Source organism: Mycobacterium marseillense (genome assembly GCF_010731675.1).
Classification (GTDB): domain Bacteria; phylum Actinomycetota; class Actinomycetes; order Mycobacteriales; family Mycobacteriaceae; genus Mycobacterium; species Mycobacterium marseillense.
On the sequence record NZ_AP022584.1, the window covers coordinates 1782552 to 1839627 of the forward strand.

Sequence of the window (57076 nt, forward strand, 5' to 3'; positions counted from 1 at the left end):
TGGCGGTCAGCACCACGAGGTAGACCGTGACCGGCAACGTCAGGTTGTTCGGGCCCAGGTGCGGCCAGAACCACGCCAGCAGCGCGATCGACACCAGGCACATCAGGACCACCGCGGCGATCCGCGGCGTCGAGGGCCGCTCGGCGCGCGACGACCACTGCGGCACCAGCGGCAGCAGGGCGGCGATAAAACACAAGTGCGCCAACAGGAATGCCGCCAGGCCGACCTCGAAGGACAGTGTCCACCACGGGATCGCGAGCACCCAGTCGCCGATGGCGGACAACAGCAGCGCCGGCATCAACCACCGTCGCTCCCGGACGCATCCGTGCCCCGCGGCGGCCAGCATCAGCAGGAAGGCCATCGAGGCCTTGAACGCCGGCTGCAGCACCCAGTGCCCGGTGAGCTCGAGGCCCGGCGGGGAGCGCAGCGCCAGCACGGTCAGGTAGATGCCGTAGCCAAGGGCCACCCAACCGGCCACCACCCAGGCGCCGGCCACCAGTCGAGGTGCGTACGGTACGTCCATGCCCAGCTTGGATAACACAGCCGACGAGAAACCCGCGATCGACCCCATCCTGCAGAAGGTACTGGATGCGGTTCCCTTCCGGCTATCCACCGAGGACGGAATCGACGCGGCGCGGCAGCGGTTCCGCGACCTGCCGCGCAGGCCGTTGCATCCCGAGCTGCGGGTCGAGGACCGCACCATTGCGGGCCCCGCGGATTCGGTCGCGATCCGGATTTATTGGCCGCCAAGCCATTCCGATGGCCGCAGCGGGATCCCCGCGGCGCCCGTCGTGCTGTTCTTCCACGGCGGCGGCTTCGTCATCGGCGACCTCGACACCCACGACGGCACGGCCCGCCAGCACGCGGTCGGCGCCGACGCGATCGTGGTGTCGGTCGACTACCGGCTGGCACCCGAGCACCCCTACCCCGGCGCCGTCGAAGACGCGTGGGCCGCAACGCTTTGGGTCGCCGAGCACGCCGCCGACCTGCACGGCGACCCGGGCCGCATGGCCGTCGCCGGGGATTCGGCCGGCGGCACCATCGCCGCCGCCGTGGCGCAGCGGGCGCGCGACCACGGCGGACCGGCGCTGAAATTCCAGTTGTTGTGGTACCCGTCGACCATGTGGGACGCCACGCTGCCGTCCTTCGCCGAAAACGCCACCGCGCCGATTCTCGACGTCAAGGCCGTCGCCGAGTTCTCGCGTTGGTACGCGGGCGAAATCGACCTGTCCGACCCGCCGTCGGACCTGGCGCCGGGCCGCGCGAAAGACCTGAGCAAACTGGCGCCGGCCTACATCGGCGTCGCCGGCTATGACCCGCTGCGCGATGACGGCATCCGGTACGGCGAACTGCTGGGGGCCGCCGGGGTCGCCGTCCAGGTGCACAACGCCGAGACGATGGTGCACGGCTACCTGGGCTATGCCGGCGTGGTGCCCGCGGCCACCGCGGCGCTCGAGCGCGGGCTGGCGGCGCTGCGAACGGCCCTGCAGGGCTGAGTCCGGGGCGTACGGTGAGTTCATGACGGAGCCCGCCTTCGCCCGGCCGGACGGGGAAAACCCCGACTACCACACGCTGATCATCGGCGCAGGATTCTCCGGCATCGGCGCCGCGATCAACCTCGACAAGGCCGGGCTGCCCGACTACCTGGTGCTCGAAGCCGGCGACGGGGTCGGCGGCACCTGGCACTGGAACACCTATCCCGGTATCGCCGTGGACATTCCGTCGTTCTCCTATCAGTTCTCCTTCGAGCAGAGCCGACACTGGTCGCGCACCTACGCGCCGGGCCGCGAACTCAAGGCCTACGCCGAGCACTGCGCCGACAAGTACGGCATCCGGTCGCGGATCCGGTTCAACACCAAGGTGCAAGCGGCCGAGTTCGACGACGAGCGCGGCCTGTGGCGGGTGCAGACGGACCCGGCCGGCGAAATCACGGCGCGGTTTTTGATCAGCGCCTGCGGCGTGCTGACGGTGCCGAACCTGCCCGACATCGACGGGGTGGACTCGTTCGCCGGCATCACCATGCACACCGCCCGGTGGGATCATCACCAGGACCTGAGCGGCAAGCGCGTCGCGGTGATCGGCACCGGCGCCTCGGCCGTGCAGGTGATCCCCGAGATCGCGCCAATTGTCTCGTCGCTCACGGTGTTTCAGCGCACCCCGATCTGGTGTTTCCCCAAGCTGGATGTCCCCCTGCCCGCGCCGGCGCGCTGGGCGATGCGCATCCCCGGCGGCAAGGTGCTGCAGCGCCTCCTCAGCCAGGCGTACGTGGAACTCACCTTCCCGATCTCGGCGCACTACTTCACGGTGATCCCGTTGGCCAAGAGGATGGCCGCGCTGGGTAAGGCTTATCTGCGGCGGCAAGTGCGCGACCCGGCGGTGCGCGAACAGCTCACCCCGCAGTACGCCGTCGGCTGCAAGCGTCCCGGCTTCCACAACGGCTACCTGGCCACCTTCAACCGCGACAACGTGCGGCTGGTCACCGAGCCGATCGACAAGGTCACGCCCGGCGCTGTGGCGACCACCGACGGCGAAACCCACGAGGTCGACGTGCTCATCCTGGCGACCGGCTTCAAGGTGATGGACCCCGACAACGTCCCCACGTTCGCGGTCACCGGCAGCGGCGGCCGCTCCTTGAGCCGGTTCTGGGACGAGCACCGCTTGCAGGCCTATGAGGGCGTCACCGTTCCGGGTTTCCCCAACCTGTTCACGGTGTTCGGCCCCTACGGTTACGTCGGCTCTTCGTATTTCGCGCTGATCGAGGCGCAGACCCATCACATCGTGCGGTGTCTCAAGCGGGCCGAGCGCCTGGGCGCGACCCGCGTCGAGGTGAGCGAGGAGGCCAACGCCCGCTACTTCGCCGAGATGATGCGCCGGCGGCCCCGGCAGATCTTCTGGCAGGACAGTTGCCGGCTGTCCAACAGCTATTACTTCGACAAGAACGGCGACGTGCCGCTGCGGCCGGGCACCACCCCGGAGGTGTACTGGCGCAGCCGGCGATTCGATCTGGACGACTACCGCTTCACCGGCTAGCGGCTACGCTGCACGAGTGGCGAAGGAATTTGGCAGCATCGACGGGTCGCTGCGCGACTTCATCCGCGAGCAGGCCGTTTTCTTCGTCGCCACCGCCCCCTCCGAAGGGGGGCGAATCAACCTGTCCCCCAAGGGATATTGCGACACGTTCGCGGTGCTCGACGAGCACACCGTGGCCTACCTGGATCTGTTCGGCAGCGGCGTGGAGACCATCGCCCATCTGCGCGACAACGGCCGCATCACCGTCATGTTCTGCTCGTTCACCCGCAACTCGCGGATCCTGCGCCTGTTCGGCACCGGGCGGGTGCTGCGCCCCGACGACGCCGAATTCGCCGATATCATAGGGCATTTCGGCGGAGGACGTGCGGGCATCCGCGCGATCATCGTGGTCGACGTGGAACGCATCGCCGACGCCTGCGGATTCGCGGTGCCCTACTACGAGCTGGTCGACGAACGACCGGTCCTCGACGCGCATCACGGCAAGGCGTCCGCGGAGGCCTACACGCGGCTGATCGACCGCAACCGGCGCAGCATCGACGGGCTGCCCGCGCTCGATTCCGATCACCCGGCGCCGCGGCGGTGACCCGCCGAACGTGACTGCAACCTCACGTTCGCGGAGACCCCCTAGATGGCGCGCTTGAGGTCGTCGACCTTGTTCAGCTGCTCCCAGGGGAGCTCGATGTCGGTGCGGCCGAAGTGGCCGTACGCGGCGGTCGGCGCATAGATCGGGCGCAGCAGGTCCAGGTCGCGGACGATCGCGCCGGGCCGCAGGTCGAACACCTCGGGGACGATCTTCTCGATCTTGACCGGGTCGACCGTCGCGGTGCCGAACGTCTCGATGAACAGTCCGACCGGCGCGGCCTTGCCGATGGCGTAGGCCACCTGCACCTCGACCCGCTCCGCCAGCCCGGCGGCGACGATGTTCTTGGCCACCCAGCGCATCGCGTACGCCGCCGACCGGTCCACCTTGGACGGGTCCTTGCCGGAGAAGGCCCCGCCGCCGTGCCGCGCCCAGCCGCCGTAGGTGTCGACGATGATCTTGCGGCCGGTGAGGCCGGCGTCGCCCATCGGGCCGCCGACGACGAACTTGCCGGTCGGGTTGACCAGTACGCGGGTCGTCGACGAGTCCAGCGTCTCGTGAGCCAACTCCTTGAGCACGGTCTCCAGGACGTGCTTGCGGATGTCGGGATCCAGCGTCTTCTCCAGGTCGATCCCGTCGGCGTGCTGGGTGGAGACCACCACGGTGTCCAACCGGGTCGGAACGTTGTCCTCGTACTCGATGGTGACCTGGGTCTTGCCGTCCGGGCGCAGGTAGTCCAGCGTTCCGTTCTTGCGGACCTCGGTCAGCTTGCGCGACAGGCGGTGCGCCAGCGCGATCGGCAGCGGCATCAGTTCCGGGGTGTCGCTGATGGCGTACCCGAACATCAGGCCCTGGTCGCCGGCGCCCTGTAGGTCCAGCGGGTCCGCGGCGCCCTCGACGCGCGTCTCGTGGGCGGTGTCGACACCCTGGGCGATGTCGGGCGACTGACGCCCGATGCCGATGTTGACGCCGCAGGTCTCGCCGTCGAAGCCCTTGTCGGAGTGGTCGTAGCCGATGTCGAGGATGCGCGCGCGAACGGTGTTGGTGATGTCGGCGAATGCTTCCTTGGCGGTCGTGGTGACCTCGCCGATGACATGAACCTGACCGGTGGTGACGGCCGTCTCGACGGCGACACGTGAGTGCGGGTCCCCGGCCAGCAACGCGTCGAGGACCGAGTCGCTGATCGCGTCACAGATCTTGTCGGGATGTCCCTCAGTCACCGACTCACTGGTAAACAGGCGACCCTTTTCGCTCATGCCAATCCTTCCAAATAGTTAGTCAACCGAATTATATCGGCTCGCATCAGCCCGGTCGGCACCCCGTCCCGGTGCCGAGAAGAACTCGAGCGTTTACCCGCTGTCCCCGTGCAGGAACGCGGCGATCGCATCCACGATACGACTGGCCATCAATGTCTTGGAGCCGTGCTGGAGCGCCGACTCGGTGCCGTCGGAGGCCAGCAGCCAGCCGTCGTTGCTGTCCACCTCGAACGCGCGGCCCTCACCGACCGCGTTGACCACCAGCAGATCGCAGCCCTTGCGCTGCAGCTTGGCCCGGGCGTGAAACAGCACATCTCCGTTGGCGTCGCCGGTCTCGGCGGCGAATCCGACGATGGCCCGCATGTTGGGGAGCTGCCCGTGGGCGCGGGCCCGCACCGCCCCGGCGAGCACGTCGTCGTTGCGCACCAGCTCGATCGTCGGGGTCGCGGCGTCATCGGAGGCGCTCTTTTTGATCTTGGCGGCGGCAACGTGCGCAGGCCGGAAGTCGGCGACCGCGGCGGCCATCACCAGCACGTCCGCCTCGGGGGCGCGCTTGGACACCGCGTCGCCCAGCTGGGCCGCGGAGCTGACGTGGACGACCTCGACGCCGGCGGGATCGATCAGCCCGGCGGTGTGCCCGGCGATCAGCGTGACCTCGGCGCCGCGCTGGGCCGCCACCCGCGCCACCGCGTAGCCCTGCTTGCCCGAGCTTCGGTTACCGATGAAGCGCACCGGGTCGACCGGTTCGCGGGTGCCGCCGGCGGTCACCAGCATTTTGCGGCCGGCGAGGTCGTAGGGCAGCGCGTCGTGGCGTTCCAGCAACAGGTGGGCCAGGGTGGTGATCTCCTCGGCTTCGGGCAGCCGGCCCGACCCGCTGTCCGTCCCGGTGAGCCGCCCGGCGGCGGGCTCGAGGACGACTGCACCCCGCCGGCGCAACGTGGCCACGTTGTCGACGGTGGCCGGGTGCAACCACATCTCGGTGTGCATGGCCGGCGCGAACAGCACCGGACACCGCGCGGTGAGCAGGGTGGCGGTCAGCAGATCGTCGGCACGGCCGTGCACCGCGCGGGCCAGCAGGTCCGCGGTGGCCGGAGCCACCACGACCAGGTCGGCCTGCTTGCCGAGCTGGACGTGCGGGACCTCGGGAACGTCGTCGAAGACGCCGGTGTGCACCGGCTGGCCGGAGAGCGCCTCAAACGTGGCCGCACCGACGAAACGCAGCGCGGACTCGGTCGGAATGACCCGGACGGAATGGCCGGCCTCGGACAGCTGACGGACGACGGTGCACGCCTTGTAGGCGGCGATGCCGCCGGAGACACCGACTACGACTCGTTTGGGGATCCGCGTGCGGTCCACAGCGCGCCCGGCCCGGCCCTGTTACTCGCCCTCGGTGTGCTCGAGCAGGTCGCCGTGGATCTCGCGCATCGCGATCGAGAGAGGCTTTTCCTGCAGCCCCGGCTCGACCAGCGGCCCCACGTACTCGAGGATGCCCTCACCCAGCTGGTTGTAGTAATCGTTGATCTGACGGGCCCGCTTGGCCGCGTAGATGACGAGCGCGTACTTGCTCGACACGCGGTCCAGCAGCTCGTCGATGGGCGGGTTGGTGATGCCCAGCGGAGTGTCGTAAGCGCCCGGCGCCCCGGCGGACAGGTCGAACCGGTCGGGAACCGCGGCCAGCGCCGCGTCGGACTGCGGAATAGTCACTGAGGTCAATCTCCTCTACGTTTCTGCGTGTTTTCTGCGTTTTCTTCAAAGGCGGCCCAGAGCCCCAAAACGGCTTCGCCGCTGAAAGTTCGGTGCTCAATCGTGATTCGATGTGGTCTGGCTTCTGGTCTGGCCAGCCGGGTCATGCTGGTCCGGCGCAGTTCCCACCAGCAAGGATACCAATTCGGAGCACGCAGACTCCAATCGACGGTTGACGACCACCCGGTCAAAGTCGTCGCGGGCCGCCATTTCGATGCGGGCCGTCTCGAGGCGCCGCTGCATGACCTCCGCGGTCTCGGTGCCGCGGCCCACGAGCCTGGCCTCCAAGTCCTCCCAGCTGGGCGGCGCCAAAAACACCGTCAGGGCCTCGGGCATCGCCTTCTTCACCGCCCTGGCGCCGGCCAGGTCCACCTCGATCAGGACCGGGAATCCGCGGGCGGTGGCGGCCCGAACCGGCTCGGCCAGGGTGCCAGAGCGGTGTAGGCCCGCGTGAATCTCGGCCCATTCCAGGAGGGCGCCCTCGTCGATGAGCTGCTGGAAGCGGGCGGGGCTGACGAAGTGGTAGTCGACGCCGTCGACCTCGCCGGGCCGCGGCGCGCGCGTGGTGGCCGAGACGCTGAAATGCAGGTCCGGGACCCGCTCGCGCAGGCACCGGACCACCGTCGACTTGCCGACCGCGGAGGGACCGGACAGCACGACCACACGTCCGTCACCCGAGGGTTCGGGACGTGCCCCGTGTCCGATGTCCGGTCCCCCGCTGCCGCTCACCGGCGCTCCTGGACAGGCGCGCCCACGGCGTGGGTCGGATTGCCCGCCTTCTCCTCAGGCCGTTCGGCCTGCATCGTCGGCGGGCGGGTTAGGAGCCGAACTTTTCCAGCAGGGCCTTGCGCTGACGATCGCCGAGACCGCGCAGGCGGCGGGTGGGGGCGATCTCCAGCTCAGTCATGATTTCCTGCGCCTTGACCTTGCCCACCTTGGGCAACGCCTCGAGAAGCGCCGAAACCTTCATCTTGCCCAGGACTTCGTCGGTCTCGGCGTCCTTGAGCACCTGGGTGAGGTTGGTGCCGCCACGCTTCAGCCGGTCCTTGAGCTCTGCTCGTGCTCGACGTGCGGCAGCCGCCTTCTCCAACGCGGCCGCGCGCTGCTCGTCGGTCAACTGGGGAAGGGCCACGATTCCTCCGTATCTGATCAATCAATTTCAATCGATCTCATTTTGTCTCGCCGGTTCTTCTGCCAGCGGAGACGACCGTACTCAGGCCTCCTGACGAAATCTAACCCGCCCCCCTGCTTAACGGGGCAAACTCCCAGCATGCAATGGGGCGTGTCCCGCCCAAGCGGCCCGCCAACCGGCGTCGGCGACGGCCGCCTCGACGCCGTCCCGGCGGCTCCGGAGCGACCCGATCTTGGGCTCGATTGAGCTTTCTACCTGCGGCTTTAGCCGAGCGGCCCGCGCGGGGCGCGGCGGCCTGGTGCTCCGGAAACGCGCCGGCGCGCGCTCGCGCGGGGCGGTGCGAGGGATCACGCATTCGCCACGGCGTGTCGCGCGTGTCGCGTTCGCCGGCCAAAGGGCAGGCCAGCGCCGTGGTTCGCCGCTGCGACGAGCCTCGGCGGGTCCCGCGCGAACCTGTGGGGCCCGGGTCCCCGGCGCCGGGTGGCGGGGGCCGGCTCCTCCGGGCCACGGCCCCGTCCGGGTGACCGGCGGGACGGCGACGCCGGCACGGCACCGGGACGCGCGGCGAATCCCGTTGCGGCCCAACGGGTGACGGGTCATCGTCGACGATCCACGCCCCACCGGGGCGCCGAGCGTCGCCAACCGCCGCGCGCCGCAGCGCCGTGGGTAGACGGGCATCGGGCGCGCTGCGGGCCGGCGAGCGCTTCCGCGGATTCGCGCCAAACGGGCAGATGCAGGCGCAGGAACGAGGCAACGTCATAAAACGCTCCGTACCTGCGGAAAAGCGGCCGCGCCGGGTCGCGCTTCAGCTAATCCGCGGTCAGGGATCAGATACGATCGGGGCGTGTCCAACCTGCGAATTCGCCAGGCGGCTGAGTTGCTCGGCGTCAGTGATGACACGGTGCGACGCTGGATCAACCAGGGGGCGTTGGAGGTCAGTCACGACGCCGCCGGCCGCAAGGTGATCGCGAGCGAGGATCTGGCCCGCTTCTCCCGCAGCAACGCGCCCGCGCCGCCGGCCGACCCGCTCAGCATCGGCAGCTCGGCCCGCAACCGCTTCGTCGGGCTGGTCACCTCGGTGGTCAGCGACAAGGTGATGACACAGGTGGAGATGCAGTGCGGCCCGTTCACCGTCGTTTCGCTGATGAGCACCGAGGCCGCTGAGGAGCTGCAGCTGCGACCCGGCAGCGTCGCGGTGGCCGTCGTCAAGGCAACCACCGTCATCGTGGAAACCGCCCAGCCCAGCACGGCGCTGGCGTCGGACTAGGCGGCTCAGACCGCCAGATAGGCGACGGCGTCGAGCATCCGGTCGGCCGCCCCGCGCAGCTCCGCCACCCCCGGCCCGGCCCGCAGCACCTCGCGCGCCACCGCGGGCAGCAGCTGCCCCGGTTCGGCCCCGCCCAGCCCGGCCAGCGCCTCGGGCCGCCCGCCCTGCACCCCGAGGCCGGGCACCAGCACCGGGCCACCCAGGGCGCTCAGATCGGGCGCCTGCAGCACCGTCGCGCCCACGACGACGCCGACGTATCCGGGCCCGGACGGCGTCGCGGACCGATTCACCACCGCCGCCTGGTCGACGACCAGCTGGGCCACCGTGCGGCCGTCGAAGGCGGCCCGCTGCACGGTCGCGCCCTCCGGGTTGGACGTGGCCGCCAGCACGAAAACCCCCCGGTCGTGCGCGGCGGCGGCTTCCAGCAGCGGCCGCAGCGACCCGAACCCCAGGTACGGCGTGGCCGTCACCGCGTCGGCGGCCAGGGGCGAATCCCCCGCCCAGGCGGCGGCGTAGGCGGCCATCGTCGTTCCGATGTCGCCGCGCTTGGCGTCGGCCAACACCAGCACCCCGGCCGACCGCAGCGCCGCGATGGTGCGTTCCAGCACCGCGAATCCGGCCGCGCCGTACGCCTCGAAGAACGCCACCTGTGGCTTGACGACGGCGAAGCCGGAGAACGCCTCGATGCAGATGTCACAGAACGCGGCCAGCCCGTCGGCTGTGGTGGGCAGTCCCCACGCCCGCAGCAGCTCGGGGTGCGGGTCGATGCCCACGCACAGCGGCCCGCGTTCGGCTTTCGCGTCGGCGAGCCGGACCCCGAAGCCGGTCATCGGGCGCCGTTTCCGTTCAGGCCGCCCTGGCCGATCTGGCTGTGCAGCTCCTGCAGGCTGCGCACGCCGATGTCGCCGCGGATGCCCGCTTCGATGCCCTGCACCGCGGCCGACGCGCCCTGCACCGTGGTGACGCAGGGGATGTTGACCGACACCGCGGCCGAACGGATTTCATAGCCGTCGATGCGCGGCCCGGAGTTGCCGTAGGGCGTGTTGATCACCATGTCGACCTCGCCGGCCTTGATCGCGTCCACCGCCGACTGCGCGGGGCGGCCCGGCTGGGGGTCCTCGAAGTGCTTACGCACTTCGTCGCACGGAATCCCGTTGCGGCGCAACATCTCCGCGGTGCCCTCGGTGGCAAGCACGCGGAATCCCAGGTCGGCCAGGCGCTTGACGGGGAACACCAGTGAGCGCTTGTCCCGGTTGGCGACCGACACGAAGATGGTGCCCCGCGCCGGCAGCGACCCGTAGGCGGCGGTCTGGCTCTTGGCGAACGCGCTGCCGAAGTCGCGGTCGATTCCCATCACCTCGCCGGTGGACTTCATCTCCGGGCCGAGCAGCGAGTCGATGGCGGCGCCGTCGGCGCGGCGGAAGCGGTGGAACGGCAGCACCGCCTCCTTGACCGCGATCGGGGCGTCCAGCGCCGCGTGCGCCCCGTCCCCGGACGCCGCCAGCAGCCCCTCCTCACGAAGCTGGGAGATGCTGGCGCCCAACATGACCCGGGCACACGCCTTGGCAAGCGGGATCGCGGTGGCCTTGGACACGAAGGGCACCGTGCGGCTGGCCCGCGGGTTGGCCTCCAGGACGTAGAGCACGTCGTCCTTGAGCGCGTACTGCACGTTGAGCAGCCCGACCACGCCGATGCCGTGTGCGATGGCTTCGGTGGCGCGGCGCACCTTCTCGATGTCGCTGCGGCCCAGCGTGACCGGCGGGAGCGCGCACGCCGAGTCGCCGGAGTGGATGCCGGCCTCCTCGATGTGCTCCATGATGCCGCCGATGTACACCTCGGTGCCGTCGCAGAGCGCGTCGACGTCGATCTCCACCGCGTCCTCGAGGAAGCGGTCGACCAGCACGGGGTGCTCGGGCGAGAGCTCGGTGGCGCGGGTGATGTAGCCGCGCAGCGTCTCCTCGTCGTAGACGATCTCCATGCCGCGACCGCCCAGCACGTAGGACGGCCGCACCAGCACCGGGTAGCCGATGCCTTCGGCGATCCGGCGGGCCTGGTCGAAAGTGGTTGCGGTGCCGTACTTCGGCGCGGGCAGGCCGGCCGCGGTGAGCACGTCGCCGAACGCGCCGCGATCCTCGGCCAGGTCGATGGCCTCCGGCGGGGTGCCGACGATCGGCACGCCCGCATCGGCGAGGCGTTGCGCCAGCCCGAGCGGAGTTTGGCCGCCGAGTTGCACGATCACCCCGGCCACCCCCGGCCCGTCACCGCCGGACTGCTGCTCGGCGCGGAACACCTCCAGGACGTCCTCGAAGGTCAGCGGCTCGAAGTACAGCCGGTCGGCGGTGTCGTAGTCGGTGGACACCGTCTCCGGGTTGCAGTTGACCATCACGGTCTCAAAACCGGCCTGGCTCAACGTCGTAGCCGCATGCACGCAGCTGTAGTCGAATTCGATGCCCTGCCCGATCCGGTTGGGGCCCGACCCCAGGATCAGCACCTTGGGCTTTTCGGTCTGCGGGGCCACCTCGGTCTCGGCGGCGGGGTCCAGCTCGTAGCTGCTGTAGTGATACGGCGTCTTGGCCTCGAACTCGGCCGCGCAGGTGTCGACGGTCTTGTACACCGGGTGCACGCCCAAGCGCTCGCGCAGCGACCGCACCCCGTTCTCCCCGGCCAATTCCGGTCGCAGCGCGGCGATCTGGCGGTCCGAGAGCCCGCTGTGCTTGCCGCGGCGCAGCAGGTCGGCGTCGAGGACCGGGGCGGCGATCAGCTCGGCGCGCAGCGTGATCAGCTCGCCGATCTGCGCGACGAACCACGGGTCCACACCGCTGGCCTCGGCGACGCGTTCCACCGACGCACCCAGCCGCAGCGCGAGTTCGATGTCGTAGAGCCGGCCCTCGGTCGGGGTGCGCAGCCGGGTCAGCACCTCCTCGATGTCCCCGTCGTCGTCGGGCTTGGTCCAGAAGCCCGCGCGGCTGGTCTCCAGCGACCGCATCACCTTGCCCAATGCCTCAATGAAGTTGCGGCCCAACGACATTGCCTCGCCGACGGATTTCATCGTGGTGGTCAGGGTGGGGTCGGCGCCCGGGAATTTCTCGAAGGCGAACCGCGGCGCCTTGACCACCACGTAGTCCAGGGTGGGCTCGAAGCAGGCGGGCGTTTCCTTGGTGATGTCGTTGAGGATCTCGTCGAGGGTGTAGCCGATGGCCAGTTTCGCGGCGATCTTGGCGATCGGGAAGCCGGTCGCCTTGGACGCCAGCGCGCTGGACCGCGACACCCGCGGGTTCATCTCGATGACGATCAGCCGGCCGTCGGCCGGGTTGATCGCGAACTGGATGTTGCACCCCCCGGTGTCCACGCCGACCTCGCGCAGGATCGCGATGCCCAGATCGCGCATCCGCTGGTATTCCCGGTCGGTCAGCGTCATGGCCGGCGCGACGGTGACCGAGTCACCGGTGTGCACGCCCATCGGGTCGAAGTTCTCGATCGAGCACACCACGACCACGTTGTCGTTGCCGTCGCGCATCAGCTCGAGCTCGAATTCCTTCCAGCCGTAGATCGATTCCTCGATGAGCACGTTGGCGCTGGGACTTTCGGCCAGCCCGGCGCCGGCCATCCGGTCGACCTCCTCGACGGATCGCGCCATCCCCGAACCCAGGCCGCCCATGGTGAAGCTGGGTCGCACCACTACCGGGAGGCCCAGCTCGTCGACCGTCTCGCGGACCTCGTCCATGGTGAAACACACTCGGCTGCGGGCGGATTCACCGCCCACCTTGGCGACGATGTCCTTGAACATCTGCCGGTCCTCGCCACGCTGGATGGCGTCGAAGTCGGCGCCGATGAGCTCGACACCGTGGCGCTCCAGCGCCCCGTTCTCGTACAGCGCGACCGCGGTGTTCAGCGCGGTCTGCCCGCCCAGGGTGGCCAGCAGTGCGTCGATCTTGTTGCCGCGCGCGGCTTGCTGCGCGATCACCTTTCCGACGAATGCGGCGGTGATCGGCTCGACGTAGGTGTGGTCGGCGTACTCCGGGTCGGTCATGATCGTCGCCGGGTTCGAGTTGACCAGGCTGACCTGCAGCCCCTCGGCCCGCAGCACCCGGCAGGCCTGGGTGCCCGAGTAGTCGAACTCACAGGCCTGCCCGATCACGATCGGACCCGAACCGATCACCAGAACGTGGTTGAGGTCGGTGCGGCGCGGCATCAGCGGCCCCTTCCGCTTTCGTGGGAAGCCATCAAGTCGATGAATTGGTCGAACAGGTAATTCGCGTCGTGCGGCCCGGCGGCGGCCTCCGGATGATACTGAACCGAAAAGGCCCGTCCGTCGGCGAGTTTGACGCCCTCGACCACCCCGTCGTTGGCGCAGGTGTGGCTGACGATCGCCCGGCCGAACGGCGTGTCGAAGGACTGGCCGGCCTCCCCCTCGAGCGCGAAGCCGTGATTCTGTGCGGTCACCGCCACCCGCCCGGTCGCGTGGTCGATCACCGGGATATTGATGCCGCGGTGACCGAACACCATCTTGTAGGTGGACAGGCCCAGCGCCCGGCCCAGGATCTGGTTGCCGAAACAGATGCCGAACAACGGAATTCCGGCGCCGAGCACCTCGCGGGTGACCGCCACGATGTGGTCGGCGGTGGCGGGGTCGCCCGGACCGTTGGACAGGAAGACGCCGTCCGGTTTGAGGGCGGCGATCTGCTGATAGCTCACCGAGGACGCCAGTACGTGGGTGCGGATGCCCCGGCCGGCGAAGTTGCGCGGCGTGTTGGTCTTGATGCCCAGGTCCAGCGCGGCCACCGTAAACCGGGGTGTGCCTTCGGGTTCCACGATGTAGGTGTCCGGCGTGCTGACCTCGCCGGCCAGGTCGGCGCCCAGCATGGACTGCTGTCCCCTGACCCGCTGCACCAGTTCGTCCGGGGCGGCGAGCGCGTCGCCGGAGAACACGCCCGCCTTCATCGAGCCGCGGGTGCGCAGGTGCCGCACCACCGCGCGGGTGTCGATGCCGGCGATCCCCACGACGTGCTGACGGATCAGCTCGTCCTCCAGGGTGCCGGTGGCGCGCCAGTTGGACGGGCGCGGGGACGGGTCGCGTACCGCGTAGCCGGCAACCCAAATCTTGTCGCCACGGCTCTCGGCGTCCTCGTCGTTCCAGCCCGTGTTGCCGATCTGCGGCGCGGTGGCCACCACGATCTGCCGGTGGTAACTGGGATCGGTCAGCGTCTCCTGGTAGCCGGACATACCGGTGGAAAACACGGCCTCGCCCAATGTTTGGCCGATCTTGCCGAACGGGGTGCCGGTGAAGACGCGGCCGTCTTCGAGCACCAATAGCGCCTTACTGCTCACGCGACCTCTTTCTCCTGGCCATCCCGTTCCTCCAGCCACTTGTCGTAGTCGTGGCGGTCGTTCGCCCGGAAACCGGTGTCGATCTCGACGCCCGACGGCAGCCGCCAGCGGATCGCCAAGATGCCGATCCGGGCCGGCCTGACCGCCATCCCGCGCTCCAGGCGGATCGCCGTGATCGCGTCCCGTGGAATCCAAATCGGGTGGGCCCGCAGGCGTTCCACCATGATGCCGCCGGCGTAGCGGGTCAGCACCGCTTTGCTGCGGTAGCCGAGATCGCCCGCCGCGATGCGCTCGCTCCAGCCCGGCGCCATCATGGAGCCGCAGTAGTGCCCGCGGGTGGTGATGGCCGCCGCACCGACCTCGTCCGGGATCGGCGGTAGGTCGCCGATGAGCTCCTCCTGCCGCTGCGCGCGGCGCTGCCAGGTGCGCATCATCAGCTGGATCACCACCGTGATCACCACCACCAGCACGGCCGCGAAGATCAGCGAACCCACCAGCGTGCCTGAATTCATGCCGGGCACTTCCCATCTCGGGCGGTGACCTTGCCGCGCAGCAGGGTCGCGGTCACGGTGGCGGGCAGGGTCATCGCCTCGTAGGGCGTGTTGGCCGACCGGCTGGCCAGGTCGGGCCCGGCGACGGTCCACGAGGCGTCGGGGTCCACCACGGTCAGGTTGGCCGGCTCCCCCACTTCCAGCGGCCGGCCCTGATCGGGCAGGCGCGCGATGCGTGCCGGGTTTTCGCTCATCACCCGGGCGAGGCCACGCCAGCTGAGCAGTCCCGGGACGACCATCGTCTGCACCACGATCGACAGTGCCGTCTGCAACCCCAGCATGCCGGGGCGCGCCGCGGAGAACTCGCAGCACTTCTCGTGCTCGGCGTGCGGGGCGTGATCGGTGGCCACGCAGTCGATGACGCCGTCGGCCAGGGCCTGGCGCAGCGCCACCGCGTCGGCCGCTTCGCGCAGCGGCGGGTTGACGCGGTTACGCCCGTCGTAGCTGGCCAGCCGGCTGTCGTCGAGCATCAAGTGGTGTGGGGTGACCTCGGCGGTGATCGAAATCCCCTGGCCCTTGGCCCATTTCACGATCTCGACGGTGCCCGCGGTGGAGGCGTGGCAGATGTGCACCCGGGCGCCGGCGTCGCGTGCCAGCAGCGCGTCGCGGGCGACGATGGATTCCTCGGCCGCCCGCGGCCATCCCGACAGGCCCAGCCGGGCGGCGGTTGGTCCCTCGTGGGCGACGGCGCCGACGGTCAGCCGGGGCTCCTCGGCGTGCTGGGCGACGAGCACGCCCAGGCCGGTGGCGTATTCGAGAGCGCGGCGCATCACCAGCGGATCGTGCACGCAGATGCCGTCGTCGGAGAACATCCGCACCTGCGCGGCGCCGGCCGCCATCATGCCCATCTCGGTGAGCTCTTTGCCGGCCAGCCCGACGGTGACGGCGCCCACCGGGTGCACATCGACCAGGCCGACCTGCTGGCCGCGATGCCAGACGTGGTCGGTGACCACCGGGCTGTCGGCGACCGGGGTGGTGTTGGCCATCGCGAACACCGCGGTGTAGCCGCCCAACGCCGCGGCGGCCGAGCCGGTTTCGATGTCCTCGGCGTATTCGCGGCCCGGCTCGCGCAAGTGGGTGTGCAGGTCGACGAACCCGGGCAGCAGCACCTGGCCGGTCGCGTCGATGACGTCTGCGGTATCGGGAATCGGTAGCCCCGCGCCGATTTCGGCGATCTGCCCGTCGTCGACCAGCACGTCGACGGCGTCACCGTCACCGTAGAGGCGCACACCGCGGATCAGCACGCTCATGCCACTCCCTCGTTTCCGGCCGACTCCGTCCCTACGAGCACATGGAACAGCACCGCCATCCGCACGTGCACACCATTGGAAACCTGTTGCAACACAGCCGATTGCGACGAGTCGGCCACCGACGAGGCGATCTCCATGCCGCGCAGCATCGGCCCGGGGTGCAGCACCACCGCGTGCCCGGGCAGCATCGCCTGGCGGCGATCGGACAGCCCGTACAGGGACGAGTATTCGCGCACCGAGGGGAAGAAGCCGCCGTTCATCCGCTCGGCCTGCACGCGCAGCATCAGCACCGCGTCGGCGGCGGGCAGCTCGGCGTCGAAGTCGTTCGACACGGTGACCGGCCAGCCGTCGACGCCGACCGGCAACAGCGTCGGCGGCGCCACCAGCACCACTTCGGCGCCCAGCGTGTGCAGCAGCATGACGTTGGAGCGGGCGACCCGGCTGTGCAGGACGTCGCCGACGATCACGACGCGCCGGCCCTCGATGCCGCCGAGCCGCTGGCGGATGGTGAGCGCGTCGAGCAGCGCCTGCGTCGGGTGCTCGTGGGTGCCGTCGCCGGCGTTGACCACCGAGGGGCCGGAATCGCTGGAATCGCTGTCGCCGCCCGTCCATTCGGCGAGCAGATGCGCGGCGCCCGAGGCCGGGTGGCGGATGATCAGCGCGTCGGCACCGGCGGCTCGCAGCGTCAGGGCGGTGTCGCGCAGGGACTCGCCCTTGCCCACCGACGACCCGGCGGCGCTGACGTTGATCACGTCGGCGCTCATCCACTTGCCGGCCACCTCGAAGGACACCCGGGTGCGGGTCGAGTTCTCGTAGAACATCGTCACGATGGTGCGGCCGCGCAGCGTCGGCAGTTTCTTGATCTCGCGGCCGACCAGGGCCTGCGCGAAGCGGTCGGCGTCGTCGAGGATGGCGGTGGCGTCGTCGAGGCTCAGGTCGCCGGCGGCGAGCAGGTGGCGGGTCATCGCGAGATCACCACCCCGTCGTCGCCGTCGCTCTCGTTGAACAGCACGTGCACGCTCTCGGTGCGTGAAGTGGGGACGTTCTTGCCCACATAGTCGGCGCGCAGCGGCAGTTCGCGGTGGCCGCGGTCGACCAGCACCGCCAGCTGCACGACCCGGGGGCGGCCGACGTCGCGCAGCGCGTCGAGGGCGGAGCGCACGGAGCGCCCGGAGTAGAGCACGTCGTCGACCAGGATCACCAGCGCGTCGTCGATGCCGCCGGCCGGGATCGAGGTGGCTTCCAGCGGCCGCGGGGGTTTTTGCATCAGGTCGTCGCGGTACAGGGTGATGTCCAACGCGCCGTAACCGACCTCGATGCCGCTGTATTCGCCGATGTTGCCGGCCAGCCGCTCGGCCAGGATCACGCCGCGCGTGGGGATTCCCAGCAGCACGACCCGGGGCGCATCGGGGCCGTCGAGGGCCGTCTTTTCGATGATCTGGTGCGCGATACGGGAAATGGTGCGGCCCACGTCGGCCGCCGACATCAACTCCCGGGAATCACTGCCTGAGCTCGTGTCGCCCGCAGCACCCATACGAAACTTGACCTCCTTCTCCGCCTCACCGGACGGATCGTTAAAGGATGTCGACTGCACGGCAGCGTAGCACTTATTTCGGGGGCGGCGGGGCCGGCCGTGTGTGGCGCGCATCGCTGCTCCCGCCTGCTCGTCACACGCGCCCCACGAGTCGCTCCGCGGAGGGACAGGATGTGTGCCCGTCTCACAGCGACACGCGGCGGCCGGCACTACCTTGGCGACTACCCTGGCGACGATGACGGGCCCCACCTCTGATTCCGGATTCTCCGGCTTGCAGCGCATGGACTTCGACGCGCTCTACCGCGGTGAGAGCCCCGGCGCGGGCATCCCCCCGATGCCCTCACCGCCGTGGGACACCAAGGCGCCCAAGGACAGCGTCATCGCATGGCATGACCGCGGCTGGGTGCACGGCGACGTCCTCGACATCGGCTGCGGCCTCGGCGACAACGCCATCTATCTGGCCACGAAGGGCTTCCGCGTGACCGGTCTGGACCTGTCCCCGACCGCGCTGATCACCGCCGAGCGGCGCGCCGCCGACGCGGGAGCCCAGGTGACATTCGCGGTGACCGACGCCACCGAGCTCACGGGCTACGCCGACGCGTTCGACACCGTCGTCGACAGCGGCATGTTCCACTGCCTCGACGAGGACGGCAAGCGCCGCTACGCCGCCGCGGCGCACCGGGCCACCCGGCCGGGCGCCACGCTGCTGATCAGCTGCTTCTCCGACGCGAATCCCGCCGATCCGCAGTGGCCGCGGCCCGCGGTGTCCGAGCAGACACTCCGCGACGTCCTCGGGGGCGCGGGTTGGGACATCGAGTCGATCGAACCGGCCACCATGCGCCGCGAATTGGACGGCAACCGCGTCGAAATGGCGTTCTGGTACGTCCGCGCGCAGCGGCGCTAGTCGACGTCGGGTGCCCGCCCGCTAACCTGACCGAGTGAATCGCTCGGCCCTGGATGGTAACGCGGCCTCCGTCCGCGAAGTGTGTGACGCCGGCGTGCTCGCCGGCGCGGTGACGGTGGTATGGCAGCGCGGAGAACTGCTGCAGGTCAACGAAATCGGCTATCGCGACGTGGACGCGGGCCTGCCGATGCAGCGGGACACGCTGTTTCGCATCGCGTCGATGACCAAGCCGGTGACGGTCGCGGCGATCATGAGCCTCCTCGACGAGGGCAAGCTGACGCTCAAGGATCCGATCGTGCGCTGGGCGCCGGAGCTGGCCGACCTGCGGGTGCTCGACGATCCGCACGGCCCGCTGGAGCGCACCCACCCGGTGAACCGCGCCATCCTGATCGAGGACCTGCTCACCCACACCAGCGGCCTGGCGTACGGGTTCTCGGTGTCCGGGCCGATCTCCAAGGCCTACATGCGGCTGCCGTTCAACCAGGGCCCGGACACCTGGCTGGCCGAGCTGGCCAAGCTGCCGCTGATGCACCAGCCCGGCGAGCGGGTCACCTACAGCCATTCCATCGACCTGCTGGGCGTCATCGCTTCCCGCATCGACGGCAAGCCGTTCCATCAGGTTCTCGACGAACGGATCCTGGGCCCGGCGGGCATGACCGACACCGGGTTCTTCGTCTCCGCCGAGGCCCGGCGCCGCGCGGCAACGATGTACCGGCTCACCAACGAACACCAGCTGCAGCACGGTGTGATGGGCCCGCCGCACCTCACGCCGCCGTCGTTCTGCAATGCCGGCGGCGGGTTGTGGTCGAGCGCCGACGATTACCTGCGCTTCGTGCGAATGCTGCTGGGCGGCGGGACGATCGACGGTGTGCGGGTGCTCTCGGAGGAGTCCGTCCGGTCGATGCGCACCGACCGGCTCACCGACGAGCAGAAGCGGCACAACTTCCTGGGCGCGCCGTATTGGGTCGGCCGCGGCTTCGGGCTGAACCTGTCCGTGGTGACCGATCCCGCAAAGGCCACACCGTTGTTCGGGCCCGGCGGCGTCGGCACGTTCAGCTGGCCCGGCGCCTACGGGACCTGGTGGCAGGCCGACCCGGCCGCGGACCTGATCCTGATCTACCTCATCCAGAACCTGCCGGACCTGACCGTCGACGCGGCCACGGCCGTCGCCGGCAACACGTCGCTGGCCAAACTCCGCACGGCCCAACCGAGATTCGTCCGCAACACGTATCGCGCGCTCGGCCTCTGAGGGCGGATCGGAATGCCCGACTACCCACCCGACCGCATCAACGGGCCGCGGCTGACCCTGCGGCTGCCCACGCTCGACGACGCCGGGCCCCTCTACCAGCGGGTCGCCCGTGATCCGCAGGTCACGAAGTACCTGCTGTGGGCGCCGCACCCCGACGTCGCGGCGACGCGGCGGGTGATCACCGAAAAGCTCAACACCGGCGCCGACGAGAAGACCTGGGTGATCGAGCTACGGCACCGCGGCGAGGTCGTCGGGCTGGCCAGCTGCCGGCGCACGGCGCCGCACTCGGTCGAGATCGGCTACTGCCTGGGCCGACGGTGGTGGGGCAAGGGCCTGATGTCCGAGGTGCTCGGCATGCTGCTCACCGCGCTCGACGCCGATCGCGACGTGTACCGGGTCTGGGCCACCTGCAGCGTCGACAACGAACGCTCGGCGCGCCTGCTCGAGCACGCCGGCTTCTTCCTGGAAGGCCGGCTGGCGCGGCACGCCGTCTACCCCACCATGGGGCCCGAACCGCAGGACAGTCTGCTCTACGCCAAGATCCTGCGCTGACTAGCCTTTCGCCGTCACGTCGTCATGCTCCAGGGCCCGGCGGGCGTAGGCGCGCACGTCGGCATCGCTGTCCTTGAGCGCGATCCCGAGCGCGTCGCGGGCGTCGGGTTCGGCGGCCCAGCGGGTCAGGCTGAGCACCGCCGCCTTGCGCACGTCCAGGTGCGCGTCGCTGAGCGCCTCGGACAGCCGAGGAACCGCGAAGTCCGCGGCCGCACCGGCCAGCGCGCGGGCCGCCCCCTCGCGTACCTGCCACGCCGAGGCTCGTAGCGCCTGTTTGACCGCCGTGTAATCGTCGTGGCCGCAACCCAATTCACCCAAGGCGCCGAGGCCGGCGGCGCGGACCAACGGATCGGTGTCGGCGACCAGCCCGCGCACCGCCCGGCTAGCTGGGGCTGCCACCGCCGCTAACGTCGCCAACCCGGCGGCGGCGGCGATCCGGACCTCCCGGTTCTCGTCGCCCGCGGCCTCGACGACGCCCGGCACGTCGTCGACCGACACCAGCGCGCGCACCGCCTCGATGCGCACCCGGTGATCGGCATCGGCGAGGGCGCGACGGTAGTGGGCGCCGTCCCCGGCGCGGCGTGCCGCCAGCACGTACAGCGCCGCCGCCCGCACCATGCGGTCGCCCGAATCCAGGTACTCCCGGGCCTTTTCGGGTTCGGGCAGCACCTCGACCAGCTCACGGATCCCGTCGGCGCCCGTGCGGCGCACGGCGCCGTCGTCGTCGCCCAGCGCGGCCAGCAGGGCGGGCGCGTACCCGTCGGGGATGTGCTCGGTCAGCGTGGCCACCGCGGTGCGGCGCACGCCGGGATCGGCGTCACCGAGGTAGTGCGCCAGCTCGGCGACCGTCGGCTCCTCGAGCGCCAGGACCTCGGCGATGCGGGGTGAGGGTGGCTCGAACGCCGTTGTGGCCGCGGCGATTCGGGACACCGCCGTGGCCGGGGCCTGGCCGCCCATCAGCGGCGGCTCCTCTACCGGGTACACGCTCTGGTCGGTGGGCGGCAGGCCGTCCAACTCGGGGACCGGCACGAAATACGGTGCCACCGGCCGCTTGAGGAACACCATCTGCCCTTTTGCGTCCTTGCGCAGGTTGAGGTGGTAGCCCCACTGAGCGTCGTCGCGGCCGGGCAGATCGGCGCGGTCGTGGTAGAGGCCCCACCGCGATTCGGTGCGGGTGTGCGAGGATCGCGCGGCCATCTCGGCGCAGTCCCGGATGAACGAAACCTCCACCGCACGCATCAGCTCGTGCGGGTTGCGGGCGCCCATCTCGGCGATCTCGGTGCTCATCCGCTCGAAGGTGCGGATCGCGAGCGACAGTTTGGCCGCCGTCTTGGGCGGGGCGACATAGTCGTTGACGAAGCGGCGCAGCTTGTATTCGACCTGCGGCTGCGGCGGCCCGTCCGGATGGCGCAGCGGCCGGAAGATCAGCTCGTGGGCCTCGCGCACCTGGTCCTCCGGAAGCCGTTGCGGCGCGGCGACATCGGCCATGGTGGACGCGGCGTGCGTGCCGGCCAGGTCGCCGAACACGAACGCCCCGATCATGTAGTTGTGCGGGACGCAGGCCATGTCCCCCGCGGCGTACAGGCCGGGCACCGTGGTGCGGGCCTGCTCGTCCACCCACACGCCGGAGGCGGAATGCCCACTGCACAAACCGATCTCGGAGATGTGCATCTCGATGTCGTGGGTGCGGTAGTCGTGGCCGCGATTGGCGTGGAACGTGCCCCGGGTGGGCCGTTCGGTGGTGTGCAGGATGTTTTCCAGCGCGCTCAGCGTTTCGTCGGCGAGGTGCGTCACCTTGAGATAGATGGGCCCGCGCGCGGAGTCGATCTCGCTTTTGACTTCGGCCATCATCTGCCCCGACCAGTAGTCGGAGTCCACGAACCGCTCGCCGTGCGCGTTGACCTGGTACCCGCCAAAGGGATTGGCCACGTACGCGCACGCCGGGCCGTTGTAGTCCTTGATCAACGGGTTGACCTGAAAGCATTCGATCCCAGACAGCTCCGCGCCGGCGTGGTAGGCCATCGAGTAGCCATCGCCGGCGTTGGTCGGGTTCTCGTAGGTGCCGTACAGGTAGCCCGAGGCGGGCAGCCCGAGCCGGCCGCACGCCCCGGTCGCCAGGATGACCGCCTTCGCGCCGACGGTGACGAACTCCCCGGTGCGCGTGTTCAGCGCCGCCGCGCCGACCGCGCGGCCCTCGTGGGTGAGCACCCGCACCGGCATCAGTCGGTTCTCGATCCGGATCTTCTCGCGCATCGACCGCTGCCGCAGCACCCGGTACAGCGCCTTTTTCACGTCCTTGCCCTCGGGCATCGGCAGCACGTACGAGCCCGAACGGTGCACCCGGCGCACGGCGTATTCACCGTGGGAGTTCTTCTCGAACTTCACCCCGTAGCGCTCCAACCGCTGCACCATCGCGAACCCGCGGGTGGCGGTCTGATAGATGGTGCGCTGGTTGACGATTCCGTCGTTGGCGCGGGTGATCTCGGCGACGTAGTCCTCGGGCTCGGCCTTGCCGGGGATCACCGCGTTGTTGACCCCGTCCATGCCCATCGCCAGGGCGCCGGAGTGCCGCACGTGGGCCTTCTCCAGCAACAGCACCTGCGCGCCGTTCTCGGCGGCGGACAGCGCCGCCATGGTGCCGGCGGTGCCACCACCGATGACCAGGACGTCACAGTCGAACCGGACCGGGGCCGCCGGGTCGGGAATGTGCATCATGGGACCTCCGCGTGGTTCAGCGCGCCGATGATCTGCGCGCGCAATTCCTCCTGAGGCCGGTCGCCGCGCGGATCCGGCACCTCGATCGAGGCACGCAGCGGCTCGCCGGCGCGCCCCAGCACCACGATGCGGTCCCCGAGCGCCAGGGCCTCGTCGACGTCGTGGGTGACGAACACGATCGTGGTCGGGTGGGTGCGCCAGGTATCGATCAGCAGCCGCTGCATGGCGGCGCGGGTCTGGGTGTCCAGCGCGCCGAACGGCTCGTCCATCATCACCGCGCGGGGCGCCCCGGCCAGGCCGCGCGCGAGCTGCACGCGCTGGCGCATCCCGCCGGACAGGCTCTTGGGCAGGTAGTTGCCGAATCCGGTCAGTCCGAGCTCGTCGATCCAGCGTTCGGCGGCGGCGCGCCTGCCGGCCCGGGGCGCGCCGCGCAGGCGCAGCGCCAGTTCGATGTTGGAGCGCACGGTGCGCCAGGGCAACAAGGCGTTGTCCTGGAACACCATTCCCCGGTCGCCCGAGGTGGTCCGGACCGCGCCGCCGTCGGCCAGCACGCGGCCGCCGTCGGGTGAGAGCAGGCCCGCCAGGGCGCGCAGCACCGTCGACTTGCCGCAGCCCGACGGCCCGGTCAACACCAGGATCTCCCCCGGCCGCACCACCAGGCTCAGCTCGTCGATCACCGCGGGACCGTTGTAGGACAACCGAACCCGGTCCAGCTCGAGACTCATCCCGGTCTTCGTCGCGGTCATCGCGCTCCCTCCCGTGCGCGGGGCAGCCAGCGGGTCACGCGACGGCCCATCAATTCCACGGCCGCCGACGTCACGAACCCCAGCACGCCGATGGTGATGATGCCGACGAACACCTGCGGGTAGGCCAGCACGGTGTAGTCCTGCCAGGTGCGGTAGCCGACGCCGAGGCGCCCGGAGATCATCTCGGCGGAGATCACACAGATCCAGGCCACGCCCATGCCGACGGACAATCCGCCGAAGACGCCCGGCAGGATGCCGGGCAGCACCACCTGGGTGAGCACCTGCCAGCGGCCGCCGCCCAGCGTGCGCACCGAGTCCTCCCACAGTGTGGGCAACGCGCGCACCGCGTGCCGGGTGGAGACCATGATCGGGAAATAGGCCGCCAGGAACGTGATGAACACGATGCCGGCCTCGTCGGTCGGGAACAGCAGGATCGCCACCGGCACCATCGCGATCGCCGGGATGGGCCGGGCCAGCTCGGCCAGCGGCCCGAGCACGTCGGCGAACAACCGCGACCGGCCCAGCAGCACACCGGTCGCGACGCCGATCAGCGCGGCCAGCCCGAAGCCGGTCAGGATGCGGATCAGCGACTGCGCCAGGTCGAGCCAGTACTCGCCGGTGCCGAGCCTGCGGTGCAGCGCGTTGACGATCTCGGTGACGGTGGGCAGCGTGTCGAACCGCAGCAACAACCGCACCTTGTCCGCGGTGAGCAACTGCCACAATCCGATCGCGGCGGCCACCGACGCCAGTCGCAGCAGCCGAGACTGCCACTGCGCCGTGATCCGCCGCGGCCGCGCCACCGCGGGCGTCGAGACGACGCCAAGGACTTGATCGGTCACCGCGTGGGCAGTCATACCGAACCTCCCAGTGCCTCTTGGTAATCCATGGCGACACCACCCGGGTGGCCGGCGAGATACCGGTTCGCCCCGGCGGCGGTGCCGAACGGCAGATAGTTCCGCCCGTCTTTGACCCAGAACGCCTTGTCGGCGAACCAGCGAGTGCCGAGTTCGGCGTCGGGAACGTAGGCCGCGCGGATCTTGGCGCCGTGGCCGACCGCGTCCCGCACGGCCTGCAGCAGGTCGGTCGGGGTGGCGGTCGTCTGCGTGGCGTCGGTCCCGTCCAGCCACAGCTCGCTGGCCAGCGCGGGGTCGCCGCGCAGCGCCGACGGGTTGGCGGTGCGCGCCCGCGACGCCGCATAGTCGAGCCCGCGGGCGGTGAACACCGCGCGCAGCGGTTCGTCCACGACGAACTTCGCCACATCGAGGTCGGCGAAGTCGCCGATCGACTTCAGGTACGGCACATCGCTTTTCAGCGCCTCGACCAGTGACGGCTTCAGCGTGGTGTCGAACGATGTGCCGCCGGGACCGTTGTAGAGGTACACCACCTCCTGGGGCAGTCCGCTTTCCTTGGCCACGATGCGGGCGGCCGCAAGCGGCTTGTCGTTCAGGAAATCGGTGGCGTCCAGTTGCGCCTGCAGGAAGGCGCCCAACACCTCCGGGTGCGCCGACGCGTAGGAGCGGCGCACCACCACACCGTGCAGGGTGGGCAGGTTCAGCTCGGCCCCGTCGTAGAGCAGTTTGGCCTTGCCCTGGTACACCAGCAGCCCCGGCCAGGCGACGAACTGCGAAAGCGCTTGCACCTGCCCGGATTCCAGCGCCGACGCGCCGACCTGTGGTTGCTGGTTGAGCACCTCGACGCCGCAGGCACCGCCGCCACAGGCCCGGCGCAGCGCGCGCACCAGGGTGCCGTGGCCGGCCGACCCGACGCTGGCGGACACCTTGGCACCCGCGAGGTCGGCCAAGCCCTTGGCTCCCGAATCCGGGGTCACCACCACCATGTTGAGCGCGCCCTTGGGGTTGTAGCCGGTGACGGAGACGATCTCGGTGCGGGCCAGCGGGTTGGCCTGCGTCTTGGAACCGTTGATCAGCATCGGATAGTCGCCCATCGAGCCGATGTCGATCTTCTCGGCGAGCATCTGCGCGGTGATCGGGGCGCCGGTGTCGTAATCCTGCCACCGCACCGCGTATTTGGTGCCGGTGCGGGTGGTGATGTCGGCCAGGCGGCGTTCGAGGTAGCCCTGCGCGCGCAGCAGCGTGCCGGCGGTGACGGTGTTGATGGTCTTGGACTGGTATCCCACCACCACGTTGACCACACCCGACGACTGCGACAGGGATTCCAGCGAGCACCCGGAGGTGAACGCGGCGATCGCGATCAGCACCGACGCCGGCCGGGCGGCGTGTCGTTTCATCAAAGATCCTGGGGATAACCGCTTTTCAGCGAAGGAGATAGGGCATGTTGACGGTGACGGCGCCGGTCGGACAGCGGGCCGCGCAGGGGCCGCAGTACCAGCATTCGTCGACATGCATGAAGGCCTTGCCGGTGTCGGGGTTGATGGCCAGCGCGTCGAGCGGGCAGACCTCCACGCACAGCGTGCAGCCGTCGATGCACAGCGACTCGTCGATCGTCACCGGCACGTCCGCGCGTGTGTTGTTGATCAGCGTCATGGGTTGCTCCTCGTTTCGGCTCTGACAAGATTGCCGCGCATGGTGATTCGGTCGCCGCGCATCCGGATGTACTCGAGGTCGACGGGGGTGCCGTCGGCGAGGCTGGTGAGGCGCTCCAGCATCAGCACCGCCGCACCGTCGGGCACCTGCAGCGTGGCCGCCGAATGCGCATCAGCGGGGATGGCCTCGAGCGCCAGCGCCGCCGAGCCCAGCCGCTGCCCGCTGACCTCCTCGATGAGCGCGAACAGGTCGTCCGTCTCCAGCGGATGGCTCAACACCTGCCCGCCGATGTCCGGGGCGAGATAGGTGAGGTCCAGGCTGAGCGGCAGGTCACCGAGGTAGCGCAGCCGCTCGACGAACACCGCCTGCTCACCCGGCTTCAGGCGCAACCGGCGGGCCACCGAGGGCGGCGCGGTGACCGGCATGGCCGCCCGCACCTCGTTGCGCACCTCACCGAGATCCGTGAACGTCTCCTTCAGGCCCATCAGCGCGTCAAGCCCGTGGGCGTACTTGCGCTGCGCGACATGGGTGCCGACCCTGGGCCCGCGGTCGATCAGCCCCTCGTGCTTGAGGACGGTCAGCGCCTCGCGAACGGTGTTGCGCGAGACCGAGAATTCGGTGGCCAGATCCAGTTCGGCCGGCAGGCCGTCCGGGTAGGCGTCGGCGTGGATCTGCTGGCGCAACACATCGGCGACCCGGCGGGCGCGGCTGGCCCGCGAGCCCTGAACATCCCCGACGGGTACTGGTTGCGCCACGCCGCCACGCTAACGCAGCTCAGGGACCCTTTCCGGGCCGCCGACGAGGGCATGTGACGGCGGCCGGGCGCATTGCGCCGGGCCGGGTTCGGACCCGACCAGCGAAAATCTCGGGCCGACGCGCCATTGCGCCACCTGCGGAGAGCCGCCGGCCTTGTGATCTGGGTGAGCAGAACCCGACGCTCTCAGGTGTTGTCGGCGACCGACGGCACGGTTTGGGCGCCGCTGGCACCGTTGCGCGCCCCGTTCATGCCGGAGGCGTCGGCGGGCAGTTCGAACGCCGCGGTCACCGAGCCGACCGCGGCCTGCGCGGCGTTGCGTTGGGCTTCCATGCGCGCGAGCGCGGTCTCGGTGAAGACCGACAGCCCCAAATCCGGGTTGTACCCGTGGATTTCCTTGACGTCGAGCTGCGCGAGGAAGTAGACGATCTCCTTGGAGACCACCTGGCCGGGCACGAGCACCGGGAAGCCCGGCGGGTAGGGCACCACGAAGGTGGTCGACACCAGCGTCTTGCCCTCGGCCAGGCGTCGCCCGGCCATGCCGATCAGCACGTGTTCGCGGTCGGTCTCCTCGTAGCCGGCGTAGAACGCCGATCGCATGTCGCCGAAGTTGCATTCGTCTACGGGCCGGAACGCGACGTCGAATTCGCTGAAGTCGGGCAGATGCGGCAGATCCTCGGTGATCTCCTCGACATGACGCTCCTGCAGCGCCCGGTCGGCGACGCTGGCCGCCTTCTCGATGCGGTCGAAATCGATTGCCACCCTTCGTAACACGTCGAGCAGGTAATGCACGCTGGACCAGGTGACGCCGATCGTGAAGATCAGCAGCACGCTGTTGATCGACGTCTTGTTGATCTGGATGCCGAATCGCTCCATCAGGATCTTCTCGCGGAAGTCGTAGCCGTTCATCCCGGTCGCGCCCACGAACAAGGTCACCCGGGTCGCGTCCAGCACAAACTGATCGGAGCGCCACGCCTCGTTCCATTCGGCCAGCGCACCCTGCCTGACCTCGCGGTACGAACTGACCGACGACTCCCGGAATTCCTCTGGCACCAGGTCGGATTCGTCGAGGATGCGGAACCACTTGCTGATCAGCCGGTCCTTGCGCACCCGGTGCCGGAAGACCAGCGCCATGTCGTAGACCTGCCGGACCAGCTGGAAGCCCTCGATGTCGACCTGGCGGCGCGCCAGGTCCAGCGACGCGAGGAGCTGCTGGTTCGGTGAGGTCGACGTGTGGGTCAAGAACGCCTCCCCGAACGCGTCGCGGGTCAGCGCGTTGAAATCCTGGTCACGGACGTGGATCATCGACGCCTGCCGCAGCGCCGACAGCGACTTGTGCGTGGAGTGCGTCGCGTAGACGCGGACCCGGGCGGTGGTCGGGTCGGGCATCAGCTCGCGCTCGATCCACTCCGAGCGGTCGACGCCTTCCATCGACGCGGCCCATTTCCGGTATTCCTCAACGTATTCCGGCGACACCAGCATGTGCTCGAGGCGTTCGGCGGCCACCATCGCGGTCCGCTGCCGCGCCCACGGCACCGCCGTGGCGAAGGCGTACCACGCCTCGTCCCACAAAAAGCAGATGTCCGGCTTGATCGCCAGCACCTCCTGCATGACCTGCAGCGGGTTGTAGACGACGCCGTCGAAGGTGCAGTTGGTCAGCAGCAGCATCCGCACGCGATGCAGCTGGCCGGCCGCCTCCAGATCCAGCAGCGTCTGCTTGATGGTGCGCAGCGACACCGCCCCGTAGATCGCGAACTGCGGCAGCGGATAGGCGTCCAGGTACAACGGGTAGGCGCCGGCCAGCACCAGCCCGTAGTGGTGCGATTTGTGGCAGTTGCGGTCGATCAGCACGATGTCACCGGGCCGGGTCAGCGACTGCACGACGATCTTGTTGGCGGTCGACGTCCCGTTGGTGACGAAGTAGGTGTGATCGGCGTTCCAGGTGCGCGCGGCCTTGTCCATCGCCTTTTTGATGTTGCCGTGCGGGTCGAGCAGCGAGTCCAGACCGCCGGAGGTGGTGGAGGTTTCGGCCATGAAGATGTTGCGGCCGTAGAACTCCCCCATGTCCTGCAGCGACCTGGAGTTGAAGATGCTGGCCCCGCGCGCGACGGGCAGCGCGTGGAACTGACCGACCGGCGCCGCCGCGTACGCCCGCAGCGCGTCGAAAAAGGGTGTGGCATAGCGGTTGCGCAGACCGGCGAGCACCGTGCTGTGCAGATCGGTGACGTCGTTGAGCCGGTAGAACGTCCGGTCGTAGACGTCGGGTTCGGTGTCGTCGCCCGCCGCGATCGACTCGTCGGTGAGCAGGTACAGGTCGATGTGGGGCCGCAACTCCCGGATCCACTCGCCGCACTCCACCCAGTCGTTGGCGCGATCGGGAATGACCCCGTCCGCGTCCTCGTTGGGCCCGAGCAGCGTGTTCATCAGCGGCAGGCGGTCGCGGGAGCGCAGCGGCAGGTCGTCGCGGATGATCGCGGCCTGGATCTCCCCGTTGAGGGCGACCGCGGTGATGGCGTCCTCGACGCTGGGGACCACCAGGATCTCGAACTGCACGTCGTCGGACGGACACCGCAGCGCCCGCAGGCATTCGGCCAGGCTGTCGGGCGCCGTGCTCGGGGCGTCGTCGGCGAGCAACACGGTGTAGAAATGCTGCTGTTTGGCCTGGGCCACCAGCTCCTGGTCATCCAGCGGCGCCGAGGTGTCGAAAAGGCCTGCGCGGTCGCCATATTCGCTCAGCAGCCGCACGGCCAGGGAGACCTCTTCGGTGAGCCGCACCGTGGACAGGCTCTCCAGGTGCGCGCGGAAGACCGCCAGGTTTCCCGCACCCGGGTACAGCCAATAGCGCTCGTAGGCGGCGATGCGATCCATCAGCCGCTTCACCCGGGCCACGTCGTGGGTTTTGTCGAGCCCGGCGAGATCCACCTCGGCGAGGTGACGGCAGGCGTCGTCGAGCAGGTTCCAGGTGTCGACACGGGCGTACGACGGGTTGGCCACGGCCGCCAGCGCGGAGACTCTCAGTCGTCGCGGCTGGGTGCTGTATCGAATCATGACCTCACCTGTTCTTCTCGGATCGCCGCCGCTGCAGTCCAGCTCGTATTGTCAACCCGCCGCGCCCCGCCCGTGGTCGTTTCACCTCAGCTTGATCAGCGATCCGGCTCGCCGTCACCTTCGATCATCCGCCGGTTGGCGCGGGCGTCCGCCCACCGCAGCACGGGCAACTCCCGGCGGCGGGCCGGCAGGTCGGTGACGTCGCTGAGCGCTCGCACCACGCCCTGCGTCAGGCCCATGATCGCGGCCATCACCGGCAGCAGCGGCTGCAGCGGCCGGGCGGCCGAGCGCACCGTGCTGATGCGGCGGGCGACTGCCACCCGTTCGACGCAGTGATAGAGCCAGGCGCCCACCCCCAGCGCGAAGATCGAGAGCACCGAGGCGACGATGGTCCACCCGTAGGCGGCGCACACCACCGCACCCACCACCACCGTCGCAGCCAGCACGGCCGCAACGACCAGGCGCAGCTCCAACCGGCTCATGGCTGCGGTCCGCGCTCCTCCGGTGTGCCGGCGGCGTCGGAACCCACCGCGCCCCGGACGGCCTGGGCGGCCGCCCTGATCTGCGGGGTCACCAGCATGACGTGGCCGAGCACCCCGTTGACGAAGCCCGGCGAGTCGTCGGTGGACAGCTCCTTGGCCAGCTGGACCGCCTCGTCGACGGCGACCGGCTCCGGCACGTCGTCGGCGTACAGCAGCTCCCACACCGCGACCCGCAGGATGGCGCGGTCCACGGCGGGCAGCCGGTCCAGCGTCCAGCCCTGCAGGTGCGAGCTGATGAGGTCGTCGATGTGTGCGGCGTGTTCGCCCACGCCCCGCGCCGCCGCGACCGTATACGGCTGCAGGGGCGCGATTTCGGGGTTCGCCTCGGCCAGCCCGGTGCGCACGTCGACCACCTCAGCGGGGCTCAGCCCGCGCGCCTCGGCTTCGAACAACAGGTCGACGGCGCGCTTGCGAGCCTGATGTCGCCCTTTAACGGGCCGGCTCACGCGTTGACACGTCCCAGGTAGCTGCCGTCGCGGGTGTCCACCTTCAGCTTGTCCCCGGTGTTGATGAACAGCGGCACCTGAATCTCCGCCCCGGTTTCCACGGTGGCGGGTTTGGTGCCCGCGCTGGAGCGGTCGCCCTGCAGGCCGGGCTCGGTGTGGGTGACCTCCATCTCGACCGACACCGGCAGCTCGAGGTACAGCGGCGCCCCGTCGTGGAAGGCCACCTGCACCGGCAGGCCCTCGAGTAGGAACCGGGCGGCGTCGCCGACCAGCGACTCCGGCAGCGGGTGCTGCTCGTAGTCCTGGCTGTCCATGAACACGAAGTCCGAGCCGTCGCGGTACAGGTACGTGGAATCGCGCCGGTCCACGGTCGCGGTTTCCACCTTCACCCCGGCGTTGTACGTCTTGTCGACGACCTTGCCGGAGAGGACGTTCTTCAGCTTGGTGCGCACGAACGCCGGGCCCTTGCCGGGTTTGACGTGCTGGAACTCGACGATCTGCCACAGCTGGCCGTCGATCACCAGCACCAGTCCATTCTTGAAATCGGCAGTGCTTGCCACGGTTCGGTACGTCTCCTCGGGAATGGACAGTCGCTACGGGACTGTCTGTGACTTGTCGGCCAGTTTAGAGTGCTCGCCGGCCAAGGCCCGCGGCCCGGGGTCGGGGGCGGTGACGGGCGGAACGCGTCAGCGGTGGGCCCGTTGGGCGTCGACCCGGGATGGCTCCTCGGGTGACGGCAGCGGCTTGATCATCGTCAGCAGCGGGACGCGCAGCGTGACGCCGCTGGCGAACGGCACGTGCACGGCGAAGTAGACGATGTGCATTTCCAGCCGTGTCTCCCGTAGGGGCTGGGCGTACACGTCCCACCGGAAATCCCGCAGGCGCGCCAACCCCCGTGCCACCCCGTTCACGTCCCCGACCTTACTCGCGGGCGCAACCCCCCGACCCGGCTCGCGCGCGACCGCCACCGCCCGGGCTAGGACAAAACGGCGAGCTCTTTGGGGAATTTGGTGAGCAGTTCCGGGGCCTGCGCGCGGCCCTGCTCGGGCACCACCAGGGTGTCCTCGATGCGGACACCGCCGCGGCCGGGCAGGTAGACGCCGGGCTCCACGGTCACCACGGATTCGCCCAGCAACGTGCCGGTGGAGGTCGCTCCGATGCCGGGCGCCTCGTGGATCTCCAGGCCCACGCCGTGGCCCAGGCTGTGGCTGAACTGCTCGCCGTAGCCGGCGTCGGCGATCACCTGGCGGGCCGCGGCGTCCACCCCGCGCAGGTCGGCGCCGGCGCACAGCGCCTCGCGGCCGGCCCGCTGCGAGTCGGCAACCAATTGGTAGATCTCCAGCTGCCAGTCGGCCGCCTTGCCGAGCACGAACGTGCGCGTCATGTCGGAGTGGTAGCCGCCGACCAGCGCGCCGAAGTCGATCTTGACGAAATCGCCGGCCGCCAGCGCCGCGTCGGTGGGGCGATGGTGCGGGATCGCCGAGTTCGGCCCCGCGGCCACGATCGTCTCGAACGAGATCGCGTCGGCCCCGTGGTCGAGCATCAGGGCCTCCAGCTCCCGGCTGACCTCGCGCTCGGTGCGGCCGGGCCGCAGCCCGCCCCGCGCCACCAGGTCGGTGAGCGCGGCGTCGGCCGCCTCGCAGGCCAGGCGCAGCAGGGCGACCTCACCGGCGTCCTTGACCTCGCGCAACGCCTCGACGGTTCCAGCGGCCTTCACCAGCTCGGTGCACGCCTTCCGGTCGTTCAGCTCGCCGGTCAGGGCGTCGAATCCGTCGACGGTCACCACGTTGCTTTCGAAACCCAGCGTGCGCGCGCCCGCGTCGGCCGCCTGGCCGACGAGATAGCGCCCCAGCGCGCGTTCGATGGCGACGTCCACATCCGGCGCCTGCTCGGCGGCCTGGGTGCGGTAGCGGCCGTCGGTCGCCAGCACGGGGCCTCGGTCGTTGAAGTCGTCGGCGAACACCAGCAACGCGCCGTTCGACCCGGTGAATCCGGAGAGATAACGGACGTTGACCAGGTCCGTGACCAGCAGCGCATCCAATCCATTGGTCTGCAGCCGCGCTCTGAGCCTGTCTCGACGCTGTGAATGTGTCACGGGTCTTGACGGTACTCGCTACGCTTTTGGGCCATGAGTAACTGGATGCTGCGCGGATTGGTGTACGCCGCGGCGATGGTCGTCGTTCGATTGTTCCAAGGTGCGCTGATCAACGCGTGGCAGACCCAGGCTGGTTTGTTCAGCGTGGTGCTGCTGCTGCTGTTCATCATCGGGGTGGCGGTGTGGGGCGTTCTGGACGGCCGGGCCGACGCCATCGCCAACCCCGATCCGGATCGCCGCGGCGATCTGGCGATGACCTGGCTGCTGGCCGGCCTGGTCGCGGGCCTGGTCAGCGGCGCCGTCTCCTGGCTGATCGCGCTGGTGTACACCGGCCTGTACACCGGGGGCCTGCTCAACGAGCTGACGACGTTCGCGGCCTTCACCGCGCTGTGCGTCTTCCTGCCCGGCATTATCGGCGTGACCATCGGCCGCTGGCGGGTGGACCGCAATCCCCCGCCGCGCCGGCCCGGCACGGACGAGGAACGCGCCGACACCGACGTGTTCTCGGCGGTGCGCGCCGACGACGCGCCCACCGGTGAGATTCCCGCGGGCGGCGCGCAGGCCGAGGAGCGGACCTCCGCGGTCGCTACGGCCGAGCGCGAGGGGCCCACGGAAGCGATGCCCACCGAGGAATCCCCCACCGAGACGATCGCCAAGACCGAGGACGACCCCAAGACCGAGGTCATCCCGACCGCCGGCGAGCCGGGCGCGGAGCCGAAAAAGAACTAGCCGGCAACGTTGGGCGCGGTGGCCAATCAGCCGGCCAGATAACGCAGGGCGAACAGATAGCCCTGCACGCCCAGTCCCACGATCACCCCGGTCGCGACCGGGCTCAGGTAGGAATGCCGCCGGAACTCTTCGCGCGCATGCACATTCGAGATGTGCACCTCGATCAGCGGCGCGCTCAATTCGGCGCACGCGTCGCGCAGCGCCACCGAGGTGTGGGTGAGCCCGCCGGCGTTGAGGATCACCGGCTCTTTCGCGTCGGCCGCCGCGTGGATCCAGTCCAGTAGCTGCGCCTCGCTGTCGCTTTGTCGCACAACGGCTTTGAGGCCGAGCGCGGCGGCTTCCCGCTCGATCAGCTCCGCCAGCTGCTCGTGCGTCGTGTCGCCGTACACGTCGGGCTCGCGCCGGCCGAGCCGGCCCAGGTTGGGCCCGTTGATCACCTGCACGGTGCCGTTCGCCGTCGTGCTCATGCCTGCGCCTCCGCGAGTCCGGCGTATGCCGCCGCCAACAGCGACGGGTCGGGGCCGGCCAACCGGCCCGGCTTGGCCAGCCCGTCGAGGACCACGAACCGCAGCACACCGGCGCGCGACTTCTTGTCTCCCGCCATGTATTCCAGCAACTGCGGCAACGCCTCGGCGTCGTAGCTGACGGGCAGGCCGAGCGCGGACAAGATGGTGCGGTGGCGCTGCGCGGTGGCGTCGTCGAGACGCCCGGCGAGGCGGGCCAGTTCGGCGGCGAAGACCAGGCCCACCGACACCGCCGCGCCGTGACGCCACTCGTAGCGCTCACGGCGCTCGATCGCATGCCCCAATGTGTGCCCGTAGTTGAGGATTTCGCGCAGCTCCGATTCCTTCTCGTCGGCGGCGACGACCTTCGCCTTGACCGCGATCGCGCGGCGGATCAGCTCCGCGAGCACCGCACCGGACGGGTCCACGGCGGCCTTCGGGTCGGCCTCGATGAGGTCGAGGATCACCGGGTCGGCGATGAAGCCCGCCTTGACGATTTCGGCCATCCCGGCGACAAGTTCGTTGGGCGGCAACGTGTGCAGCGTCGCGAGGTCGACGAGGACCGCGCGGGGCTGGTGGAACGACCCGACCAGGTTCTTCCCCGCGTCGGTGTTGATGCCGGTCTTGCCGCCGACGGCCGCGTCGACCATGCCCAGCAGCGTCGTGGGCACGTGCACGATATCCACGCCGCGTAGCCAGGTGGCCGCCGCGAAGCCGGCGACGTCGGTGGCCGCGCCGCCGCCGAGGCTGACCAACGCGTCCTTGCGCCCAATCCCGATGCGGCCCAACACTTCCCACAGGAATCCCACGACCGGCAGGTCCTTGCCGTCCTCGGCGTCCGGGATTTCGATGCGGTGCGCGTCAACACCCTTGTCCGCCAACCGGCTTCGGATCAGCTCGGCGGTCTCCGCCAGGACCGGTTGGTGCACGATGGCCACCTTGTGCCGGTCGCACAGGAGCTCCTCGAGCTCCGTCAGCAGGCCGGTGCCGATGATCACCGGGTACGGCGGGTCGACGGCAACCTCGATGGTGACCGGGTCATTCTGCGGGGTCATCTGGCGCCGCTCCTCCCCGTCGCTTCGCCCCGCATCGTCGCCGGCGCGGTCATCTGGCCGCCCCCGCCGGGGCCTGCAACCGCGAGACGATGTAGCGGACCACCGCGCCCGGGTTGCGCCGGTTGGTGTCGACGCGGATGGTCGCCGCCCGCCGATACAGCGGACTACGTTCGGCCATCAACGCGCGGTACTTGTCGGCGCGGTCGGGCCCGGCCAGCAGCGGGCGCACCGTGTTGCCGCCCGTGCGCCGGACGCCTTCGGTGGCGCTGATCTCCAGGTAGACGACGGTGTGACCGGCCAGCGCCTCGCGCACCCCGGGGCTGGTGACGGCGCCGCCGCCCAGGGAAAGCACGCCGTCGTGGTCGGCCAGCGCCGAGCGCACCACCTCTTCCTCGATGCGCCGGAATTCTCGCTCGCCGTCGGTGGCGAAGATCTCGTCGATGCGGCGGCCGGTCCGCTGCTCGATCGCCGCGTCGGTGTCGACGAAGTCGACATCGAGCGCCTTGGCCAGCCGGCGCCCGATGGTGGACTTGCCCGACCCCGGCAACCCGATGAGGACCGCTTTGGGCGCCATCACGCGGTGCCCCGGGCGGCCGGCGACTCCCGCTCCGCGACCGCCCGCCGGTAGGCCTCGACGTTGCGGCGGGTTTCGGCCAGCGAATCGCCGCCGAATTTCTGCAGCGCCGCGCGGGCCAGCACCAGCGCGACCATGGCCTCGACCACCACGCCGGCGGCCGGCACCGCGCACACGTCGGAGCGCTGGTGGATCGCGACGGCTTCGTCGCCGGTCGCCATGTCGACGGTGGCCAGCGCCCGCGGCACGGTGGAAATCGGCTTCATCGCCGCGCGCACGCGCAGCGGCTGGCCGTTGGTCATGCCGCCTTCGAGCCCACCGGCGCGGTTGGTCGAGCGGACCACGCCGTCGGGGCCGGGGTACATCTCGTCATGGGCGCGGCTGCCGCGGCGCCGCGCCGTCTCGAAGCCGTCGCCGATCTCGACGCCCTTGATCGCCTGGATGCCCATGACCGCCGCCGCGAGCTGGCTGTCGAGCCGGTTGTCGCCGCTGGTGAACGAGCCCAGCCCGACGGGCAGGCCCGGGGCCACCACCTCGACCACACCGCCGAGGGTGTCGCCGTCCTTCTTGGCCGCTTCGATCTCGGCGATCATCGCCTTTTCCGCCGCCTCGTCGTACGCGCGGACCGGGCTGGCGTCGATCGCGGCCAGGTCTCCGGGGCCCGGCGGCGGGCCGTCGTACGGCGCCGACGGGCCGATCGCGATCACGTGCGAGAGCACCTCGACGCCCAGCGCTTGGCGCAGGAACGACCGGGCGACGGTCGCCGCGGCGACGCGGGCCGCGGTCTCCCGCGCGCTGGCCCGTTCCAGGACCGGCCGGGCGTCGTCGAACCCGTACTTGAGCATGCCCGCGTAGTCGGCGTGGCCGGGCCGCGGCCGGGTCAGCGGGGCGTTGCGCGCGCTGTCCGCCAGCTCGCCGGGGTCGACCGGGTCGGCGGCCATCACCGTCTCCCACTTCGGCCACTCGGTGTTGCCGATCTCGACGGCGATGGGCCCGCCCAAGGTGACACCGTGGCGGACCCCGGACAGCACGCTCACCGCGTCCCGCTCGAACGCCATGCGGGCCCCGCGACCGTAACCGAGCCTGCGGCGGGCCAATTGTTCCGAAATGTCGAGGGAGGTGACCTCCACGCCGGCGACCATGCCTTCGAGCACGGCCACCAGCGCACGGCCATGCGACTCCCCGGCGGTGATCCAACGCAACACGCGTCCCATCTTCCCATGGCGGCTTCCGAAAGCCGATTCGCGCAGCCTGCGGCCGTGGGAGGCAAGGGCGGGGACTTTCATCCGCGCTGATTCCTGGGGTGACCACGCGATTCGTCCGGAAGGCGGCGGCGGCGCCGCGGTCGTGTGCCAGCATCTTGTCTGGTGGGTCAATTTCTCTGGTACATACCGAATACCGTCGAGCCGGGCCATCGCGGCGACGACACCGTCGACGGCTGGGGAAGCCTGGACTATTCCGTCGACCTGGCGCTGCGCGCCGAGCAACACGGCTGGGACGGCGCGCTGATCGGCACCGGGTGGGGACGTCCGGACACGTTCACGGTCGCGACCGCGATCGCCGCGCGCACCGATCGCTTCGCGCCGCTGGTGGCGGTCCGTCCCGGGTACTGGCATCCCGCGCATTTCGCCAGCGCGGCGGCCACCCTCGACCGGCTCAACGGCGGCCGGCTGCTGGTCAACATCGTCAGCGGCGCCGACGATCCGGCCGCCTACGGCGACACGGAGGTCGACAAGTCGCGCCGGTATGACCGCACGCGGGAGTTCATCCGGTTGGTCCGCCGGTTGTGGCGCGAGGACGACGTCACCCACCGCGGCGAGTTCTACACCGTCGAACACTCGAGCCTGCGGCCGCGCCCGCTCGGCGCGGCCGACGGCCGGTACCCGACGCTGTACTTCGGGGGAGCATCGGCGGCCGCCGAGCAGGTCGCCGCGACCGACGCCGACGTCCAGCTGTTCTGGGGCGAGCCGCTGGACGGGATCGCCGAACGCGTCGACAGGTTGAAGTCGTTGTCCGACAAGCTCGGTCGCGAGCACGCGCCGCTGGAATTCGGCCTTCGGGTCACCACGCTGGTGCGCGATACGTCGGAGCAGGCCTGGCGCGACGCCGAGGCCAAGGTCGCGACGCTGGCCGGCACGCCCACCATGCAGCTGCTGCACGACCCGACGGGATCCGCGGGCCAGCGGCGGTTGTCCGACCTCGCCGCGCGCGGCGAGGTGCTCGATTCCTGTCTGTACACGACGCCGAGCAAATACGGCGGGGAAGGCGCCGGGACCACGTGGCTGGTCGGGTCGGCGGCCGAAGTCGCCGCCGCGCTGCGCAAATACGCCGACCTCGGGGTCAGCCATTTCGTGTTGTCGGACACCCCGTACAAGTCGGAGACGGTCAGGCTCGGCGACCAGCTGCTGCCGCTGCTGCGCCCCGCCGTCGTCGGAAACTGAGGGCGTCAGAGCAGCGACAGGCCTATCCCCGCCGCGCTGGCCAGGCACATCGACGGGCCATGCGGCACCGTGCTGCCGTGGGCGGCGCCGCGCAGCCGGGCGATCACCCCGATCAGCACGGTCAACAGCGGCGCGCCGAATGCCGCGAGGAACCACACGCCGGCACCGCAGCAGCCGGTCAGCGCGCCCACGCCCAGGGCCAGCTTGACGTCGCCGGCCCCCATCCCACCCGGCGCCACCAGGTGGACCAACAGATAGAGGGCGGTCAGCGCCGCGGCGCCGGCCAGCGCCGGCCACCCGCGCCCGGCCAGGGTGGCCACCGCCAGGATCGCCGCGGCCCCGGTCAGCGTCAGCGCGTTGGGCAGGCGTCGTTCCCGGAGGTCGTAGCAGCTCAACGCCGCCAGCCAGGCCAGCACCAGACACCCCGCCGCAATCCGCATGCGCGGCAGGCTAATCCGACGCCTCCAGCGCGCAAGTCATGGCCTCGCGGGGCGCGGGCAGGCCGGTGAACTGTTCGACCTGCGCGAAGGCCTGATGCAGCAGCATCTGCACGCCGCTGATCACCCGGCCGCCCGCGGCGCTCACCGCGGCGGCCAGCGGCGTCGGCCACGGATCGTAGACGGCGTCGAGCAACACATCGATGCCGGACAAGGCGCCGGCGTAGCGGGCGGCCACGTCCGCCGGAATGGTGCTGACCAGCACGTCGGCGGCGGCCACCTCGTCGGCCAGTCCGCCGCCGTCGAGCTCGCAGAACCGCGTCGCGACACCCATCGCGTTGCCCAGCTCCACCAGCCGGGCCGCCTTATCGGGGTTGCGGGCCACCACGGTGACGCCGGCGACGCCCAGTTGCGCCAGGCCGGCGACGGCCGCCGGCGCGGTGCCGCCCGATCCACAGACCAGCGCCCATCCCGAAGCCGTCGGTCCGAGCGCCCCCGCGACCCCGTCGATGTCGGTGTTGTCGGCCCGCCAGCCCGTCGGGGTGCGCACCAGGGTGTTGGCCGACCCCACCCGCTCGGCACGTTCGGTGCGCTCGTCGGCGAACTCCAGGGCGGCGAACTTGCCCGGCATGGTCACCGACACCCCGACCCAGTCGGGGCCGAGCCCGCCGACGACGCCGGGCAGCTGGTCGGCGTCGCATTCGATGCGCTCGTAGGTCCAGCCGGTCAGCCCCAGCGCGCGGTAGGCGGCCAGGTGCAGCTGCGGGGATTTGGAGTGGGCGATGGGCTTGCCGAGCACCGCCGCCTTTCGGGGCGCGCGCTCAGCTTGGCCGGACGGCGACCCGCTGCGCCCGGCTTCGCCGCGCTTGCGATCGCCGTCAGCGGGCGGAATCGAGGACACCGTTGTGCTTAGCCAGCTCGATGTTGGCCAGATGCTGCTGATAGTCCTTGGTGAACAGCGTGGTCCCCTGGCCGTCGATGGTGACGAAGTACAACCAGTCGCCGGGCTCGGGGTGCTCGGCGGCGGTCAGCGCGTCGACGCCGGGCGAACAGATCGCCGTGGCGGGCAGGCCCTGCGACACGTAGGTGTTCCACGGCGTCTTCTGGGCGCGATCGCCGTCGGTGGTGGCGACCTCGCGGCGGTCCAGCGGGTAGTTGACCGTCGAGTCGAACTCCAGCGTGTGGTGCGCGTGCAGCCGGTTGTAGATGACCCTGGCGACCTTCGCGAAGTCCTGGGATTTGGCCTCCTGCTGGACCAGCGACGCCACCACCAGGATGTCGTAGGGCGACAGGCCCATGGCCTGGGCGGTGTCGACCAGGCCGGACTTCAGGTACTCCACCGCCCCGGCGCTGATCAGGTTCGACAGGATGGTCTCGGGTGGCGCGGACGGGTCGACGTTGAAGGTCCCCGGCGCGATCAGGCCTTCGATGCGGCGGTGGTCCTTGCCGAGCTCACCGACGGGTTCGGTCGCCCACGGCGGCACCGCCAACGCCAAGGGAGAACTGTTGGTGGCGGCCGCGCGCAGGTCCTGCACCGAGACGCACCGCTTGTTCCCATCGAAATCCACACAGGTGGCCCGCGAGATCAGCGTGAAGATGCCGGGGTTGACCACGTTGGTCTTCATGTCGGTGGTGTCGTCGAGCTGACGGCCCTCCGGGATGACCAGCCGGCCCACCCGGCTGTTGGGGTCGGCCAGCCGCGCGACGGCGTTGGCGGCCGGGATCTCGGTGCGCATGCGGTAGAAGCCCGGCTGGATCGAGGAGATCTTGCTGTTGCCGTGCGCGGCGTTGACGAAGGCGCGGACGGTCTTGATCACCTGCTCGTTCTGCAGCGTCTCCCCGACCATGGTGGTCGAGTCGCCATCCTTGATCTGAATCACGATGTCGCGCTTGCCGTTTCCGGTGTAGTCGTCACCAGGCCCGAACACGGCATGCCACAGCTTGCCGCCCGCGAAAACACCCGCCACCACGATCACGGCCACCAGCGCCAGCGCGGTGCGCAGGACGGTGCGCCGCCGCCGGCGGCCCCGCTCGGCCTGATTGCGGGCGGTGCGGCTCGACCGGCGCCGGGTCGGACCCACGGTCTCGGGTTCGGCTCGTTCACGCCGTGCGCTCTCAACCATCGGTGCGCTCCCCCGCCACCGGCCCGGTCAGGGTCGCGCGGCGTTGATCCAGCCAACTCTGCAGGATGGCGACGGCCGCCGCCTGATCGATCACGGCACGCTGCTGTTTGGCCCGCACGCCGGCCGCGCGCAGCGATCGCTGCGCGCTCACCGTGGTCAGCCGCTCGTCGGCTAGCCGCACGGGCGTGGGCGCGATGCGGGCGGCCAGGGCTTCGGCCAGCTCGATCGCGTCGATCGCCGAGGGGCCGGTGCGGTCGGCCAGCGTGCGCGGCAACCCGACGACGACCTCGACCGCCTCGAGTTCGGCGGCCAGCGCCGCCAGCCGGCGCAAGTGCTTGCCGGAGCGCTCGCGGCGCACGGTCTCCACCGGGGTGGCCAGGATGGCGTCGGGGTCGCTGCAGGCCACGCCGATGCGCACGCTGCCCACGTCGACGCCGAGCCGCCGGCCCCGGCCGGGGTCCTGGTCAGGATCGCCGGGCCGGTCGGGGGCGCGGTGCGGTGCGGACACCACTCAACCGACCCGCGCTATCGCGGTGATCTCGGAGCGGATCGCGTCGAGGGCCGCATCGATGCCGGCCGGGTCCTTGCCGGAGCCCTGCGCCAGGTCCGCCTTGCCGCCGCCGCGGCCGTCGACCGCAGCGGCCAGCTGTTTGACCAGGTCGTTGGCGCGGAGCCCGAGATCCTGGGCGGCCGGGTTGGCCGCGACCGCATACGGCACGCTTCCGCCCTCGCCGGCTGAGTTGTCCGTGATCAGCGCGACCACCGCGGGGTCGCTGCCCAGCTTGCCGCGGATGTCGCCGACCAGGGAGCGCAAATCGCCCGCCGTCATCCCGCCGGACATGCGTTGCGCCACCACCCGGACGTTACCGATGCGCTCCGCGCGGGCCGCGGCGTCGGTGGCGGCGGCCTTCGCGCCGGCCAGCCGGGCGCGCTCGAGTTCCTTCTCCGCCGCCTTGAGCCGCTCCACCAGGTTGGCCACCCGGGCGGGCACCTCCTCGGAGGGCACCTTGAGCGACGACGCCAGCCCGGCCATCAGCGCGCGTTCCTTGGCCAGGTGCCGGAAGGACTCCAGCCCGACGTAGGCCTCCACCCGGCGCACCCCGGAGCCGACCGAGGATTCGCCCAGGATCGTCACCGGCCCGATCTGCGCGGAGTTGTGCACGTGGGTTCCACCACACAGCTCCAGCGAGAAGGGCCCGCCGATCTCCACCACCCGCACCTCGTCGGGATAGCGTTCGCCGAACATCGCGATCGCCCCCATCGCCTTGGCCTTCTCGAGCTGCTCGGTGAACGTGTGCACCTCGAAGTCGGCCTGCACGGCCTGGTTGGTCACCTCTTCGATCTGGGTGCGCTGCTCGTCGGACAGGGCGCCCTGCCAGTTGAAGTCGAAGCGCAGATACCCCGGCCGGTTCAGCGACCCGGCCTGAACGGCGTTGGGGCCCAGCACTTGTCGCAGCGCCGCGTGCACCATGTGGGTTCCCGAGTGGCCCTGGGTGGCGCCGCGGCGCCATTGCGGGTCGACCGCCGCGATGACGGTGTCGCCCTCCACGAATTCCCCGGACTCGACGTTGACCCGGTGCACCCACAGGGTTTTCGCGATCTTCTGCACGTCGGTGACCGCGGCGCGGGCGCTTCTGCTGGCGCCCGTCCCGCTGATGGTGCCCTCGTCGGCGATCTGGCCGCCGGCCTCGGCGTAGAGCGGCGTGCGGTCCAACACGAGTTCGACGCGGTCGACCCCGTCGGTGCCGTGGGTGACCACCGGCACCCGTTTGCCGTCGACGAAGATGCCCAAAATTCTTGCCTCGGACGTCAATTCGTCGAAGCCGGTGAACTCGGTGGGGCCGGCGTCGACCAGCTCGCGGTACGCGCTGAGGTCCGCGTGCGCGTGCTTGCGGGCGGCGGCGTCGGCCTTGGCGCGGCGGCGCTGCTCGGCCATCAGCTCCCGGAAGCCGACCTCGTCGACCTTCAGGCCCGCCTCGGACGCCATCTCCAGCGTGAGCTCGATGGGGAACCCGTAGGTGTCGTGCAGGGTGAAGGCGTCCGAACCCGAAATCGCCTTTGCACCCGTGGCTTTGGTGCTGCCGGCGACCTCGTCGAACAGTTTCGATCCGGCCGCCAGCGTGCGGTTGAACGCGGTCTCCTCGGCGACGGCGATGCGCCTGATCCGGTCGAAGTCGGCGACGAGTTCGGGATACGCTCGCCCCATCGCGTCGCGCACGGTGGCCATCAGGTCGCCGACGATGGGGCCCTCGATGTCGAGCAGCTTGGCCGAGCGGATCACCCGGCGCAACAGCCGGCGCAGCACATAGCCGCGACCGTCGTTGCCGGGCGTGACGCCGTCGCCGATCAGGATGGCCGCGGTGCGGCTGTGGTCGGCGATGACCCGGTAGCGCACGTCGTCGTCGTGGTTGCCCACGTCGTATCCGCGCGGGGCCCGTGCGGCCACGGTATCGATGACCGGGCGCAGCAGGTCGGTTTCGTAGACGTTGTGCACGCCCTGCAGGATGAAGGCGACCCGCTCCACGCCCATGCCGGTGTCGATGTTCTTGCGCGGCAACGGCCCGAGGATCTCGAAGTCTTCCTTGCCGGTGCCCTCGCCACGCTCGTTCTGCATGAACACGAGGTTCCAGATCTCGATGTAGCGGTCCTCGTTGGCGATCGGGCCGCCCTCGACCCCGAATTCGGGTCCCCGGTCGTAATAGATCTCCGAGGACGGGCCGCAGGGCCCGGGGATGCCCATCGACCAGTAGTTGTCGGCCATGCCGCGGCGCTGGATGCGCTCTTCGGGCAGTCCGGCGATGTCGCGCCACAGCTGCACGGCCTCGTCGTCGTCGAAATAGACCGTCGCCCAGATCCGTTCGGGATCCAGGCCGTAGCCGCCCTGCTCGACGCTGTTGGTCAGCAGGGTCCAGGCCAGTTCGATGGCGCGGCGCTTGAAGTAGTCGCCGAACGAGAAATTGCCGGCCATCTGGAAGAACGTGTTGTGCCGGGTGGTGATCCCGACCTCGTCGATGTCGGGGGTGCGGATGCACTTCTGGATGCTGGTGGCGGTCGAGTACTCCGGTGTGCGCGCGCCCAGGAAGAAGGGCACGAACTGGACCATGCCCGCGTTGACGAACAGCAGGTTGGGGTCGTCGAGGATCACCGATGCGCTCGGCACCTCGGTGTGGCCCGCCTTCACGAAATGATCAAGAAACCGTTTCCTGATCTCGTGTGTCTGCACTTTTTCAGTCCGCTTCTTTCTGTTACTTCGACGTCTTGTTCCCAGCCTATTCGCCGGGGTATGGGAAGCCCGTCTAACGACGCATTTCGACCGCTCACAGTACCTGCTCCGCGGCGCCGGCTACCGGGCCGCTAGCCCTCCAGAAAGCTCAGCCGGACCGAGCGTTGCGGGTTGTCGCGGTTCAGGTCGACCAGGACGATGCTTTGCCAGGTGCCCAGCATCGGCTCCCCGCCGGAGACCGGAACCGTCACCGACGGCGCGACGAGCGCGGGCATCACGTGGTCGGCGCCGTGGCCCTCCGAGCCGTGCGCGTGCCGGTAGCGGTCGTCGCGCGGCAGCAGCCGTTCCAGCGTGTCGACCAGGTCGTCGTCGGAGCCGGCGCCCGTCTCGATGATGGCCACTCCGGCCGTGGCGTGCGGGATGAACACGTTGCACAGCCCGTCCCCGCGCGACCAGCAGAACCCGCGCACCGCCTCGGTGAGATCGACGATGCGGCGGCGTGAGGTGTCCACGTCCAACACATCGGTATGCATCCGAACCAGCCTACGGCGCGGGCGTCGCGACCAGCCAATCCTTTGTGAGCGCGGCCACAGTTGGGCATTGCGACGGGCATCGGGCGGGAGGAAGGTAGTTCATGACCGGTGGCGCCACCGGGGCGCTGCCCCGAACAAAAAGGGGGTGGATCGTGTACGCACGCTCTACCACAATTCAGGCGCAACCCTCGTCCATCGACGCCGGAATTGCGCATGTTCGCGATGAGGTCATGCCCGCTCTGCAAGGTATGCCGGGCTGCATCGGGGTGTCCCTCTTGGTCGACCGTCGCTCGGGCCGGTGCATCGCCACCAGCGCCTGGGAAAGCGACGAGTCCATGCGCGCCAGCGGTGAAGCCGTGACAGGAATCCGCGATCGGGCGGCGGACATGTTCGGGGGAACGTCGGACGTCGAGCAGTGGGAGATCGCGGTGTTGCATCGCGACCACCGCGCGCCCGAGGGTGCGGGCGTGCGGGCGACGTGGGTCAACGTGCCGCCGGACACCATGGACCAAGGCATCGAGTACTACAAGTCGTCCGTCCTGCCCCAACTCGAGGGCCTCGACGGCTTCTGCAGTGCGAGCCTTCTCATCGACCGCGCCTCCGGGCGGGGCGTGTCCTCGGCGACGTTCGACAGCATCGACGCGATGGAGCGGAACAGGGAGCAGGCAACCGCGCTGAAGAACTCGTCGATGCAGGAGGCGCGCGCCGAGGAACTCGATGAATCCGAGTTCGAGTTGGCGCTGGCGCACCTCCGGGTGCCCGAGCTGGTCTGATCGAGATGGGCGGTGGACCGGCCGAACCAGGCATTCGGCCGGTCATCGATCGGCGCCCCGGAAAGCATTGCGGCGAGTTACCGGCAGGAGGAAGGTAACTGGTGGGACCGGTGGCGCCGCCGGGGCGCTGCCCCGACATAGAAGGGGGCGACCGTGTACGCACGCTCCACCACCATCCAGGCGCAACCCCTGTCGGTCGACATCGGAATTGCGCACGTTCGCGATGTCGTCATGCCCGCCCTCAAGGAGATCGACGGGTGGTTGGGGCTGTCGCTGTTGGTTGACCGGCAGTCCGGCACCTGCATCGCCACCAGTTCGTGGGAGACCATCGACGCGATGCGCGGCAGCGCCGCGCGGGTCGCGCCTATCCGTGACCGGGCCGCGCTGATGTTCGACGGCAGCGCCCGGATGGAGGAATGGGACATCGCCCTGTTGCACCGCGATCACCCGTCCCGCCAGGGCGCCTGCGTGCGCGCCACCTGGCTCAAGGTGGTGCCGGACCAGCTGAGCCGGTCCCTGGACTTCTACCGGATGGCGGTGCTGCCCGAGATGGAGAACCTCGACGGGTTCTGCAGCGCCAGCCTGCTGGTCGACCACCCGGCCTGCCGCCGCGCGGTGACCTGTTCGACGTTCGACTCGATGGACGCGATGGCCCGCAACCGCGACCGGGCCACCGAGCTGCGCAGCCGACGGGTGCGCGAGCTGGGGGCCGAGGTGATCGACGTCGCCGAGTTCGAGCTGGCGATCGCCCACCTGCGGGTGCCCGAGCTGGTCTGAGCCCCGGACACCGCGCCCGCCCCGGCACCCCGAGTGTGCGGGCAGCCGCGCCGGCGGCGGCGGGTGTGCGGCCAGCCGCACACCAGGGCGGCTAACGCCGCTTCCGGCGGATGATCGCGCGCAGCCGCTCGAGCCGGCCCGCCATGTCGCGCTCGAAGCCCCGACCGGTGGGGCGGTAATAGTCGACGCCCACCAGATCGTCGGGCGGATATTGTTGCGCCGCAACACCATCCGGCTCGTCGTGGGAGTACTTGTAGCCCTGCGCGTTGCCCAGCGCCTCCGCACCCGAATAGTGGCCGTCGCGCAGATGGGGCGGCACGAGGCCGGCCTTGCCGGCCCTGATGTCGGCCATCGCCGCGCCCAGCGCCGTGGTGACCGCGTTCGATTTCGGCGCGGTCGCCAGGTGAATCGTGCAGTGCGCCAAGGTGAGTTGCGCCTCGGGCATGCCGATCAACGCCACGGTCTGCGCGGCCGCGACCGCAACCTGCAGCGCGGTCGGGTCGGCCATGCCGATGTCCTCGCTGGCCAGGATCATCAGCCGGCGCGCGACGAACCGCGGATCCTCCCCGGCGACGAGCATGCGGGCCAGGTAGTGCAGCGCGGCGTCGACGTCCGAGCCGCGCACCGACTTGATGAAGGCGCTGATGACGTCGTAGTGCTGGTCGCCGTCGCGGTCGTAGCGCACAGCGGCCTCATCGAGGGACTGCTCGATCGCGGTGACCGTCAGCTCGCCGTCGGATGGCGCCGCCCGCACGGTTTCAGAGGCGACCTCCAGCGCCGTCAGCGCGCGCCGGGCGTCACCGGCGGCCAAGCGCACCAGCAGGTCGATCGCGTCGGGCGCGACCGCGACCTGACCACCCAGGCCGCGCGGGTCGTCGATCGCGCGCTGCACGACGATGCGGATGTCCTCGGCGCTCAGCGGCCGCAGCTGCAGGATCAGCGAACGGGACAGCAGCGGCGCCACCACCGAGAACGACGGGTTCTCCGTGGTCGCCGCCACCAGCAGCACCACCCGGTTCTCCACGGCCGACAGCAGCGCGTCCTGCTGGGTCTTGGAGAACCGGTGCACCTCGTCGATGAACAACACCGTCTGTTCGCCGTGCAGGAGGGCGGTTCGGGCCTTTTCTATCACCGCCCGAACGTCTTTCACGCCCGCCGACAACGCCGAGAGTGCCTCGAAGCGGCGTCCGGTCGCCTGTGAGATCAGCGCGGCCAGCGTGGTCTTGCCGCTGCCGGGCGGCCCGTACAGGATGGCCGACGCCACACCGGAGCCCTCGACCAGGCGGCGCAGGGGTGACCCTGGCGCCAGCAGGTGGTCCTGGCCGACTACCTCGTCCAGCGACGCCGGGCGCATGCGGACGGCCAGCGGCGAGCCGCTCGACACGCCCAAGCTGTGATCGTCTGGCTGCGGCGCGCCGGGCAGGTCAAACAGACCGTCGGACACGGCTTCAGGCATACCACGAGGGACGGACGTCCGCGGCGGCCCCGGCAATCCGCGCGCCCCGGCCGCATCTTTGTTAGGTTGCGGTTTGCCACGTTCAGCGCGCGTTCCCAAGGACGGACATGAGCCAGCCCCCCGAACATCCCGGTACCCCGGCAGAGCCTCAGGACGGGAGCCAGAATCCTCCCGGCTACCCCCCGCCGCCCGATTACGGCGCGCCTCCCCCGCCGCCCCCGGGTTACGGCCCGCCCCCGGGTTATGGCGCGCCTCCCCCGGGTTACGGTCCGCCTCCGGGGTACGGCGCCCCGCCACCCGGCTACGGTCCCCCGCCCGGCTACGGCGGCCCGCCCGCGCCCGCGTTCAGCATCGGTGACGCGTTCGGCTGGGCCTGGAATACGTTCACCAAAAACGCGGTGGCGCTGATCATTTCGGCCCTGCTATACGTGGTGCTGCTCGGCGTCGCCTCGACGCTGATCGGCCTGAGCCAGAGCGTCGGCACGACGACGACCGGCTCCGACGACGACTTCTTCACCTTCACGGCGAACCTCAACGGCGGCGGGATGGCGCTGCTCATCCTCGGCTACCTGGCCGCGTACCTCGTCTCCGCGTTCGCCCACTCCGCCTTTTTGTCCGGCTGCCTGGATCTGGCCGACGGGCGTCCGGTGACCATCGGCTCGTTCTTCAAGCCGCGCAACTTCGCGATGGCGTATGTCGCCGCGTTGATCGTCGGCATTCTCACGTCGATCGGCCTGTCCCTCTGCTTCGTTCCGGGCCTCGTCGTGAGCCTCTTCCTGCAGTTCACCATCCTGTTCGTGGTCGACCGTTCAGAGTCGGCGCTCAAGGGCCTCAACTCCAGCGTTTCGCTCGTCGGCTCGAACTTCACCAACGCCCTGTTGGTGTGGCTGGTGGTGCTGGCGGCGACATTCGTGGCCCTGGTGACGTGCGGCCTCGGAGCGCTGGTGACGGCTCCCCTCGGCGCGCTCGTCCTGACCTACTCCTATCGCAAGCTCTCCGGCGGGCAGGTTGTCCCGCCGCCGCAGCCCGGTTACCAGCCCGGCCCACCGCCGGGGCCATCACCGGCGTAGGACTCGGCGCGAATTCGGCGCGCCGGGCATCCGCGGCATGTGCCGCGTGCGTACCGTGCAGCAGTAATGGCGTTTGCGGACATGACATTCGGCACCAGCGCGGCCCCGGGCGGCGCCGGCGGGCCCTACGACGCAGACCGATTGCTCGCCGGTTATCGCGCCGCCCGCGCCCAGGAAGCGCTCTTCGATCTGCGCCGCGGCCCGGCGAGCGGCTACGACGAGTTCGTCGACCCCGACGGCAACGTGCGCCCGGCGTGGGCGGAGGTGGCCGACGCGATCGCGGAGCGCGGCCGCGCCGGGCTGGACCGGCTGCGCTCGGTGGTGCACGGCCTGATCGACAACGACGGCATCACCTACACCGACGTCGTGCCCGGCGGCCGCGGCCAGGAGCCGAGGCCCTGGCAACTGGACACCCTGCCGCTGGTGCTGTCGGCGGCGGACTGGGAGGCGCTCGAGGCGGGGCTGCTGCAGCGGTCCCGGGTGCTCGACGCCGTGCTCGCCGACCTGTACGGGGCGCGCACCCTGCTCACCGACGGCGTCCTACCGCCCGAGCTGCTGTTCGCCCACCCCGGCTACGTGCGTGCCGCCAACGGCATCGAGATCCCCGGGCGCCATCAGCTTTTCCTGCACGCCTGTGACGTCAGCCGGCGTCCCGACGGCGCCTTCGTCGTCAACGGCGACCGGACCCAGGCGCCCTCGGGCGCCGGCTACGCGCTGGCCGACCGGCGCGTCGTCGCGCACGCGGTGCCCGACCTGTACGAGCGGATCGCGCCGCGGCCGACCACCCCGTTCGCCCAGGCCCTGCGGCTGGCGCTGATCGACGCGGCCCCCGACGATGCCCAGGACCCGGTGGTGGTGGTCCTGTCGCCGGGCATCTACTCCGAAACCGCTTTCGATCAGGCCTATCTGGCGACCCTGCTGGGCTTCCCCATGGTCGAGAGCGCGGACCTGGTGGTGCGCGACGGCATGGTGTGGATGCGCTCACTGGGCACCCTCAAACGCGTCGACGTGGTGCTGCGCCGGGTCGACGCGGATTACACGGATCCGCTGGATCTGCGCGCGGATTCCCGGCTCGGGGTGGCCGGTCTGGTGGAAGCGCAACACCGCGGCACGGTGACGGTGGTCAACACGCTGGGCAGCGGGATTCTGGAAAACCCTGGGCTGCAACGTTTCCTGCCCGCGATGGCCGAAAACCTGCTCTCGGAGACCCTGCTGCTGCCCAGCCCGCCGGCCTATTGGGGCGGCATCGCCACCGAGCGTTCGCACTTGCTGGCGAACCTGCCATCGTTGCTGTTGCGGTCGACGGTCGGTGAGAAAACCCTTGTCGGACCCGCACTTTCGTCTCCGCAGCTGGCGCAATTGGCGGCCCAGATCGAGGCGATGCCGTGGCAGTGGGTCGGCCAGGAGCTGCCGCAGTTCTCGTCCGCGCCGACCGACCACGGCGGTGGGTTGTCCTCGGCGGGCGTCGGCATCCGGTTGTTCACCGTCGCCCAGCGAGGCGGTTACGCGCCGATGATCGGCGGCATCGGCTACGTGCTGGCACCCGGGGACGCCGCCTACACGTTGAAAACCGTTGCGGCCAAGGATGTCTGGGTGCGCCCCACCGAGCGGGTGCGGGCCGAGGCGATCAGCCCGCCGAGCGTGGAACCGCCGGCGAAGACGGCCGCGGGCACCTGGGCCGTCAGTTCCCCGCGCGTACTGTCCGACCTGTTCTGGATCGGCCGCTACGGCGAGCGCGCCGAAAGCATGGCGCGGTTGCTCATCGTCGCCCGCGACAGGTTCCACGTATACCGGCACCACCAGCACAGCGAGGAAAGCGAGTGCGTGCCGGTGCTGATGGCCGCGCTGGGCCGCATCACCGGAACCGACACCGCGGCCGACGGCGACGGCGATCACGCCGAAATGATCGCCGTCGCCCCCTCGACGCTGTGGTCGCTCACCGTCGACCCGCACCGCCCCGGCTCCCTGGTGCAGTCGGTCGAAGGCCTGGCCCTGGCGGCCCGCGCGGTGCGCGACCAGATGTCCAACGACACCTGGATGGTGCTGGCCGCGGTAGAGCGCGCGCTGGCCCTCGACAGCGAGCCGCCGGACTCGCTCGCCGAGGCCGACGCCGCGCTGACCCGCGCGCAGGCCCAGACGCTGGCCGGGATGCTGACCCTGTCGGGGGTGGCCGCCGAGTCGATGGTGCGCGACGTGGGCTGGACGATGATGGACATCGGCAAGCGGATCGAACGCGGCCTGTGGCTGACCGCGTTGCTGCAGGCGACGCTGACCGTGGTGCGCGGCGCCGCCGCCGAACAGACCGTCATCGAGTCCACTCTGGTGGCGTGCGAGTCCTCGGTCATCTACCGGCGCCGCACCGCGGGCAAGATCAGCGTCGCCGCCATGGTCGAGCTGACGCTGTTCGACGCGCAGAACCCGCGATCGCTCCTGTACCAATTGGACCGGCTGCGTACCGATCTTCGGGACCTGCCCGGCTCGTCGGGGTCGTCGCGCCCGGAACGACTGGTGGACGAGATCGGCACCCTGCTACGCCGCTCCCACCCCGCGGAGCTGGAACGGGTCAGCGACGACGGGCGGCGCGCCGACCTGGCCGGCCTCCTCGGTGCCGTCCACGCCGAACTGCGCAACCTGGCCGAGGTCATCACCACCACGCAGCTGGCCCTGCCCGGTGGGATGCAACCACTGTGGGGTCCTGACGTGCGCCGCGTGATGCCCGCCTAACCGGTCGACGATGTCACCCGATCCGTGGCGACGCCGTGGTAGCGGTGTGGATCGGGCAGCCGCCGGCGCCGCACCATGTGCACCAGCGCCAGGACCGACAGCGTCGCGGCGTAGATGCACCACAGGGACGCGAACGCCTGCGTGTAGAGGACAGCGACCACGATCAGCCCCACCAGGTTCGCTATCCCGAACACCACGATCGAGCGATAGCCCGACAACACCGCGGGCCCGATGACGGCGATGACGTAGAGCACCGCCCACACGTAGCCGTCCTGCACGGCGGTCTGATACTGCAGTGCGTGGGGTCCCCTCGTCACGCTGACCGGCTCGGTAAGCACGGCGACGGCCAGATAGACCGACACCACGGTGCCCAGCACCGCGAAAGGCGCGACCCGGAGCCGGGCGCCGCGCGGTTCCAGCATCAGGATCGCCCACGGCACCAGCGCAGGCAGCAGCGGCAGCGCGATGAAGACGTAGGCGAGCATCGCCAGATGGGCCATCGCCGGGGGGACAACGTGGTTGGGCCACACGGCCGCCTCGATGAACTGGTGGGCCGAGAACACCGTCGGCAGCAAGGCGAAAGGCAGTTCGCGCCAGTGCTTCACCTCGCGCAGCGTTGCCACGGCGACCGGCACGAGCGCGGCGCCCACCACCAGATCCGCCGTCATCGAAAAGCACATCGTCAACCCGCCACGGATGCGGGGCCCCGGGACTCCGACGTTGCCTCGTCGACGACGGTGTGGATGAATTTCATCTTCTCCAGCACCGCGGCCGGCAGCACGAACGGGTACAGGTCGTCGTGCCCCATCGACCGGTTCACCATGTTCAGTGACCACGACAACGGCAGCCACATGTCGATGATCGTCTGAAATGCGCTGGGCCCCAGCGCCGGCCGGTCGAAGGTGGCCGACGCCGCCGCCAGCCCACACCACGCCGAGGTGTCCAGCGCGTCCCGGATGTGCAGGTAGTGGGCGAACGTCTCGGCCCAGTCCTCGCTCGCATGCATGGTGGCGTAGGACGACACGAAATCGTCCTGCCAGCCCTCGGGCGCGCCCTCGCTGTAGTGGCGGTCGAGCGCCTCGGAGTAGTCCGCGTCGGGGTCGCCGAAAAGCTCGGTGAACCGCTGCAGGTGGTCGCCGTACGGGGCGACCAGCCGGTAGAAGTAGTAATGGCCGATCTCGTGACGGAAGTGGCCCAGCAGGGTCCGGTAGGGCTCGTCCATCTCGATCCGCAGCTGCTCGCGGTGCACGTCGTCACCCTCGGCCAAATCGATGGTGATGACCCCGTTCTCGTGCCCGGTCATCACGTTTTCGTGCGCGCTGGACAGCAGCCGGAAGGCCAACCCGTAGTCGGGATCCTTGTCCCGCCCGACGATCGGCAGCTTGAGCTCGTGCAACTCGGCGATCAGGCGTCGTTTGGCCGCCTCGGCGCGGGCGAACTCGGCCAGCCCGACGGTGTCGGCATCGTTGGGACGCTCGGTCGTCAGCGCACACGACGGACACAGCAACCGCGGGGTGTTGACCGGAACCAGCCAATTGCATTCGGCCAGCTGCAGATTGGCGCAGAGCTGATACCGGCTGGCCGGCACGAAGCCGGCGTGCTCGGTGGCCTCGTCGTCGGAGATCACCAGCAACGCCATCTGCTCGAGCGAAAACCCCAGCGCGCTGCCGCAATTCAGGCAGGTCGAGTTTTCGAACGTCAGGCGCTGGCCACAGTTGGGGCAGGTGAAGTCACGCATGCGAGAAGTCGCCTTCGACGGGCTCCGAGTAAGGCACCACGTCGACGGCGACGTCGATCACGCTGTGCTCCGAGTCGGTGTAGATGATGCCGCGCAGCGGCGGGACGTCCGCGTAGTCGCGGCCGCGGCCCACCACGATGTAGCGCTCGTCGACCATCTGATCGTTGGTGGGATCGAGCCCCAGCCACTCGAATTGGCCGGGGTCCTGCGGAGTCCAGACCGCGGCCCAGGCATGCGTGGCGTCGATCCCGATCATCCGATCCTTTCCGGGCGGCGGGTCGGTGGCCAGGTAGCCCGACACGTAACTGGCCGCCAAACCGTTGGCCCGCAGGCAGGCGATCGCCAGCCTGGCAAAGTCTTGACATACCCCCTCGCGGGCCGCCAGAACCTCCTTGACCCCGGTGGAAATCGTCGTCGATCCCGACCGGTACGTGAAGTCGGTGAAAATCCGCGACGCCAGGTCGCGCAGCACCTCGATCAGCGGGCGTCCGGGCGCGAAGCTGGGCGCCGCGTACTCGCGGACCTCCTCGGTGATCTCCGGCGGGTTCAGGTCCAGGCTGAACTCGGCGGCCAGCGCCCCGACGCGCCCGGCCGGCCGGGCGTCCTCCCACGGCTGCAGCGCCGCCCCGCCGCCGTACAGGCCCGGGGGCGGCGGATAGACGTCGACGACGGAATCGCTGACCACCTTCAGGACGCTGTGCGGCTCGGTGACGTGGAAGTAGGAGCTGACGTTCCCGTAGCTTTCCGTGCTGGTGGAGCTGTCGGCGGGGGCCGGTTCGATGTTCAGCTGATGGGCGACGCGGCGCTGCCGCAGTGAGTCGCGCGGGGTCAGGAAACCGCGGCCGTACGAGCTGGTCACGACGTCGGAGTAGCGGTATTCGGTGCGGTGGGTGACTCGATGCCGGCGGGCGGCCCCGGGGTCAGCTTCAGACACAAGGCTGATCACATCACACACCGGGCCGTTGCGCGCCCCCCAAGCCGGGTCGGCGGCGGTTTGCCGATACGACGGCAGCCGCGTGGAAACGGGAGCACAATCGAGTCGTGGCCACGTGGGACGAGGTCGCCCGCATCGTCGGCGAGCTGGCCCTCACTTCCGAGCCGTCACCGCACGACTGGCGGGTCGGCAAGAAATTGCTGGCCTGGGAGCGGCCGCTGCGGCCCTCGGAGCGCGAGGCCCTCGAGCGCAACGGCCCGGAACCCCCGCGGGGTGACATCCTCGGTGTGCGGGTGTCCGACGAGGGCGTCAAGTTCGCGCTGATCGACGACGAGCCGCAAACCTACTTCACCACCCCGCATTTCGACGGCTACCCCGCCGTGCTGGTCAACCTGGCCGAGATCTCGGTGCGCGACCTGCAGGAGCTCATCACCGAGGCGTGGCTGACGCAGGCGCCGCGGAAGTTGGTGCAGGAGTTCCTGGCCGAGTCCCGGTGAGACTCACACGGGCCGAAGGTCGATGACCCGCTGCAGATCGTCGATGCACGCGCCGACGGCGTCGGCGAGGATCACCTGGGTTTTGTCGCCGGCACCCGACGGCAACTGCGACGCGTGATGGCGGGCCGACGCGGTGTATGCGCAAGCGCCCGCGGCGTCGCGGTCGGCGAGTGCGGTCGCGGCGGCCAGCACGACCAGCACCGTGTGCGCGGGCGGGGCAGGCCGCTCGGGCCCGACCGCGCGGGCCAGCTGCAGCACCGAGCCGGCCAGCAGGGCCACGTGCACGGCCTGGTGATCGGCGGCGTACACGGCGTCGCGCAGGCCCCAGCGGCGCGGGGCGATGGTGACGACGTGGCGGGCGGTGGTGCGCGCCTCGAGCAGGCCGCTGAGCTGTTCGTGCACCCGGTCGACGGCCGTCAGCGGCCAGTCGGGCGGGGCGGCCTGGCGCCCGGCGGCGACGTCGGCGGCCCGCGACAAGACGTCGTGCAGCACCGCCAGCACGCCGACGCGCGCGGCGCGCAGCAGCGTCAGCGGGTCGGCGGGAAACAGCAGCACGGCGAAGACGATGGCCACCGCGCCGCCGATCAGCGCGTCGAAGATGCGTTCCAGCCCGACGCCGCCGTGGTAGAGGGCGAGCACCAGGATCGCCGAGACGATGGTCTGGTTCGCGAACATCATCCCGTGCCCGATGAAGCCGCCCCCGATGAACACCGCGGCTCCCAGCGCGATCAGCGCGGCGACGGCGATGGGTACCGCGCCGGGCCCGAGCAGGACCTGCACCGCCGAGCCCAGCCCGATGCCGAGGGTCACCCCGATCATCATCTGGATGGCGCGTTGCGCGCGGAGCACGTTGCTGGTCGACAACGACACCGCGGCGGCGATCGGCGCGAAGAACGGCTGCGGGTGACCGAGGATGTCGTGCGTCAGGTACCAGGACAGCCCCGCGGCCGCCGACGTCTGCGCGAGGTTGAACCACACCGCGCGCAACCGCTTGGCGCCGGCGCGCGCGGCGGCGGCCACCCTCGAGGGCACCGCCGGCCGCGAAGCGCCCACCGGCTAGGTCCGGATTAACTCGAACAGCGGAATCACCCTGCTCACCTTGGCCTGGGACTCGCCGAACACCGGTGCCAGCGCGGTCAGCTTCGGGACGAGGTCCTCGCGCTCTGCGGCGGGCAGTTCGCGCGCCGTCACATCGAACGCGTCGGTCCCGACCTCGATGCGTGCCCGCGGCTCGGCCCGCAAATTGTGCACCCAGGCCGGATCGAAGGCAGCGCCGTGGAAGGAGCCGATGACGATCAACTTGTCATCGATGCGGAAATAGGCCAGCGGAGACACCCGGGGCTGGCCCGACTTGGCACCGGTTGAGGTCAGAAGCAGCAACTCGGCATCTGCGAAGGGCCCCGCGACCTTGCCGCCGTTGGCCCGGAATTCCTCGACGACGTTCTTGTTGAACGCCTTGATGGTTGCGGTGTCATGGAAGTCGGTCATGCCCGGTCAACCTTCTCTGGTTTGGCATCTATTCCGGATTCCTTGCGCTGCTGGGCGGTGATCGGCGCCGGCGCGTCGGTGAGCGGGTCGACGCCGCCGCCGGTCTTCGGGAACGCGATCACCTCGCGGATGGAGTCCACGCCGGACAGCAGGGCGTTGATCCGGTCCCAGCCGAAGGCGATCCCGCCGTGCGGGGGCGCGCCAAAGGTGAACGCCTCCAACAGGAATCCGAACTTCTCCTCGGCCTCGGCGTGGTCCAGCCCCATCACGGCGAACACCCGCTCCTGGATGTCGCGGCGGTGGATACGGATCGAGCCGCCGCCGATCTCGTTGCCGTTGCAGACGATGTCGTAGGCGTCGGCGAGCACGGTGCCGGTATCGGTCTCGATGGCGTCCTCGTGGCCGGGTTTGGGCGAGGTGAACGCGTGGTGCACGGCGGTCCACGCCCCGGAGCCGACGGCCACATCCCCGGCGGCGGTCGCGTCGTCGGCGGGCTCGAACAGCGGCGGGTCCACCACCCAGACGAACGCCCAGGCATCGGGATCGATCATGCCCAGCCGGTGGGCGATCTCACCGCGCGCCGCCCCCAGCAGGGCCCGCGACGGCTTCGGCGGGCCGGCCGAGAAGAAGACGCAGTCCCCCGGCTTGGCCCCGACATGCGCGGCCAGGCCAGAGCGCTCGGCGTCGGACAGGTTCTTGGCGACGGGGCCGCCGAGCGTGCCGTCGTCGGCGATCAGCACATAGGCCAGGCCGCGGTGGCCGCGCTGCTTGGCCC

At 70.1% G+C, this 57076-nt stretch carries 56 protein-coding genes (2 of these 56 only partly in view); 14 read left to right on the top strand and 42 right to left on the bottom strand.

Annotated features, from left to right (window positions below; translation table 11 throughout):
* A protein-coding gene (locus tag G6N26_RS07585; RefSeq protein ID WP_067165900.1) for a lysoplasmalogenase crosses the window boundary here: on the bottom strand, window positions 1–523 show its 5' portion. Its footprint begins 242 nt before the window's first position; 523 of the gene's 765 nt are visible here — the first part of the coding sequence; its start codon is at window positions 521–523; its stop codon lies off the left edge, out of view.
* Here G6N26_RS07585 and G6N26_RS07590 point away from each other — a divergent pair.
* The 3 genes from G6N26_RS07590 to G6N26_RS07600 are packed head-to-tail and all read left to right on the top strand — an operon-like array spanning window position 522 to window position 3613.
* Entirely contained in the window at window positions 522–1496 is a 975-nt protein-coding gene (locus G6N26_RS07590; RefSeq protein ID WP_083019535.1) for an alpha/beta hydrolase, read from the top strand. The genes G6N26_RS07585 and G6N26_RS07590 overlap by 2 nt on opposite strands.
* 22 nt (window positions 1497–1518) lie before the next feature.
* Window positions 1519–3030 carry a flavin-containing monooxygenase gene (locus G6N26_RS07595; RefSeq protein ID WP_067165914.1) on the top strand — a complete coding sequence of 504 codons (1512 nt, stop codon included), beginning with the start codon at window positions 1519–1521 and terminating at the stop codon, window positions 3028–3030.
* A 16-nt stretch (window positions 3031–3046) separates the two neighbouring features.
* Entirely contained in the window at window positions 3047–3613 is a 567-nt protein-coding gene (locus G6N26_RS07600; RefSeq protein WP_083019534.1) for a pyridoxamine 5'-phosphate oxidase family protein, read from the top strand.
* 41 nt (window positions 3614–3654) lie between these two features.
* Here the strand turns inward: G6N26_RS07600 and metK are convergent, their stop codons facing one another.
* The 5 genes from metK to mihF all read right to left on the bottom strand — a co-directional run bounded on the left by metK (window position 3655) and on the right by mihF (window position 7741).
* Window positions 3655–4866 (bottom strand): methionine adenosyltransferase, encoded by a 1212-nt coding sequence (metK, locus tag G6N26_RS07605; protein ID WP_083019533.1) that lies wholly within the window; start codon window positions 4864–4866, stop codon window positions 3655–3657.
* 93 nt (window positions 4867–4959) lie between these two features.
* Window positions 4960–6222, bottom strand: a complete 1263-nt coding sequence (gene coaBC, locus G6N26_RS07610) for a bifunctional phosphopantothenoylcysteine decarboxylase/phosphopantothenate--cysteine ligase CoaBC (protein ID WP_067165887.1) — start codon at window positions 6220–6222, stop codon at window positions 4960–4962.
* Between the two features lie 21 nt (window positions 6223–6243).
* Window positions 6244–6570 (bottom strand): DNA-directed RNA polymerase subunit omega, encoded by a 327-nt coding sequence (gene rpoZ, locus G6N26_RS07615; RefSeq protein ID WP_067165884.1) that lies wholly within the window; start codon window positions 6568–6570, stop codon window positions 6244–6246.
* 96 nt (window positions 6571–6666) lie between these two features.
* The gene (gene gmk, locus G6N26_RS07620) at window positions 6667–7338 is read right to left on the bottom strand and encodes a guanylate kinase (protein WP_372460839.1); all 672 of its coding nucleotides are present in this window, start codon (window positions 7336–7338) and stop codon (window positions 6667–6669) included.
* 88 nt (window positions 7339–7426) lie between these two features.
* Window positions 7427–7741, bottom strand: a complete 315-nt coding sequence (gene mihF, locus G6N26_RS07625) for an integration host factor, actinobacterial type (RefSeq protein WP_007171927.1) — start codon at window positions 7739–7741, stop codon at window positions 7427–7429.
* A gap of 844 nt (window positions 7742–8585) precedes the next feature.
* Between mihF and G6N26_RS07630 the strand changes: the two genes are divergently transcribed.
* A complete protein-coding gene (locus G6N26_RS07630; RefSeq protein WP_064940711.1) occupies window positions 8586–9008 on the top strand; it encodes a TOBE domain-containing protein in 423 nt (140 codons plus the stop codon).
* 5 nt (window positions 9009–9013) lie between these two features.
* Here the strand turns inward: G6N26_RS07630 and pyrF are convergent, their stop codons facing one another.
* From pyrF to pyrR, 7 genes are read right to left on the bottom strand one after another with little or no spacing between them, the layout of a single operon-like run.
* Entirely contained in the window at window positions 9014–9838 is an 825-nt protein-coding gene (gene pyrF, locus G6N26_RS07635; protein WP_083019532.1) for an orotidine-5'-phosphate decarboxylase, read from the bottom strand.
* Window positions 9835–13200 (bottom strand): carbamoyl-phosphate synthase large subunit, encoded by a 3366-nt coding sequence (gene carB / locus G6N26_RS07640; RefSeq protein WP_083019531.1) that lies wholly within the window; start codon window positions 13198–13200, stop codon window positions 9835–9837. The genes pyrF and carB overlap by 4 nt, the downstream gene beginning before the upstream one ends.
* On the bottom strand, window positions 13200–14336 hold the full coding sequence (gene carA, locus G6N26_RS07645; RefSeq protein WP_083019530.1) for a glutamine-hydrolyzing carbamoyl-phosphate synthase small subunit: 1137 nt from the start codon (window positions 14334–14336) through the stop codon (window positions 13200–13202). The genes carB and carA overlap by 1 nt, the downstream gene beginning before the upstream one ends.
* A complete protein-coding gene (locus tag G6N26_RS07650; RefSeq protein WP_067176980.1) occupies window positions 14333–14848 on the bottom strand; it encodes a PH-like domain-containing protein in 516 nt (171 codons plus the stop codon). The genes carA and G6N26_RS07650 overlap by 4 nt, the downstream gene beginning before the upstream one ends.
* Window positions 14845–16137 (bottom strand): dihydroorotase, encoded by a 1293-nt coding sequence (locus G6N26_RS07655; protein ID WP_067176976.1) that lies wholly within the window; start codon window positions 16135–16137, stop codon window positions 14845–14847. Before G6N26_RS07655 ends, G6N26_RS07650 begins: the two co-directional genes overlap by 4 nt.
* Window positions 16134–17102 (bottom strand): aspartate carbamoyltransferase catalytic subunit, encoded by a 969-nt coding sequence (locus G6N26_RS07660; RefSeq protein WP_067169336.1) that lies wholly within the window; start codon window positions 17100–17102, stop codon window positions 16134–16136. Before G6N26_RS07660 ends, G6N26_RS07655 begins: the two co-directional genes overlap by 4 nt.
* Complete coding sequence (pyrR, locus tag G6N26_RS07665) at window positions 17099–17671, bottom strand: bifunctional pyr operon transcriptional regulator/uracil phosphoribosyltransferase PyrR (protein WP_083019529.1); 573 nt, start codon at window positions 17669–17671, stop codon at window positions 17099–17101. The genes G6N26_RS07660 and pyrR overlap by 4 nt, the downstream gene beginning before the upstream one ends.
* Window positions 17672–17942: 271 nt before the next feature.
* Between pyrR and G6N26_RS07670 the strand changes: the two genes are divergently transcribed.
* The 3 genes from G6N26_RS07670 to G6N26_RS07680 are packed head-to-tail and all read left to right on the top strand — an operon-like array spanning window position 17943 to window position 20376.
* A complete protein-coding gene (locus G6N26_RS07670; protein WP_120312680.1) occupies window positions 17943–18575 on the top strand; it encodes a class I SAM-dependent methyltransferase in 633 nt (210 codons plus the stop codon).
* A 34-nt stretch (window positions 18576–18609) separates the two neighbouring features.
* Entirely contained in the window at window positions 18610–19824 is a 1215-nt protein-coding gene (locus G6N26_RS07675) for a serine hydrolase domain-containing protein (RefSeq protein ID WP_083019528.1), read from the top strand.
* Window positions 19825–19836: 12 nt separating this feature from the next.
* Window positions 19837–20376, top strand: coding sequence for a GNAT family N-acetyltransferase (locus G6N26_RS07680; protein WP_067169348.1), 540 nt, complete (start codon window positions 19837–19839; stop codon window positions 20374–20376).
* Here G6N26_RS07680 and G6N26_RS07685 read toward each other — a convergent pair whose 3' ends face one another.
* The 12 genes from G6N26_RS07685 to G6N26_RS07740 form a co-directional block, all read right to left on the bottom strand.
* A complete protein-coding gene (locus tag G6N26_RS07685) occupies window positions 20377–23091 on the bottom strand; it encodes a fumarate reductase/succinate dehydrogenase flavoprotein subunit (RefSeq protein ID WP_083019527.1) in 2715 nt (904 codons plus the stop codon).
* A complete protein-coding gene (locus G6N26_RS07690) occupies window positions 23088–23837 on the bottom strand; it encodes an ABC transporter ATP-binding protein (protein WP_083019526.1) in 750 nt (249 codons plus the stop codon). The genes G6N26_RS07685 and G6N26_RS07690 overlap by 4 nt, the downstream gene beginning before the upstream one ends.
* A complete protein-coding gene (locus tag G6N26_RS07695; RefSeq protein WP_083019523.1) occupies window positions 23834–24691 on the bottom strand; it encodes an ABC transporter permease in 858 nt (285 codons plus the stop codon). The genes G6N26_RS07690 and G6N26_RS07695 overlap by 4 nt, the downstream gene beginning before the upstream one ends.
* On the bottom strand, window positions 24688–26085 hold the full coding sequence (locus tag G6N26_RS07700; RefSeq protein WP_083019522.1) for an ABC transporter substrate-binding protein: 1398 nt from the start codon (window positions 26083–26085) through the stop codon (window positions 24688–24690). The genes G6N26_RS07695 and G6N26_RS07700 overlap by 4 nt, the downstream gene beginning before the upstream one ends.
* A 25-nt stretch (window positions 26086–26110) precedes the next feature.
* A complete protein-coding gene (locus G6N26_RS07705; protein WP_008258228.1) occupies window positions 26111–26341 on the bottom strand; it encodes a 4Fe-4S dicluster domain-containing protein in 231 nt (76 codons plus the stop codon).
* The gene (locus tag G6N26_RS07710; RefSeq protein WP_083019521.1) at window positions 26338–27096 is read right to left on the bottom strand and encodes a GntR family transcriptional regulator; all 759 of its coding nucleotides are present in this window, start codon (window positions 27094–27096) and stop codon (window positions 26338–26340) included. The genes G6N26_RS07705 and G6N26_RS07710 overlap by 4 nt, the downstream gene beginning before the upstream one ends.
* 185 nt (window positions 27097–27281) lie before the next feature.
* Window positions 27282–30143 carry an aminotransferase class I/II-fold pyridoxal phosphate-dependent enzyme gene (locus G6N26_RS07715; protein ID WP_083019520.1) on the bottom strand — a complete coding sequence of 954 codons (2862 nt, stop codon included), beginning with the start codon at window positions 30141–30143 and terminating at the stop codon, window positions 27282–27284.
* A 95-nt stretch (window positions 30144–30238) separates the two neighbouring features.
* Window positions 30239–30625, bottom strand: coding sequence for an antitermination protein NusB (locus tag G6N26_RS07720; protein WP_083019519.1), 387 nt, complete (start codon window positions 30623–30625; stop codon window positions 30239–30241).
* Window positions 30622–31131, bottom strand: a complete 510-nt coding sequence (gene nusB / locus G6N26_RS07725) for a transcription antitermination factor NusB (protein WP_083019518.1) — start codon at window positions 31129–31131, stop codon at window positions 30622–30624. Before nusB ends, G6N26_RS07720 begins: the two co-directional genes overlap by 4 nt.
* A complete protein-coding gene (efp, locus tag G6N26_RS07730) occupies window positions 31128–31691 on the bottom strand; it encodes an elongation factor P (RefSeq protein WP_067168271.1) in 564 nt (187 codons plus the stop codon). Before efp ends, nusB begins: the two co-directional genes overlap by 4 nt.
* Window positions 31692–31817: 126 nt before the next feature.
* Window positions 31818–32042 carry a hypothetical protein gene (locus G6N26_RS07735; protein WP_067168298.1) on the bottom strand — a complete coding sequence of 75 codons (225 nt, stop codon included), beginning with the start codon at window positions 32040–32042 and terminating at the stop codon, window positions 31818–31820.
* 65 nt (window positions 32043–32107) lie between these two features.
* Entirely contained in the window at window positions 32108–33226 is a 1119-nt protein-coding gene (locus G6N26_RS07740; RefSeq protein ID WP_083019517.1) for a M24 family metallopeptidase, read from the bottom strand.
* A gap of 33 nt (window positions 33227–33259) precedes the next feature.
* On the opposite strand from G6N26_RS07740, the gene G6N26_RS07745 reads away from it, so the two are divergent.
* A complete protein-coding gene (locus G6N26_RS07745) occupies window positions 33260–33955 on the top strand; it encodes a B-4DMT family transporter (protein ID WP_179960302.1) in 696 nt (231 codons plus the stop codon).
* A gap of 26 nt (window positions 33956–33981) precedes the next feature.
* Here G6N26_RS07745 and aroQ read toward each other — a convergent pair whose 3' ends face one another.
* From aroQ to aroC, 4 genes are read right to left on the bottom strand one after another with little or no spacing between them, the layout of a single operon-like run.
* A complete protein-coding gene (gene aroQ / locus G6N26_RS07750) occupies window positions 33982–34422 on the bottom strand; it encodes a type II 3-dehydroquinate dehydratase (protein ID WP_083019516.1) in 441 nt (146 codons plus the stop codon).
* Window positions 34419–35513, bottom strand: a complete 1095-nt coding sequence (gene aroB / locus G6N26_RS07755) for a 3-dehydroquinate synthase (RefSeq protein ID WP_083019515.1) — start codon at window positions 35511–35513, stop codon at window positions 34419–34421. The genes aroQ and aroB overlap by 4 nt, the downstream gene beginning before the upstream one ends.
* A gap of 49 nt (window positions 35514–35562) precedes the next feature.
* Complete coding sequence (locus G6N26_RS07760) at window positions 35563–36087, bottom strand: shikimate kinase (RefSeq protein WP_067168275.1); 525 nt, start codon at window positions 36085–36087, stop codon at window positions 35563–35565.
* Window positions 36087–37292, bottom strand: a complete 1206-nt coding sequence (gene aroC, locus G6N26_RS07765; protein WP_067168300.1) for a chorismate synthase — start codon at window positions 37290–37292, stop codon at window positions 36087–36089. The genes G6N26_RS07760 and aroC overlap by 1 nt, the downstream gene beginning before the upstream one ends.
* Before the next feature lie 162 nt (window positions 37293–37454).
* Here aroC and G6N26_RS07775 point away from each other — a divergent pair, with 162 nt between their 5' ends.
* Window positions 37455–38528, top strand: a complete 1074-nt coding sequence (locus G6N26_RS07775; RefSeq protein WP_067168276.1) for an LLM class flavin-dependent oxidoreductase — start codon at window positions 37455–37457, stop codon at window positions 38526–38528.
* Between the two features lie 5 nt (window positions 38529–38533).
* On the opposite strand, the gene G6N26_RS07780 is transcribed toward G6N26_RS07775, so the two are convergent.
* From G6N26_RS07780 to G6N26_RS07805, 6 genes are all read right to left on the bottom strand, one after another.
* Window positions 38534–38968, bottom strand: a complete 435-nt coding sequence (locus G6N26_RS07780; protein ID WP_067168277.1) for a prepilin peptidase — start codon at window positions 38966–38968, stop codon at window positions 38534–38536.
* A 10-nt stretch (window positions 38969–38978) separates the two neighbouring features.
* Window positions 38979–39764 carry a shikimate dehydrogenase gene (locus G6N26_RS07785; protein ID WP_232067580.1) on the bottom strand — a complete coding sequence of 262 codons (786 nt, stop codon included), beginning with the start codon at window positions 39762–39764 and terminating at the stop codon, window positions 38979–38981.
* A gap of 79 nt (window positions 39765–39843) precedes the next feature.
* Window positions 39844–41088, bottom strand: coding sequence for an endolytic transglycosylase MltG (gene mltG / locus G6N26_RS07790; protein ID WP_083019511.1), 1245 nt, complete (start codon window positions 41086–41088; stop codon window positions 39844–39846).
* On the bottom strand, window positions 41081–41599 hold the full coding sequence (ruvX, locus tag G6N26_RS07795; protein WP_067168280.1) for a Holliday junction resolvase RuvX: 519 nt from the start codon (window positions 41597–41599) through the stop codon (window positions 41081–41083). Before ruvX ends, mltG begins: the two co-directional genes overlap by 8 nt.
* Window positions 41600–44311, bottom strand: coding sequence for an alanine--tRNA ligase (gene alaS, locus G6N26_RS07800; protein WP_083019509.1), 2712 nt, complete (start codon window positions 44309–44311; stop codon window positions 41600–41602).
* A 131-nt stretch (window positions 44312–44442) separates the two neighbouring features.
* Window positions 44443–44832, bottom strand: coding sequence for a secondary thiamine-phosphate synthase enzyme YjbQ (locus G6N26_RS07805; RefSeq protein WP_008258256.1), 390 nt, complete (start codon window positions 44830–44832; stop codon window positions 44443–44445).
* A gap of 164 nt (window positions 44833–44996) precedes the next feature.
* On the opposite strand from G6N26_RS07805, the gene G6N26_RS07810 reads away from it, so the two are divergent.
* Window positions 44997–45617: a putative quinol monooxygenase gene (locus G6N26_RS07810; RefSeq protein ID WP_082991357.1), complete on the top strand. Its 621-nt coding sequence runs from the start codon at window positions 44997–44999 to the stop codon at window positions 45615–45617.
* A 153-nt stretch (window positions 45618–45770) separates the two neighbouring features.
* Window positions 45771–46394: a hypothetical protein gene (locus G6N26_RS07815; protein ID WP_067168283.1), complete on the top strand. Its 624-nt coding sequence runs from the start codon at window positions 45771–45773 to the stop codon at window positions 46392–46394.
* A gap of 91 nt (window positions 46395–46485) precedes the next feature.
* On the opposite strand, the gene G6N26_RS07820 is transcribed toward G6N26_RS07815, so the two are convergent.
* Window positions 46486–47850 carry a replication-associated recombination protein A gene (locus G6N26_RS07820; RefSeq protein WP_083019507.1) on the bottom strand — a complete coding sequence of 455 codons (1365 nt, stop codon included), beginning with the start codon at window positions 47848–47850 and terminating at the stop codon, window positions 46486–46488.
* 107 nt (window positions 47851–47957) lie between these two features.
* Between G6N26_RS07820 and G6N26_RS07825 the strand changes: the two genes are divergently transcribed.
* Window positions 47958–48920, top strand: coding sequence for a hypothetical protein (locus G6N26_RS07825; RefSeq protein WP_145013895.1), 963 nt, complete (start codon window positions 47958–47960; stop codon window positions 48918–48920).
* Between the two features lie 81 nt (window positions 48921–49001).
* The gene (locus G6N26_RS07830; RefSeq protein WP_372509331.1) at window positions 49002–51644 is read left to right on the top strand and encodes a circularly permuted type 2 ATP-grasp protein; all 2643 of its coding nucleotides are present in this window, start codon (window positions 49002–49004) and stop codon (window positions 51642–51644) included.
* Here G6N26_RS07830 and G6N26_RS07835 read toward each other — a convergent pair.
* From G6N26_RS07835 to G6N26_RS07845, 3 genes are read right to left on the bottom strand one after another with little or no spacing between them, the layout of a single operon-like run.
* Complete coding sequence (locus G6N26_RS07835; RefSeq protein WP_225323435.1) at window positions 51641–52312, bottom strand: DUF6629 family protein; 672 nt, start codon at window positions 52310–52312, stop codon at window positions 51641–51643. The two genes, G6N26_RS07830 and G6N26_RS07835, sit on opposite strands and share 4 nt — an antisense overlap.
* A gap of 14 nt (window positions 52313–52326) precedes the next feature.
* Window positions 52327–53382, bottom strand: coding sequence for a zinc-binding metallopeptidase family protein (locus G6N26_RS07840; RefSeq protein ID WP_067168288.1), 1056 nt, complete (start codon window positions 53380–53382; stop codon window positions 52327–52329).
* Window positions 53375–54328 (bottom strand): transglutaminase family protein, encoded by a 954-nt coding sequence (locus G6N26_RS07845; RefSeq protein WP_179960303.1) that lies wholly within the window; start codon window positions 54326–54328, stop codon window positions 53375–53377. The genes G6N26_RS07840 and G6N26_RS07845 overlap by 8 nt, the downstream gene beginning before the upstream one ends.
* Window positions 54329–54423: 95 nt before the next feature.
* Between G6N26_RS07845 and G6N26_RS07850 the strand changes: the two genes are divergently transcribed.
* Window positions 54424–54813, top strand: a complete 390-nt coding sequence (locus G6N26_RS07850) for an MmcQ/YjbR family DNA-binding protein (RefSeq protein WP_067168289.1) — start codon at window positions 54424–54426, stop codon at window positions 54811–54813.
* Window positions 54814–54816: 3 nt separating this feature from the next.
* On the opposite strand, the gene G6N26_RS07855 is transcribed toward G6N26_RS07850, so the two are convergent.
* The 3 genes in view from G6N26_RS07855 to aspS are tightly spaced (at most 3 nt apart) and all read right to left on the bottom strand, a layout consistent with a single transcriptional unit that may run on beyond the window.
* Window positions 54817–55866 carry an FUSC family protein gene (locus G6N26_RS07855; RefSeq protein WP_083020470.1) on the bottom strand — a complete coding sequence of 350 codons (1050 nt, stop codon included), beginning with the start codon at window positions 55864–55866 and terminating at the stop codon, window positions 54817–54819.
* A gap of 3 nt (window positions 55867–55869) precedes the next feature.
* Entirely contained in the window at window positions 55870–56301 is a 432-nt protein-coding gene (locus G6N26_RS07860) for a nitroreductase family deazaflavin-dependent oxidoreductase (RefSeq protein WP_067168291.1), read from the bottom strand.
* Window positions 56298–57076, bottom strand: partial view of an aspartate--tRNA ligase gene (gene aspS, locus G6N26_RS07865; RefSeq protein WP_179960304.1) — the final stretch only. The gene runs 1015 nt beyond the window's last position; the window shows 779 of its 1794 coding nt (coding positions 1016–1794); its start codon lies beyond the right edge, outside the window; it ends in the stop codon at window positions 56298–56300. Before aspS ends, G6N26_RS07860 begins: the two co-directional genes overlap by 4 nt.

Excerpts from the sequence above, each read along its gene's own strand:
- G6N26_RS07705 (WP_008258228.1), bottom strand. The coding sequence starts at position 26,341 with ATGACGCTGATCAACAACACACGCGCGGACGTGCCGGTGACGATCGAC.
- G6N26_RS07745 (WP_179960302.1), top strand. The coding sequence starts at position 33,260 with ATGAGTAACTGGATGCTGCGCGGATTGGTGTACGCCGCGGCGATGGTC.
- G6N26_RS07695 (WP_083019523.1), bottom strand. The coding sequence starts at position 24,691 with ATGACTGCCCACGCGGTGACCGATCAAGTCCTTGGCGTCGTCTCGACG.
- G6N26_RS07720 (WP_083019519.1), bottom strand. The coding sequence starts at position 30,625 with ATGAGCCGGTTGGAGCTGCGCCTGGTCGTTGCGGCCGTGCTGGCTGCG.
- G6N26_RS07595 (WP_067165914.1), top strand. The coding sequence starts at position 1,519 with ATGACGGAGCCCGCCTTCGCCCGGCCGGACGGGGAAAACCCCGACTAC.
- G6N26_RS07680 (WP_067169348.1), top strand. The coding sequence starts at position 19,837 with ATGCCCGACTACCCACCCGACCGCATCAACGGGCCGCGGCTGACCCTG.
- mltG (WP_083019511.1), bottom strand. The coding sequence starts at position 41,088 with ATGGTTGAGAGCGCACGGCGTGAACGAGCCGAACCCGAGACCGTGGGT.
- G6N26_RS07655 (WP_067176976.1), bottom strand. The coding sequence starts at position 16,137 with ATGAGCGTGCTGATCCGCGGTGTGCGCCTCTACGGTGACGGTGACGCC.
- G6N26_RS07860 (WP_067168291.1), bottom strand. The coding sequence starts at position 56,301 with ATGACCGACTTCCATGACACCGCAACCATCAAGGCGTTCAACAAGAAC.
- G6N26_RS07700 (WP_083019522.1), bottom strand. The coding sequence starts at position 26,085 with ATGAAACGACACGCCGCCCGGCCGGCGTCGGTGCTGATCGCGATCGCC.
- metK (WP_083019533.1), bottom strand. The coding sequence starts at position 4,866 with ATGAGCGAAAAGGGTCGCCTGTTTACCAGTGAGTCGGTGACTGAGGGA.
- G6N26_RS07835 (WP_225323435.1), bottom strand. The coding sequence starts at position 52,312 with ATGACGGCGGATCTGGTGGTGGGCGCCGCGCTCGTGCCGGTCGCCGTG.
- pyrF (WP_083019532.1), bottom strand. The coding sequence starts at position 9,838 with ATGACCGGCTTCGGGGTCCGGCTCGCCGACGCGAAAGCCGAACGCGGG.
- G6N26_RS07830 (WP_372509331.1), top strand. The coding sequence starts at position 49,002 with ATGACATTCGGCACCAGCGCGGCCCCGGGCGGCGCCGGCGGGCCCTAC.
- G6N26_RS07840 (WP_067168288.1), bottom strand. The coding sequence starts at position 53,382 with ATGCGTGACTTCACCTGCCCCAACTGTGGCCAGCGCCTGACGTTCGAA.
- G6N26_RS07690 (WP_083019526.1), bottom strand. The coding sequence starts at position 23,837 with ATGACCGCGACGAAGACCGGGATGAGTCTCGAGCTGGACCGGGTTCGG.
- aroQ (WP_083019516.1), bottom strand. The coding sequence starts at position 34,422 with ATGAGCACGACGGCGAACGGCACCGTGCAGGTGATCAACGGGCCCAAC.
- pyrR (WP_083019529.1), bottom strand. The coding sequence starts at position 17,671 with ATGGGTGCTGCGGGCGACACGAGCTCAGGCAGTGATTCCCGGGAGTTG.
- carB (WP_083019531.1), bottom strand. The coding sequence starts at position 13,200 with ATGCCGCGCCGCACCGACCTCAACCACGTTCTGGTGATCGGTTCGGGT.
- G6N26_RS07715 (WP_083019520.1), bottom strand. The coding sequence starts at position 30,143 with ATGATTCGATACAGCACCCAGCCGCGACGACTGAGAGTCTCCGCGCTG.
- G6N26_RS07685 (WP_083019527.1), bottom strand. The coding sequence starts at position 23,091 with ATGATGCACATTCCCGACCCGGCGGCCCCGGTCCGGTTCGACTGTGAC.
- G6N26_RS07780 (WP_067168277.1), bottom strand. The coding sequence starts at position 38,968 with ATGCGGATTGCGGCGGGGTGTCTGGTGCTGGCCTGGCTGGCGGCGTTG.
- aroB (WP_083019515.1), bottom strand. The coding sequence starts at position 35,513 with ATGACCCCGCAGAATGACCCGGTCACCATCGAGGTTGCCGTCGACCCG.
- G6N26_RS07590 (WP_083019535.1), top strand. The coding sequence starts at position 522 with ATGCCCAGCTTGGATAACACAGCCGACGAGAAACCCGCGATCGACCCC.
- G6N26_RS07820 (WP_083019507.1), bottom strand. The coding sequence starts at position 47,850 with ATGCCTGAAGCCGTGTCCGACGGTCTGTTTGACCTGCCCGGCGCGCCG.
- G6N26_RS07660 (WP_067169336.1), bottom strand. The coding sequence starts at position 17,102 with ATGACCCGCCACCTGCTCGCCGCCGGCGACCTGAGCCTCGACGACGCC.
- G6N26_RS07760 (WP_067168275.1), bottom strand. The coding sequence starts at position 36,087 with ATGGCGCCCAAAGCGGTCCTCATCGGGTTGCCGGGGTCGGGCAAGTCC.
- G6N26_RS07650 (WP_067176980.1), bottom strand. The coding sequence starts at position 14,848 with ATGAATTCAGGCACGCTGGTGGGTTCGCTGATCTTCGCGGCCGTGCTG.
- G6N26_RS07825 (WP_145013895.1), top strand. The coding sequence starts at position 47,958 with ATGAGCCAGCCCCCCGAACATCCCGGTACCCCGGCAGAGCCTCAGGAC.